We start from the raw sequence: 54960 nt of genomic DNA, 5'->3' as shown, positions 1-54960 counted from the left end.
CAGAAAGTGCCAAAGCAATTGCTTGGACGAAAGCATTGCTGCACACAGCTTAAAACTGTAGCGCCTTGCATTGATTCCAGAAGTTACTCCTTCCTAAAAAGAAGAGAATTGTAGCTGTTCTGGTGATCTATTGAGTGAAGCTAAACAGATTCACCAAGCAGTACGGACACGGTTTGTTGTGTCCCAAAAGCATTTGGATTGGTTTACTTAAGCCATTCCAAATTTCGCAGGCTAACCCAGCCTAAACTGATGCGTACAAAGCGTGTCCTCTAGAGTCCAATTCCAAGGTCAGCAAGTAGAAAGGAGAACCAGTTACTGTGTCTGTAGGTATTCTCGGCACCAAGCTGGGCATGACCCAAATATTTGACGAAGCAGGAGTAGCCATTCCTGTGACTGTCATTCAAGCAGGGCCATGCACCGTTACACAAGTTAAAACGAAACAAACCGACGGTTACTTTGCCATTCAAGTTGGTTTTGGCGAAGTTAAACCAAAGGCACTGAACAGACCACTATTGGGTCATTTAGCTAAATCATCTGCCCCTGCATTGCGTCACCTAAATGAATATCACACCGATGGTTCTAGTGATTATGCCTTAGGTCAACAAATTAAAGCAGATATTTTTAGTGCGGGTCAAATTGTCGATGTAGTCGGCACAAGCATCGGTCGCGGTTTTGCCGGAAACCAGAAGCGCAACAACTTTGGTCGTGGGCCTATGTCACACGGTTCCAAAAACCACAGAGCGCCAGGTTCAATTGGTGCTGGTACAACACCCGGTCGTGTCTATCCAGGTAAGCGGATGGCAGGACGTTTAGGTGGGAAACGCATCACAATCCGTAAGCTGACCATAGTGCGAGTTGATGCAGAACGCAATTTATTGCTAATTAAGGGAGCCATTCCTGGTAAACCAGGCGCTTTAGTAAGTGTTGTACCTGCAAAATTAGTGGGATAGTCAAAAGTCATTAGTCAAAAGTCATTAGTCAGTAGTCATTGGCTAAAGACAAATGGCAAAAGACAAATGACAAATGACAAAGGACAAAGGACAAATAAGAAAGATGGTTGAAAGCGTAGTTAAAAATTGGCAAGGAGAACAGGTCGGCGAGACGACCTTCGAATTGCGCGTTGCCAAGGAAGAAACAGCGTCTCACATTGTACACCGCGCCTTAGTACGGCAATTGACTAATGCTCGTCAAGGAAATGCCAGTACAAAAACTCGTGCTGAAGTTAGAGGTGGCGGTCGTAAACCTTGGCGGCAAAAAGGTACTGGTCGCGCTCGTGCAGGGTCTATTCGTTCACCACTGTGGCGTGGTGGTGGTGTGATCTTTGGGCCAAAACCCAGAGACTTCGACCTTAAGTTGAACCGCAAAGAGCGACGTTTAGCGCTGCGGACAGCATTTGTGAGCCGCATTGAAGACTTGATCGTAGTAGAAGAATTTAGCACCGAGCTATCTCGCCCAAAGACTAAAGACTTAGTGGCAGCACTTGCTCGTTGGGGAGTAGTGCCAGAAAGCAAGGCACTGTTAATTTTGTCTGAAATTGCGGATACAGATAACGTTTATTTGTCAGGCCGCAACATTGAAAATTTAAAACTAATTGCAGCCGACCAGTTAAATGTTTTTGATTTACTGCACGCTGACAAAATTGTAGTTACGGCATCAGCCCTAGAAAAAATTCAGGAGGTCTACAGTGCCTAGCTTTGACCCCCGCGATCTTGCCGACTTAGTACGTCGCCCAATCGTCACCGAAAAAGCGACCATCTTGATGGAACAGAATAAGTACACCTTTGAAGTAATTCCAAAGGCATCTAAGCCAGAAATCAAGGCTGCGATCGAAGACTTATTTCAGGTCAAGGTTGTAAAAGTCAACACCACCTTACCACCACGTAAAAAGCGGCGCGTTGGTAAATTTATCGGTTATAAGCCCCAATACAAGCGAGCTATTGTTACAGTCGCACCTGGGGATGAAGAAAAGATTAGACAAGTTCTATTCCCTGAAGTCTAGGAATTTTAGATTTTAGATTTTAGATTGAGGAGTTTACTGAATAAGTACCAACAATGGTCGTAATTAGTTAAACACTCATTAAATCCAAAATTCAAAATCCGAAATTAAGTAAATCCAAAATCCAAAATCCAAAATAGATTATGGGTACTCGTTCTTACCGCCCTTATACCCCCAGCACTCGCCAAGTTACAGTTTCTGACTTTGCGGAAATCACAAAAACCGAGCCAGAAAAATCCCTAACTACCTCGAAGCATCGCGCCAAAGGTCGGAATAATACCGGGCGGATTACCAGTCGTCGCCGGGGTGGCGGACACAAACAACTTTATCGGATCGTTGATTTTAAAAGGGATAAACATAATATTCCTGCCAAAGTCGCAGCAATTGAATACGATCCAAACCGTAATGCCCGAATTGCCCTTTTGTATTACCAAGATGGCGAAAAACGGTACATTCTTCATCCCAACGGGTTGAAAGTTGGAACAATAATTATTTCTGGACCTGAGTCTCCTTTTGAAGATGGTAATGCTTTACCTCTATCTAGGATTCCCTTGGGTACTAGCGTTCACAACGTAGAAATGACTCCTGGTAAAGGTGGTCAAATCGTGCGGGCTGCTGGTGCTAGCGCTCAAGTTGTGGCAAAAGAAGGTGATTATGTAACTCTCAAGTTGCCTTCAGGAGAAGTCCGCTTAATTCGGCGCGAATGCTACGCCACCATTGGACAAGTAGGCAACACCGATGCGAGAAACCTGAGCGCAGGTAAAGCAGGACGAAATCGCTGGAAAGGTCGCCGTCCAAAGGTTAGGGGTAGCGTCATGAACCCAGTGGATCACCCACATGGTGGTGGTGAAGGTAGAGCGCCTATCGGTAGATCGGGGCCTGTTACACCTTGGGGTAAACCCACATTGGGCGCGAAGACACGCAATCGCAAAAAACTTAGCAGTAAATTCATTGTGCGTCGTCGCCGGAAGTCTTCTAAACGCGGTCGCGGTGGTCGTGAGTCTTAAAGAGTTGGGAGTTAAGAGTTATGAGTTGAGAGTAAAATCTAACTTCTAATTCCTCACTCCTCACTACTAATTTCTAAATCCTAAATCCAAAATTGAACTATGGGTCGTTCTCTAAAAAAAGGTCCTTTCGTTGCGGATCATCTCTTAAAAAAAATTGAAAAGCTCAACGACAACAACAGAAAAGAAGTTATTAAAACTTGGTCAAGAGCTTCGACAATTTTGCCCCTAATGGTAGGTCATACCATAGCTGTTCACAACGGACGACAACACGTTCCAGTTTTTGTAAACGAACAAATGGTAGGACACAAGTTGGGTGAATTTGCCCCGACACGCACCTACAGGGGTCATGGAAAAAGCGACAAAAAAGCGGGTAGGTAGTCATTAGTTATTAGTCATTAGTCATTAGCTAAAGACAAGTGACAAGTGACAAATGACAAATGACAAAATTGGAGAAAATTATGGCTACTAATACTACTGAAGTAAAAGCGATCGCTCGTTTTATCCGCATCTCGGCCTACAAAGTGCGTCGGGTACTCGATCAAATCCGGGGGCGATCTTACCGAGAAGCGTTAATCATCCTGGAATTCATGCCCTATCGCGCCACTGAACCCATATTGAAGGTTCTCAGAAGCGCTGCCGCTAATGCTGAACACAACGCTGGGTTAGACCGGACTAAATTAGTGATTACTCAGGCTTACGCCGATCAAGGGCCACCGTTGAAGCGGTTCCAACCAAGAGCGCAAGGTCGAGCTTACCAAATTCGCAAGCCAACGTGTCATATTACTGTGGCTGTTGGAGCCGCCCCAGAAAAATAAGCACGCTTACACGAATAAATTACGTAAAGTAAGAAATCTTAGAGGAAGCATTCGTGGGACAGAAGATTCATCCAGTTGGTTTTCGCCTGGGTATTACACACGAACATCAATCCCGTTGGTTTGCTGTTCCTGACCGTTATCCAGAACTTTTACAAGAAGACTACAAACTCCGTCAATACATAGAACAAAAGCTGGGTAGACAGGCTCAAAACAACGCCGGGATTTCCGAAGTGCGGATTGAGCGCAAAGCCGACCAAATCGACTTAGAAGTACGTACAGCTAGACCTGGTGTAGTAGTAGGACGTGGTGGACAAGGTATCGAATCCTTGCGAACCGGACTGCAAGGACTGTTGGGTAGCAATCGCCAAATTCGCATTAACGTAGTTGAAGTTCAACGAGTTGATGCTGATGCCTACCTAATTGCTGAATACATTGCTCAACAATTGGAACGTCGGGTTTCGTTTCGGCGGGTAGTGCGGCAATCGATTCAACGGGCCCAACGCGCTGGTGTTCAAGGGATTAAAATCCAAGTCAGCGGCCGACTCAACGGTGCAGAAATTGCCCGGACAGAATGGACTCGTGAAGGTAGAGTACCTTTACATACCTTACGGGCTGACATTGACTACTCTTATTGCACGGCAAAAACTGTTTACGGCATTTTGGGCATCAAAGTTTGGGTATTTAAGGGAGAAATTATTCCTGGACAGGAAGAGACACCCCCACCACCAGCAAGCCGCGATCGCGAACGAGATCCCCGCGATCGCGATCGCGAACCCCGTCGCCGTCAACAACAACGTCGTCGCCAGCAATTTGAAGACCGCTCAAATGAAGGGTAAACGGGAACTGGGGACTGGGGACTGGGGACTGGGTAAGAATTCTCAATCCCCGATCCCTAATTCCCAATCCCTAATCCCCAGTACCTAGTACCCAGTAGCCAATCATGTTAAGCCCTAGAAGAACTAAATTCCGCAAACAACAGCGCGGACGGATGGAGGGACTAGCCACCCGTGGTAGCACCCTCAACTTCGGTGATTTTGCACTCCAAGCACAAGAACCTGCTTGGATTACCTCCCGGCAAATCGAGGCTTCTCGTCGGGCAATGACTCGTTATATTCGTCGGGGTGGACAAATCTGGATTCGGATTTTCCCTGATAAACCTGTAACCATGCGTCCTGCTGAAACCCGGATGGGTTCCGGTAAAGGTAATCCAGAGTTTTGGGTAGCGGTAGTCAAGCCAGGACGGATTTTGTTTGAAATCGGTGGAGTGACTGAAGAAATCGCCCGGGAAGCTATGCGTTTAGCTTCATTTAAACTGCCTATAAAAACCAAGTTTATTGTGCGCCCTCAACCACAGGAGCAGGAGTAGCTTATGCCTCTTCCCAAGATTTCAGAAGCTAGAGAATTAAGTGACGAAAAGCTCTCTGATGAAATTGTCGCCATCAAAAGACAACTATTTCAGTTGCGCTTGCAAAAAGCCACAAGACAATTAGAAAAGCCCCACCAGTTCAGACAGGCTCGACATCGCCTAGCCCAATTGCTGACATTAGAAACAGAACGCAAACGGGCAGCAAGTCAATCGGCTAAAGAAGAAAAGTAGGAGATTATGGCAGTTAAAGAACGAGTTGGCTTGGTAGTGAGCGATAAAATGCAAAAAACTGTGGTAGTTGCCATAGAAAACCGCGCTCCTCACCCCAAGTACGGCAAAATTGTGGTTAACACCCAACGATATAAAGTTCACGACGAAGAAAATAAGTGTAAAGTAGGCGATCGCGTTCGCATTCAGGAAACTAGACCCCTGAGCAAAACCAAGCGCTGGAAAATCACAGAAGTCCTGAACGTCAAGCCCGCTTAAACCTCATCGTTGTTAGAAGCTAACAACACCACAAGGGAGAATAATTGTGATTCAACCCCAGACTTATTTAAATGTCGCTGATAATAGCGGTGCCCGTAAATTAATGTGCATCCGCGTCTTAGGTGGAGGCAACCGCCGTTATGGTTTTATCGGTGATAAAATTATCGCCGTTGTCAAAGATGCTACACCCAACATGGCTGTTAAAAAGTCTGATGTTGTGGAAGCAGTAATTGTCCGCACTCGGAAAGCCGTATCTCGTGACAGTGGCATGAGTATTCGCTTTGATGATAACGCTGCTGTGATTATCAACAAAGACGGTAATCCCAGAGGCACACGGGTTTTTGGCCCAGTTGCCCGGGAACTGCGCGATAAAAACTTTACCAAAATTGTTTCTCTGGCTCCGGAGGTGCTTTAATGGCAACCAAACAAGGTACGCCCAAAGTATTCCACAAAATGCACGTCAAAACTGGCGACACCGTACAAGTGATTGCTGGTAAAGACAAAGGAAAAATTGGTGAAATTGTCCAGGCACTTCCCCAACTGAGTAAAGTCATCGTCAAAGGTGTCAACATCAAGACCAAGCACGTCAAACCCCAGCAAGAAGGGGAATCAGGGCGAATTGTCACCCAAGAATTCCCAATTCATAGCTCCAACGTCATGCTTTATTCAACTAAGCAAAACGTTGCCAGTCGTGTTTGTTATACCTTTACTTCAGAAGGGAAAAAAGTCAGAAAACTTAAAAAAACTGGCGAAATTCTGGATAAATAGTCATTGGTCATTAGTCATTAGTCATTAGTAATAAAGACAAAGGACAAATAACAAAGGACAATAAAAGTTCCCTGACCAAGCCCAGGGATATCAGGACAAAAAACTATGGCAGCAACAAGACTCAAAAGCTTATATCAAGAGACAATCGTCCCCAAACTGATCAATCAGTTTCAATATACCAACGTTCATCAAGTACCGAAGTTGGTAAAGGTTACTATTAACCGAGGTTTGGGTGAAGCTGCTCAAAACGCCAAGTCACTGGAAGCATCCATCAACGAAATTGCGCTTGTCACCGGTCAAAAACCAGTGGTAACGCGGGCGAAAAAGGCGATCGCAGGTTTTAAGATTCGTCAAGGGATGCCCGTCGGGATCATGGTTACTCTGAGAGCCGAGCGGATGTATGCCTTTTTTGACCGACTGGTTAGCCTATCACTGCCCAGAATTCGAGATTTTCGCGGCGTTAGCCCTAAAAGCTTTGACGGACGGGGTAACTATACTCTGGGTGTAAGAGAACAGCTAATTTTTCCAGAAGTCGAATACGACAGCGTTGATCAAGTGCGTGGGATGGATATTTCCATCATCACCACAGCAAAAAACGACGAAGAGGGCCGCGCCTTACTTAAAGAATTAGGAATGCCCTTTCGCGATCAGTAAGTTCATCTATAGAGGGAACGATGGCGGCTAACGACACAATTGCAGATATGCTGACGCGCATCCGCAATGCCAACCTGGCGCGGCATCAAACGACACAAGTGCCAGCGACAAAAATGACCCGCAGCATTGCCAAAGTGCTACGGGAGGAAGGCTTTATTGCTGAAATCGAAGAAGCAGAAGAAGGGGTAAAACACAACCTAGTGATTTCCCTAAAATATAAGGGTAAGAATCGTCAGCCTCTAATCACCGCCTTAAAGCGAGTGAGTAAGCCAGGCTTGCGTGTTTACTCCAATAGAAAAGAATTACCAAGAGTACTAGGCGGCATTGGCATTGCCATTATTTCGACATCCAGTGGAATTATGACTGACCGCGAAGCGCGTCGTCAAAACTTGGGTGGCGAAGTGCTTTGTTACGTTTGGTAGTCATTGGTCATTAGTCGTTTGTCATTAGTCATTAGTCATTGGTCATTAGTCTTAAGCAAAGGACAAAGGACAAAAGACAAAGGATAAATAACAAAAGGCAAAGGACAAATAACAAAGGACAAAAAGTAATGTCTCGTATTGGTAAACGTCCAATTACTATTCCCGCCAAAGTTCAAGTGGCGATCGATGGTACGAATATTGTAGTGAAAGGGCCCAAAGGAGAACTTTCTCGCACTCTCAGAGATAATGTCTCACTCTCTCAAGAGGGAGAAATATTGCACGTAAATCGCCGGGATGAAACTCGGACATCGAAGCAACTGCACGGCTTGAGCCGCACTTTGGTTGCCAACATGGTCGAGGGAGTATCCCTTGGTTTTCAGCGCCGTTTGGAAATCCAAGGTGTTGGTTACAGGGCACAACTTCAAGGGCGTAACCTAGTTTTAAACATGGGTTACAGCCATCAGGTGCAAATTGAACCACCTGAAGGAATTCAGTTTGCAGTTGAAGGTACCACTAACGTAATTGTTAGCGGCTACGACAAAGAAATTGTAGGTAATACAGCCGCAAAAATTCGCGCCGTTCGTCCACCAGAACCTTACAAAGGTAAAGGTATTCGCTATGCAGGTGAAGTGGTAAGACGTAAGGCTGGTAAGACTGGTAAGGGTGGTAAGAAGTAGAAATGAAACTTACTCGTAGAGAATCAAAAAACCGTCGTCATCGCCGGGTTCGTGGTAAAGTTGTTGGCTCCCCAGAACGTCCGCGTTTAGCGGTATTCCGTTCTAATGAGCATATTTATGCCCAGGTAATTGATGATAGTCAGCATCAAACCATAGTGGCAGCATCGACTTTAGAACCAGATTTGAAATCTAGTTTAGCGTCAGGTGCAAACCGCGACGCATCGGTACAAGTTGGTAAATTGATCGCAGTGCGATCGCTAGAAAAAGGTATTACCAAAGTAGTCTTCGATCGCGGTGGTAACTTATATCATGGTCGTGTCAAAGCCCTAGCTGATGCAGCCCGCGAAGCTGGTTTAGATTTCTAAAGTCATAGGTCATTGGTCATTAGTCATTGGACAAATGACAAAAGACAAATGACAAATGACAAAAGACCCTTCAGGTGATGCCTCCGGCACGCCAAGGGCGAACGCCAGTTACTCATGGGGGAGACCCCCAAGACCGCACTGGCTCACAAATGACGTTCACCAGAGCATAAATATGGCAACAGAGCGTAAAAGTAGAACAAAGCGTGCCAAAAAAGAAGAAACTACTTGGCAAGAGCGGGTTATCCAAATCCGCCGCGTGAGTAAGGTCGTCAAAGGTGGTAAAAAACTCAGTTTCCGAGCGATCGTTGTCGTTGGTAACGAACGCGGTCAAGTTGGTGTCGGAGTAGGCAAAGCTTCAGATGTAATTGGCGCTGTCAAAAAAGGCGTAGCTGACGGCAAAAAACACCTCATTGATATCCCAATCACCAAATCAAACTCCATCCCCCATCCTATTGATGGTGTAGGTGGCGGTGCAAAAGTGATTATGCGTCCAGCTTCACCTGGTACTGGGGTAATTGCGGGTGGTGCTGTGCGAACTGTGTTGGAATTAGCAGGAGTTCGTAACGTTTTAGCCAAGCAACTTGGTTCCAACAATCCGCTTAACAATGCTAGAGCCGCAGTCAATGCCTTATCTACATTGCGGACTCTTTCTGAAGTCGCTGAAGATCGCGGTATTCCTATTCAAAATCTCTACATCTAATTTAGTCATTAGTCATTGGTCATTAGGAGCCACTGCGTTGTGGGGTTCCCCCTGTTGAAGCAAATGGCGTTCATTAGTGAATCACAAATGACAAATGACTAACGACAAATGACAAACGACAAATGAGAACTTGATAACTTATGAGACTCCATGATGTTAAGCCGCAAAAAGGCTCAAAGAAACGCAAGAAGCGTGTAGGCAGAGGTATTTCTGCCGGTCAAGGTGCTAGTGCTGGTCTAGGTATGCGGGGTCAAAAATCTCGTTCTGGTAGCGGTACTCGACCTGGTTTTGAAGGTGGTCAACAGCCATTGTACCGCCGCTTACCTAAGCTGAAAGGCTTTCCGATTGTTAATCAGAAGATTTACACTACGATTAATGTAGAGAAGCTAGCCTCCCTTCCCGCTAATACAGAAGTAACTTTGACCTCCTTGAAAGCCGCAGGTATCCTGACTGCTGTCAAAGGGCCACTGAAAATTTTAGGTAACGGCGAATTGAGCATTCCGCTCAAGGTACAAGCGGCAGCTTTCACAGGTACAGCTCGGAGCAAAATTGAGGCAGCTGGTGGTAGTTGTGAAGTCTTATGAGTGAGCCGGAACAGCGCACTTAAATGGAAGCCAACTCGCTGTCAGCGCCTGGTTCACTATAAAGGTAGCACTCTATGATCAGTCGAGACAAAGCCCCAACGGCTCAAGAAACTTTTATGCAGATGGCACAAGCAGCCGGGCTTAGAGGTAGGCTGCTTGTCACTGTTGGTGTTTTAATTTTGGTTCGCCTGGGAATTTTCCTGCCCGTACCAGGGATTGATCGAGGGCGGTTTCACGACGCCATCTCGGGCAATAATTCCATCTTCGGTTTATTGGATATATTTTCTGGGCGCGGACTTTCGACTTTGGGAGTCTTTGCTTTAGGGATTTTACCTTTCATTAATGCGTCCATTATCATCCAATTGCTCACTGCGGCAATTCCTTCTTTAGAAAATTTACAGAAAAATGAAGGCGAAGCGGGTCGGCGGAAAATATCGCAAATTACCCGCTATGTAACTGTGTGTTGGGCAATTATCCAAAGTACAGCTTTTTCGGCATTATTCCTCCAGCAATTTGCCTTAAAGCCAGGGCCAATCTTTGTAGCTGAAACCGCGATCGCTCTGACAGCTGGTTCCATGTTCGTCATGTGGGCATCAGAACTAATTACAGAGCGGGGAATTGGTAATGGAGCATCATTGTTGATTTTTGTCAACATTGTTGCTTCATTACCAAAAGCTTTAGGCGATACTATCGATTTGGTGCAAGTCGGCGGTCGGGAAACAGTGGGTCGCGTCATCGTACTAATCTTAGTTTTCTTAGCAACCATTGTTGGTATTGTGGTTGTCCAAGAAGGAATGCGCCGCATCCCGATTATTTCGGCTCGTCGCCAAGTAGGTCGTAGAGTTTTGGCAGAGCAACGGAGCTTTTTACCCTTGCGGCTAAATCAAGGTGGCGTAATGCCAATTATCTTTGCCGCAGCTATCCTCAGTTTGCCATTGCTAATTGCAAATTTCGCCAAGAATGCTGAGTTGGCAAATATAATTAACACTTATTTGAGTCCAAGCGGTTCTGGCTCTTGGGTCTATGCCTTGGTTTACATGATTTCCATTATTTTCTTCAGCTACTTCTATTCTTCGTTGATTCTCAACCCAGTAGATGTAGCGCAGAATTTGAAGAAAATGGGTTCTAGTATTCCTGGCATTCGTCCCGGCAAAGCGACTAGCGAGTATATCGAGCGCGTGTCAAACCGGCTCACCTTTTTGGGTGCGATCTTTTTGGGCTTGGTTGCGATTATCCCAACTGGTGTAGAAAGTGCTTTAGGAGTACCCACATTTAAGGGACTAGGTGCGACCTCTCTGTTAATTTTAGTGGGCGTGGCAATTGATACGGCAAGACAAATCCAAACTTACGTAATCTCTCAGCGCTATGAAGGAATGGTGAAACAATAGTGACGCGACTAATCTTCTTGGGGCCGCCTGGGGCTGGTAAAGGAACACAAGCTCAAGCATTGGCGGAACACTTGAATATTCCCCATATTTCCACTGGGGAAATATTAAGACAAGCCATGAAAGAGCAAACTCCTTTGGGAATCAAGGCTCAAAACTATGTAAATAGCGGCGAGTTAGTCCCCGACCAGCTAGTGCAGGACTTGGTACAGGAGCGCCTAAACCAAACAGATGCAGAAAATGGTTGGATTCTTGATGGTTTTCCCCGCAAAGTGACCCAAGCGGCTTTTCTAGAAGAATTACTGGAAACAATACATCAGAGTGGCGAAAGGGTAGTCAATCTAGATGCACCAGATGATGTTGTGGTAGAACGTTTGCTAACTAGAGGACGAAAAGATGATAACGAAGAGGTGATTCGTCGGCGGTTAGAAGTTTACCGCGATGAAACTGCACCTTTAATTAATTATTATCGCGATCGCCAAAAACTTTTAACAGTAAACGGCAATCAGTCCCAAGAAGAAGTCACTAGTGAACTGCAAAAGCTAATCGCTTGAGGATGAGGGAGTAGGGGAAGAGCTACAGTAATTCTTTCCCCAATTCCCAATGTTCCATACCCCTCCCAAGAAACAGATCAATTTTAGCTAAGATATATTAATAAACTGTTGATATATTTCTTAAAATGTGTTCAGTTGCAGATGAAGTGCTGCAACTGAACACGAAATTGTTGAGTTGAGGAAAAAACAAATTGTCTAAGCAAGATTTGATTGAAATGGAAGGCACGGTTACAGAGTCCTTGCCCAATGCGATGTTTCGCGTTGACTTGGACAATGGATTTAACGTGCTAGCTCACATTTCCGGTAAGATTCGCCGCAATTATATCAAGATTTTGCCTGGCGATCGCGTCAAGGTAGAGTTAACTCCTTATGACTTGAGCAAAGGTCGAATCACCTACCGCTTGCGTAAGAAGTAAATGCAACTAAAATCTTTGTCGGAGGTAAGTAAATTATTGACTAAGCCAGAAGCCATTCAAATGGAAGGCAGCGTTACAGAGTTATTACCTCGTGACAGCTTTCTAGTTAAAAGGGATGATGGCTCAATCTTAAAAAATGCTCAGAAGTTCCGAGTTCAATTAGACAATGGGGATTTCGTCTTGGCATATCTTCCCGTGAACCGTCAATATACCAAGATTTTACGTGGCGATCGTGTCAAGGTAGAGTTAAATCCTTACGACTTGACTAAAGGCAGAATTACCTATCGACTACGCAAGAAGTAACTATATGTAGAGGATTTTACCAGAAAACCATCTTTTTGACTGTTTGCTAGTCAATTCAGTGGATTTTTTTCCCTATAAATGCTATAATTTAATATTTGGAGTCAGAAAATAAAAGGCAATGAAAGTTAGAGCTTCAGTCAAGAAAATTTGTGAAAAGTGTAACGTGATTAAACGTCGTGGTCGCGTCATGGTGATCTGTGTGAACCCGAAGCACAAACAACGTCAAGGATAACGCTCTTACCAACAGAGTTAAGTTGTAACACTCATATCATCATTAAAACAGAAAGACGCGATTAATCACGTTTTTCCAACCAACAGTAATTGCGACAACAATAGGGAGAGTTCATTGTGGCACGTATTGCCGGAGTAGACCTTCCACGCGATAAGCGCGTCGAAATCGGTCTGACTTATATCTACGGAATTGGTTTATCACGCGCTCAAGAAATTATAGCGGCTACTGGTGTGAACCCAGACACCCGCGTTAAGGACTTAAGTGATGCGGATGTGACAGCCCTGCGAGGCGAAATCGAAACCAACTATCAAGTTGAAGGCGACTTGCGGCGCTTGGAGTCTTTGAACATCAAGCGCTTAGTCGATATTGGTACTTACAGAGGTCGTCGTCATCGTATGGGCTTACCAGTTAGAGGACAAAGAACTCGCACCAATGCCAGAACCCGTCGAGGTAGAAGGCAGACAGTGGCTGGTAAGAAGAAGGCTCCAGGGAAATAAATTTGCAACACTTGCTAATCAGAGCAAGTTTTACCTTAAATCAAGAAAACAAGTATGGCGAGACAACCAACTAAAAAATCCGGGAGCAAGAAGCAGAAACGGAATGTACCCAGTGGGATGGCCTACATCCAGTCTACTTTCAACAATAGCATTGTCACCATTACCGATCAGAATGGAGATGTCATCTCCTGGGCTAGTGCTGGTTCTAGCGGTTTTAAGGGAGCAAAAAAGGGAACTCCCTTTGCAGCGCAAACAGCTGCTGAAAGTGCAGCCCGTAGAGCCATCGATCAAGGAATGCGCCAAATCGAGGTAATGGTCAGTGGCCCAGGAGCAGGTAGAGAAACCGCTATCCGGGCACTTCAAGGAGCAGGACTGGAAATTACACTCATTCGGGATATTACCCCCATTCCTCACAATGGTTGCCGTCCACCCAAGCGCCGCCGAGTTTAAATACTAGGACTTGGGCATTGAGGACAATAAGCTACAACCAAAGAAAGTAAAGTTACTTGCAATGACCAATTGGGCGGATAACGTGCAAACTGTCATTGGGTGAAAACTTGGGCGACCAAAAGCGAATCAGATTTTTCCGTAAGGAAAGCTGTTAAACTTCGGGAACCCAAAATATTATTAGCGCCTGAAAGCTCAATAGGAGCGTCAAACTATATCGTAATCTCATACTAATAGTTTGATAGACCTATAACCTACAGGACATAAATTCAATTCGGGAGGCAATTGATTTGTCTGCTAGCAGCACCTTAGAAAAAGGGAGGCTCATCCGTGGCGCAGTTTCAGATTGAATGTGTAGAGTCGAATACTGAAGAAAGTCGGAACCATTACAGTAAATTTGTTCTGGAACCTCTAGAACGCGGTCAAGGAACAACAGTTGGCAACGCACTGCGGCGGGTTTTACTGTCTAACCTAGAAGGTACAGCAGTTACAGCAGTGCGGATTGCAGGTGTTTCACACGAGTTTGCCACAGTTCCGGGCGTGCGGGAAGATGTACTGGAAATCCTCATGAAAATGAAGGAAGTTATCCTCAAAAATTATTCCTCGCAGCCTCAGATTGGTAGATTACTCGTTAGCGGCCCAACAACAATTACTGCGGCACATTTTGATTTGCCCAGTGAAGTAGAAGTTATCGATCCGACTCAGTATGTAGCCACCATCGCTGAGGGTGGAAAGCTGGAAATGGAATTTCGGATCGAGAAAGGCAAAGGCTATCGGACTGTAGAGCGAGGACGGGAGGAAGCCACATCGTTGGACTTTCTCCAAATCGACTCGATATTTATGCCGGTGCGAAAAGTCAACTATAGTGTTGAAGAATCTCGTGGGGAAGGCTTGATTCCAAAAGACCGACTACTGTTGGAAGTTTGGACAAATGGCAGTATTTCTCCTCAAGAAGCACTATCTTCTGCTGCTGGGATCTTGGTAGATTTATTCAACCCGTTGAAAGACATCTCCTTGGAACCAACAGACACAGGTTCCGATATTCCAGACGATCCAACTGCCCAGATACCCATCGAAGAGTTGCAACTTTCTGTGCGGGCATATAACTGTCTCAAAAGGGCACAAGTTAACTCTGTGGCAGATTTGTTGGATTATACCCAAGAAGACCTCTTAGAAATTAAGAACTTTGGGCAGAAGTCAGCAGAAGAAGTTGTGGAAGCTTTGCAGCGTCGCTTGGGCATCACCCTGCCAATGGAAAGAGGCTCTAAACACCCTTAAGAAAAACCTTCATAATTCATAGTGCATAATTATGCGTCACCGTTGTCGCGTCAAAAAACTCAGTAAACCAGCCGATCAACGCCGTGCTTTACTGCGATCGCTCACCACCGAGCTGATCCGTCATGGTAAGATCACCACCACTTTAATTAGAGCGAAAGTTCTGCGAAGTGAAGTGGAAAAAATGATCACTCTAGCTAAAAATGGCTCCCTGGCAGCACGCCGCGAAGCCCTTGGCTATATCTTCGACAAACAATTGGTTCACGCTCTATTTGAGCAAGTTCCAACTCGATATGGCGATCGCCAGGGCGGTTATACCCGCATCCTGCGTACCGTACCGCGTCGGGGCGATAATGCAAAAATGGCAATAATTGAATTGGTTTAAGTCGTTAGTCATTGGTCATTAGTCATTGGTCATTAGTGAATAACAAAGGACAACTGACAAAGGACAAATGACAAAGGACAAAATCTGTATGTTAGAAAGCCCCCAGCCTACACAAACTCATCGAGTAGCCTTGGTAATCCAATACCTGGGCACTCATTTTCATGGCTGGCAACGGCAAAAACAACACCGGACAGTCCAAGAAGAGATTGAAATTGCGATCGCTACTATTCTTGGGCATCATGTAACACTACATGGTGCTGGGCGAACCGATTCGGGAGTTCATGCTGCTGCTCAAGTAGCCCATTTTGAAGCTACAGGTTTAATTCCGCCTCACAAGTGGGCAACAATCCTCAACAGCTACCTGCCGCCAGATATATTAATCAGGGCTTCAGCTAGTGTAGATAACCGTTGGCACGCTCGCTTTAGTGCAGCCTATCGACGGTATCGTTACACAATATATACTGAAGATCGGCAAAACTTGTTTGTAAGACCCTTCAGTTGGCATTATTATTATGCACCCCTGGATGAATCTTTAATCCAAGCTGCCTTGAAACCTCTCTTGGGAAAGCATCACTTAGCTGCTTTTCACCGTGCAGGCTCAAAGCGATCGCATTCCTGGGTAGAGGTGCAAGCAGCAGAGTGTCGTCGCAGTGGGCCATTTATCCATATTGAAATACAGGCAGATGGATTTTTGTATGGCATGGTGCGGCTGTTGGTAGGGATGCTGGTACAAGTAGGTTCTGGACAACGAACACTTTCTAACTTCACTGAACTCTGGAAAGAAGAACGCCGGGAAGAAGTGAAATATGCCGCCCCGCCCCAAGGCTTGTGCTTGTTGCGAGTCGGCTATCCCGATTTTCCCTTTCCAAAAGAGATTTGGTACGACACCTTGCCAAAGTTCGTCACTAGTCAAGAGTCATTAGTCATTGGTCAGTAGAGACGCGATTAATCGCGTCTGTACAATCGTCATTAGTGAATAACAAAAGACAACTGACAAAAGACAAAAGACAAATGACTAATGACAAATTAAAAATGACAAAGGACAAATAACAAATGACAACAGTTAAAACATACCTTCCTTCTCAAGCGTCGATTGAGCGTGAGTGGTACATAGTAGATGCCACCGATAAACGCCTCGGTCGCCTCGCTAGCGAAATCGCCCAGGTTTTAAGAGGCAAAAAGAAACCCGAATATACACCCCACTTGGATACAGGTGACTTCGTAATCGTCATTAATGCCGAGAAAGTCGCAGTCACAGGCAAAAAGCGCACTCAAAAGCTTTACCGTCGCCATTCTGGTCGTCCTGGTGGGATGAAAACGGAAACTTTCGCTAAACTGCAACAGCGCGTACCAGAGCGAATTTTAGAACAGGCTGTTAAAGGTATGCTACCTAAGAATAGCCTGGGTAAGCAGTTGTTCACCAAGCTGAAAGTCTACGCTGGGCCTACCCATCCCCACGATGCTCAACAACCTAAAGAACTAAAAGTTAGTACAATTCCTGGAGAAGAAAATTAATGGTAGTAGCAGATGCCAATAGCGGTCGCGCCGTATACTGGGGTACTGGCCGCCGGAAGAATGCAGTAGCACGGGTACGCTTGGTTCCAGGCACCGGTCAACTGACTGTGAACGGTAAAGATGGAAACTTGTATTTCCAATTTAACCCAAACTACCTGGGAGTGATAAAAGCTCCTCTGGAAACTCTGGGATTAGAAAACGAATATGACATTTTGGTGAAAGCAGAAGGCGGTGGCTTGACCGGACAGGCTGATTCTGTCCGTTTGGGAGTTGCTCGTGCTTTGTGCCAACTTGACCCAGACAACCGCCCACCTTTGAAAACCGAAGGTTATTTGACTCGCGATCCCAGAGCAAAAGAGCGGAAGAAATATGGTTTACATAAAGCCCGGAAAGCACCTCAGTACTCTAAGCGTTAAGCGATTGGGGACTGGGTATTGGGTACTGGGTACTGGGTATTGGAGATTAGATATTGAGAATTGAGTATTGGGAAAAGTCCGTTGTTTATTTACATCTTTCCCAGTCCCCAATCCCTAGTCCCCAGTCCCCAATCCCTAGCTTCAATTGAACGCTGAAAGTTATAATTTGTATAGATTCATCCCACAAAGAACAATGGCTAAAGCTGATATTCATCCAAAATGGTATCCAGATGCTAAAGTTTACTGCAACGGTCAAGTTGTTATGACCATTGGCTCTACCAAGCCAGAATTGCACGTAGATGTTTGGTCTGGAAATCACCCCTTTTACACCGGCACTCAGAAGATTATTGATACTGAGGGTCGAGTAGAGCGCTTCCTCCGCAAGTACGGTATGAGCAGCACTCAAACATCTGGCGACGAACAAACCAAAAAGTAGCGAGTTGGCTCTGCTGTTAACGACGGCCCTGCATCAGCTGGGTCGATTTTCATTTATATGCTCGAGCCAATTTGTTATTTTTTAAGGAGCGATCGCACTCGTCATGGCTGAATCATACTTACTGGACAAACTAAAATCCGTTGAACAAACCTTTAATGAGTTAACACGTCGTCTTGGCGACCCCGATACCGCTAGCAATCCTGATGAATATCAAGAAATTGCTAAGTCTCGTTCTTCTTTGGAAGAGGTAGTTGATACTTATGAAATTTGGAAAACAGCCCAAGAAGACTTGACCGGAGCGCGTCAGGTTTACAAAGAATCTGCCAGTGACCCAGAGTTGCAAGAAATGGCATCACTGGAAGTAAAAGAACTTGAAGAAAAAATAGAACATTTAGAGTCTCGCTTGAAAGTCTTGCTGCTACCACGCGACCCCAATGATGAAAAGAATATCATGTTGGAAATTCGCGCTGGTACTGGTGGCGATGAAGCAAGTATTTGGGCAGGCGATTTGATGCAGATGTACACCCGCTATGCCCAAACTCAAGGTTGGAAAGTTTCTCTAGTGAGCGAATCTAAAGGAGAAGTGGGTGGCTGGAAAGAAGTCATTCTAGAAATTAAAGGTAATGACGTTTACAGCCAATTAAAATTTGAAGCTGGAGTACATCGCGTGCAGCGCGTGCCGGCAACTGAATCTGGGGGAAGGGTTCATACTTCTACAGCTACCGTGGCGATTATGCCAGAGGTGGATGATGTGGAAATTCACATTGACCCGAAAGATATTGAAATGACCACAGCCCGTTCTGGTGGTGCTGGTGGGCAAAATGTTAACAAGGTGGAAACAGCCGTTGACTTGATGCACAAACCAACGGGAATACGGATTTTTTGTACAGAAGAACGCAGTCAGTTGCAAAACAAAGAACGGGCAATGCAAATTCTGCGGGCGAAGTTGTATGACATCAAGTTAGGCGAACAACAAGCAGCTGTAACTTCCATGCGGCGATCGCAAGTTGGTACTGGATCGCGATCGGAAAAAATTCGCACCTATAATTATAAAGATAACCGCGCTACCGATCATCGGTTAGGTCAGAATTATTCTCTTAACCCTGTTTTGGATGGTGATTTAGAGACACTTATCCAGTCTTGTATATCTCTAGACCAGCAAGAACGTCTCGCGGAGTTAGCGACTTCCGCCGCTAACTAATTTTTGCTGTTAAATATCCCAATACGCTTGGGTTATGGGTTATTGCTCTTTGAAGACGCGATAAATCGCGTCTCTACATGAGGCTTTTGTTGCTCATTCTGAATTTGTAAAACCACTTGTTGTAATGTTGCTTTTAACACAGACAGGTGGTTTTCTAATATCGTGTGGAGTGCATCTTCTATTTCACTGGGATAATGGTAATAGGCAAATTCGTACTTCATAACGTAATTTAGCTTTGCCCATTCCTTCAGGGTTTGACAGGTATAAATTAGCTGTTGGGCTTCTTCTTGCCAACGCGCAAAAATCCGGTAGCTAAAAAAGCTGCTGCATATATTGCCTTTTGCATCCCAGTAGGAAATACACACTTGATGCTTCAGAAGGTGGATTTTTTTGATTTGCTTAACATCGTAGCCTTTAACTTTTAAAGCTTCTTTAGTTTCTGCTTCAGAAATGTTCCACTTTTCTGGTTTAATTTTATTAGTGGCTATAAGGTTTTTACCTTTGCGGCGATATTGGTTAATTTTGCGTGGCTTGCGAAACATGATGCACCTTCGATATTATTTCTTCGCAGCAAAGTCTGGCTACTAGCACAAGCGCCGTAGCAAACTAAGTTTTTTGGGTTGATTTAAAGATTGATGGGTTAGTCTACTAGCTTGATGCCTGTAGTTGCCGATTTACAACCAGAGATATATTTTAGTACTAAAACACAAGGCTGTCAATATAAAAGTAAACTTGTATTATTGAAAGTAAACTTGTAAATAAAGTTGGCTAGCTATATAAGCAGTGAAGATCGAAAGCAAACAAAAACTGATTGAAATCATTAAACTAGCTCGCGGTTCAATGAGTCAGCGAGCATTTGGTAAGCTTTTGGGGGTATCTGCTACTGCTGTTCAGATGTGGGAAAAAGGTGTGAAGGTTCCAGATACAGAAAATTTGGCTCGAATCGCATCGAAAGCAGGCTACACAATGGAAGAGTTAATCAGCTGCATTGATGGCAAGCCAATTCCAGAAACCTCAGATTTGAGTCTGATTCTGAGACAAATCCAGCACATGCCTTTAGCCCAAGTGGCTCAAATCGTCCAAGCTGCGGCAGAGAGATTGGCGGCTGTGGCTGAAGCGTCTGGGGATGAGGCGAAAGCTAGTTGAATATTTTTTCAGAATTGAATTGAAATCATTAAAATATAACGTTTCTCGTTTGTATGCAATACACTCTGACCTCTCTCCAAACCTCTCTCCTAAAAGGAGAGAGGCTTTGAATTTTACTCCCCTTCCCTACAAGGGAAGGGGCTGGGGGTTAGGTCTGTATTAGACTCAACTCAGAAGCGCTATAGCTCTCGTTTCTCAACTTTATGGACAAACCTTTTTTGTATGACCAAGACTTCTATGGCTGGACACAGCAGCAGGCTAAAGCGTTAGAACAGAGGCTAGTTATGGAACTAGACTGGCAACACCTGCAAGAAGAAATTCAAGCTTTGGGGAGACAGGAGTATCGGGAACTTGTGAGCCGTCTGAGTGTATTACTCGGTCATCTCTTAAAGTGGGAATATCAACCCGAACAACGCTCTCGCAGTTGGTTTTTAACAATTCGAGAACAGCGTCGCGCCATCCACAGGCATCTGCGACAGAACCCTAGTTTAAAATCTCGAATAGAAGAAGCTTTGTTAGATGGCTTTGAAGCGGGAGTTGATTTAGCGCTACGAGAAACTAACTTACCATTGCGAACTTTTCCAGAGGATTGCCCTTATTTATTTGATGATGCGATCGCAGACAATTTCCTGTGCGATACTCGTCAAGACTGGGAAGGATAATTCCTGCTATTTTTCTGACGCTCATTTTTTATTTTGAGACACGTTATCGCTTGATCTAAGAGATGATGCCCAATATTTGTAAGTAAGTAGGTGGGCTGAATTAAATATATAATAAATAGATTGACATAAAAACGTTTTAGTGATTGAAAAGCTACTAAAAGTTAATTGCACACACCTACTTAGTCAAACTTCCTCAGTTTGGAAAAGGAACATTGCGAAACTCAATATTGTTCCCCCATTATTATTGGACTTTGGACAAAAAATAAGTGTTAGGGTAAATTTTGGGTGAATAAAAAACTAGGCATCATAAATTACCCCAGTTATTTTACAAACTGAGTTAAATTCTTAAAGCCTAAGAAAATTTACGCTGCTTTTTGTTTATTGGTGTTGATTTTGACAGTTTCTTGACAACGGGATGCTTAGTTCGTTGTGTTTGAGCCTGACCTTTGACGACAAGACAGAGTAAATAAACTTTAGGGAAAACAAATTGAATCAACTTTACCGTGACGAGCGTATAAACCGAAACCATCAGCAAACTGAATTGCAGTTTCTCCATCAGCATGGAGTTCGCCGTAATTATCAAGCAGTAATTTTGTAGGTCTATCACAAATTATGTAATGTACAGGCATTGGTATAAACCACCAACCACACTCAGTACATAAATCTTTGTAAACCTGCCATTGCTCTTGGTTATGCTGGCAATCTAGTTCATTGATGCAATAGTCGAATAGTCCAGCGTAGCTTGCCCATTCCGAATTAGGATAAATAAAGTTATCGTAAAAACGACCAAAAGCGTCAGGACAATCTTTCAACTCATTACTTAACCTTTCGCAAAGCCAATCCCATAAAACATTCCATAATTGCGTATGAATTCTACTACCTACTTTATCCGTAAGATTTTCATCTAAAACTTTCCAAATTTCTAGACTGATTTGAGGATTCAGTCCGCTTGGATATAATTCCGTATTTAAATCCCACCATAAACGAGTTCTTGGTTGACCTTCGCCACAAATAGTTTGTAAGCTAGCTACCTGATTAATAATTTCATCATCACTAAGACCATTGAAGTTAGCTGTTGCAAGTCTTAACTCAGCGCTAAAAGCAGCATACGGACTCTCAAAAAAGGTGATTTCAGGCATTGTAAAACTTTCAGGATAAAAATTGTATACATCTTCTAGTACAGCCAATACTCTATTGCGATTTATACGCTCTGTAGATAAATTAATCGCTCTCCATTTTTGCTGATAAGATACGATGGATTCTTCTTGTTGAGATGTCAGTTTTGTAATCATCGATAATTATTTTTGTAGAACACAATCGCTTGGAACCTTGGTAATGAGCGAGGCGATCGCTAATTTTGCTTGATTTCAAGGTTCTGGTAGAAATACATAACAGCTATACAAACGAAGTTTTGCTGCACGGACTCCAGGAAGTTGAAACCCACGCAGGTAGGTTTTGTCTGTATAGCTGCGATTTCTAATCGCCAGAACTAGGGTAATTTTATTGGCAGTTAAGGAATAAATGGTTTTAAAATGGTGCAATCTTAAAATATTTAGGGATGCAGCTATGTCACTACGCAATGAGCCTCTAGATTGGCATTTTGAATCAAACGAACATTATATACCGATTTATCATAAAGGTGATTTGGTGGGATTTTTTAAACCAGAATATGCCAGTGAAATTATTAAGTTTTTAAACGAAGAAGAAATTTTAAAGAAAGCATTAAAAATGGCTTGTACCGATCTAATTAAAAAAGTGGGTGGGGATACCAGAAAAGTATATTATTTAATGGAAAAATATGTAAAAAATAGCGAACGTCCAAAGTATGGAACAAGAGCGATCGCAGTTTTACTTCAAGATAGGCAAAAAGAGCTTGACTTGAGTAACCAGGAGTTTGCAAAATTCTGCGACACCTTTAAATTATCTCCGACTGAACTGAATAATATTTATGCTGGGGAAGCATTTGATGATAGTTTATTAGCACCCCTTTCACGTATATTAGGGATGCCAAAAGAGCAATTGCTGAAAGTGCGAGATGGTTCTGAAGAAAAAAGTAACACATAAACAGCAAATCGAAATCTTCAACTGATCTAAAATTGTGAAAACAGACATCATCTTTTATCGCCTGTTTCAAGAATTCCCTGATATCTTCTTTGAACTTATTGGTAATTCTCCAGAAGAAGCTAACCTTTATCAATTTTCATCAGTTGAAATCAAACAAAGAGCCTTCCGAATCGATGGTGTATTTCTGCCTACACAAGGAAGTGAGAACCAGATTTACTTTGTTGAAGTGCAATTTCAGGCTGATGGGGAAATTTATTCACGGCTAATTGCAGAAATATGTTTATACCTCCGTCAGAATCAACCATCAAATGACTGGGGTGCTGTGGTTTTATACCCAAACAGGAATGTAGATACAGGCAATATAAAGCATTACCGTGAGTTTTTCACAAGTGGGCGGATTAGGCGTATTTATTTGGATGAATTAGGCGAAACTGCATTGCTTCCAATTGGCATTGCAACTGCTAAATTAGTAATTGCAGCCGACGACATAGCGATCGCTTTAAGCTTGGGAGTTGATAGACAGAACCAAGTCAGAGATAAGCTCACCACCAAAACAGCAGCAATTATTACAATTTATAGAGACTATTTTGGCTTACAAGTTTCCCACAATGAGTAGGGAGGAGATGGAGGAAATGTTTGGCTTAAGCGAGTTAAAGCAAACCAGATTTTATCAGGAAGCCTTTCAGGAAGGTGTTGAACAAGGTAAGGTTGAAGGGAAACTAAAAGCAGTACCAGCAATGTTGGCAGCAGGGTTGACTGTGGAACAAGTAGCACAGGCGTTAGATTTGAATGTCGAAGAAGTCAGACAAGTAACGCAAAGCCAGCCTTAAGATAGATGTGGTAAATTTTATCCGTGGCTCAAGCCAAATTTGGTTTGCGGCTTCCAAACTCGATCGCGACGAATTTATAGTTAATTTTTGTTAATATTAGAGGCGGTATTAGTACTTCGTCCTCAACCACCCACTCCCTACCTGAGAGAAACTTAATGCTGCGATTAGAACATATAAGTAAAATTTATCCCACAGGCGAAGTTCTCAAAGATATCAACTGGGAAGTTAAACCAGGCGATCGCATTGGCTTAGTCGGTGTCAATGGTGCTGGAAAATCAACCCAGTTAAAGATCATTTCTGGGGAAATTGAACCCACCGCCGGCGAAATCATTCGTCCTAATAGCTTACATATAGCCTACCTTAACCAAGAGTTTGAAGTAGACCCCACCCGCACCGTTAGAGAAGAATTTTGGACTGTCTTCCAAGAAGCCAACGAAGTCCAGTTATCTCTGGCGCATATACCGCAAGAGATGGAAACGGCTAGCCCAGAGGAACTGGATCGACTGATCGACAAGTTGGATCGCTTGCAGCGCAAATTTGAAGCCTTGGATGGCTACAACTTAGATGCACGCATCGGGAAAATTTTACCAGAAATGGGGTTTGGGCTAGAAGATGGCGATCGCCTCGTCAGTGCCTTCAGTGGTGGTTGGCAAATGCGGATGAGTTTAGGGAAAATTCTCCTGCAAAAACCCGACTTGTTGCTGCTGGATGAACCGACTAACCACCTAGATTTAGAAACCATTGAGTGGTTGGAAAATTACCTCAGAGGGCTGATTACGCCGATGGTAATAGTCTCCCATGACCGGGAGTTCCTTGACCGTCTCTGCACCCAAATTGTGGAAACTGAACGTGGCGTTTCTGCTAGCTACCTTGGTAACTACTCGGCATATTTGGAACAAAAAGCCGAAAGTCAATCAGCACAACTGAGTGCTTACGAACGCCAGCAGAAAGAATTAGAGAAACAGCAAACCTTTGTTGATAGATTTCGCGCCAGTGCTACCCGCAGTACCCAGGCGAAAAGCCGGGAAAAGCAACTCGACAAAATCGAGCGCATTGAAGCACCCGTTGGTGGTATGAGAACTCTCCACTTCCGTTTTCCCCCTGCACCCCGCAGTGGACGCGAAGTAGTGGAAATTAAAGATTTAACTCATCTTTATGGTGAGAAAATCCTATTTTTATCAGCAAATCTGCTAATTGAAAGAGGCGATCGCATTGCTTTTCTTGGGCCCAATGGTGCTGGAAAATCTACCCTTCTGCGCGTAATTATGGGTATGGAACCACCCACTGAAGGTAGTGTTCAATTAGGCGATCATAATGTTATCCCTGGTTACTTTGAGCAAAATCAAGCTGAAGCTTTGGATTTGAAGAAAACTGTCATGGAAACTATCCATGATGAAGTTCCAGACTGGGATAACCAAGAAGTCCGCACACTTCTAGGACGTTTCTTATTCACAGGTGAAACAGTATTTAAGGCAGTTGGGGCATTGAGTGGGGGAGAAAAAGCTCGTTTGGCGTTGGCAAAAATGCTCTTACGTCCCATGAATTTAATAATTTTAGATGAGCCGACAAACCACCTAGATATTCCAGCTAAAGAAATGCTGGAAGAAGCGCTCAAAAACTATGATGGAACGGCAATTGTAGTTTCCCACGATCGCTATTTTATTTCTCAAGTGGCAAATAAAATCGTCGAAATTCGAGACGGTGAATTCCGCGTTTACTTGGGAGACTATCATTACTATCTCCAGAAAATTGCCGAAGAAAAAGAACAAGCAAAGTTAGCTGCGATCGAAGCCGAAAAAGCTGCAAAAAAAGCTGCGAAGGCATCCACCAAAAGGAAATAAAGGATTGGATACTAGCTTAGTAGTAGTGCTAAAACGCTACTACTAAGTAATCACTCCTTTTTTCGCGTCCTAAAACATCATAGAAAAACTACTAAAATTTAAAAATATTTCAAAAAACCGCAAGTCCTTCATAAAAGAAGTTAATAAGTAAAAATTCACTTGCGGCGTGGATTAGCAATGGTATCATTCGGGTATTACAAAAAGTAAAGGGCAATTTTACTATGACCAAAGCACCTGTTGCTCCTGTGGTGCTAGTCATTTTAGATGGATGGGGCTACTGCGAGGAAAAGCGAGGAAACGCTATTGTTGCTTCTAAAACTCCAATTATGGACAGTTTATGGGCAGCTTACCCGCATACACTCATCCGCACATCAGGAAAAGCCGTAGGGTTGCCAGAGGGTCAAATGGGCAACTCTGAAGTTGGTCATTTGAACATTGGTGCTGGGCGAGTGGTACCGCAAGAACTTGTACGCATCTCCGATGCGGTTGAAGACGGTTCTATTGCCTTAAACCCAGCCCTTGTCAAAATTTGCCAGGAAGTTCGTTCTCGGAATAGCAAGCTGCATCTAGTCGGGCTTTGTTCTGAGGGAGGGGTACATTCGCATATCACCCATCTATTCGGACTACTTGACTTAGCCAAAGACCAGCGAATTCCAGAAGTTTGTATTCACGCCATTACCGATGGCCGTGACACCGCCCCAACTGACGGGGTAAGAGCGATCGCACTGCTGCAAGATTATATAGACCGCGCCGGAATTGGACGCATAGTCACCCTTAGCGGTCGCTACTACGCGATGGATCGCGATCGTAGGTGGGATCGAGTAAAACGCGCCTACGACGTGATGACCCAAGATGGTACGGGTGATAATCGCACGGCTGTAGAAATCTTGCAAGCATCTTATGCCGAAGGGGTAAAAGATGAATTTGTCAACCCAATCCGAATTGCGCCAGGCGCAATAGAACCAGGGGATGGGGTGATATTTTTCAACTTCCGCCCCGATCGCTCCAGACAACTGACTCAAGCTTTAGTTAGTCCCACATTTAATGGTTTTGAAAGACAGCAAATCACACCCCTATCTTTTGTCACGTTTACACAGTACGATTCAGACTTACGTGTGGCTGTAGCCTTTGAGCCTCAGAATCTCAGTAACATTCTGGGAGAAGTCATAGCCAATCATGGTCTGAATCAGTTCCGCACCGCCGAAACAGAAAAATACGCCCACGTCACCTATTTCTTTAATGGGGGTCTGGAGGAACCTTTTGCCGGAGAAGATCGGGAACTGGTAAGCAGCCCAATGGTAGCGACTTACGATCGCGCCCCAGCCATGTCAGCAGCAGCAGTTACAGATGTAGCGATCGCTGCGATTCAAAAGGGTACGTATTCCTTAGTTGTGATTAACTATGCTAACCCAGACATGGTAGGGCATACTGGTCAAATTGAAGCTACCATTACAGCAATTGAAACAGTCGATCGCTGTTTAGGACGCTTATTAGAGAGGGTTATCAAAGCCGGCGGTACGACAATTATTACTGCCGATCACGGCAACGCTGAGTATATGCTAGATGATGGGGGTAATCCTTGGACAGCCCACACCACTAACCCAGTCCCCTTTATCTTGGTAGAAGGCGAGAAAGTCAAAATCCCTGGATATGGTACAAATGTCGAACTGCGAACCGATGGCAAGCTATCCGACATCGCCCCCACAATTCTAGAGATTTTACAGCTGCCTCAGCCACCAGAAATGACCGGGCGATCGCTGCTAAAAACAGCAGATTACGAGATGCAACGCACTCGCACCCCCGTGCAAATAGGGCTGTAAAAGATTGCTGAGTCCTGAGTTAGGAGTTTTTAGTAAACTCCTAACTTCTGAGTTCTGAATCGTGTTTTTGAAAAATTGTTATAAATGAGATTCCTACCATGACAGTTACTAATATCGTGCAAGGTATTTGGGCGTTTTCCGCCACTGGTTTGATTATCTTGGTTTTACTGCATAGCCCCAAAGGTGATGGCATTGGAGCCATTGGTGGGCAAGCCCAGCTATTTAGCAGTACCAAAAGTGCAGAAAACACCTTAAACCGAATTACTTGGGCATTGACAGTAATTTTTCTCGGTCTAACAGTAGTTTTAAGTGCTGGTTGGCTGCCTAAATAAGGATAGGTCAATGGGGAAAAAAACCCAACACCAAATAGTTAACACCCTAATAAATTTAATTTCACGGCAGTTAATTACAGCCCTTGCCTTTTTTCTTGGCACAGGGCTGTTAATCATTTTTGTTAATCTTCAGTCGAGTGATGGGTTTACAATAATACCAAAATATGTATATTCAGACTCAGTAATCTCTCTCTCCACCCCAAAACCCCATCCCTTACCGCCCACACTTGCACAGTGGCAAGATAGCACAAACAGTGGTGATTACTTTTCCCAAATCACAACAACCCAAGTAGGTTATTTAGTCTGGTCACAATTTCCCGTTCGAGTTTACGTAGAACTACCAAAAGCCATCAGCGAAAAACAAGCTCAAGTATGGGTTAAGAGTGTCTTGCAAGGTGTACAGGAGTGGAATACTTATTTGCCTTTGATAATAGTCGAACAGCCAGAAATTGCTGATATTGCGATCGCGCGAAAAGTGCCACCTCTACAAATTTCCCCTGGTAGCAATATACCTCGTGCGCGATCGGCACAAACTACTTACGAGTTATACACCAGCAACAATGTTTTATCCCACCGCTTCACCATCTTGTTAAGTCCTAGTCAAATAGGTGAGTATCTCATTGCAGCTACCCGCCATGAATTTGGTCATGCGCTAGGAATTTGGGGTCACAGTCCGCTACAAACGGATGCTTTATACTTTTCCCAAGTTCGTAACCCGTTACCTATTTCTTCCAGAGATGTCAATACTCTAAAGCGGGTTTATGAACAACCAACTAGTTTAGGATGGTCTTCAACGGATAATTCAAAGATTAATTGATCGAAATGCGATATCTTCTCTGCGAGACGCTACGCGAACGATGGGCTACGCCTACGCACTTTTTCCCTTTCCCTACGCTCTCCGACTTAGCGGTAGAGGTCGCTGTGCTAACACTTCTTTATAAAGTTCTTCCAACAGAGTAATATTTTTACTGAGGGTATAGCGGTCTAATACACGCTGTCTGGCTTTTTGCCCTAGTAAAGTTGTTAACTCTGGATGATCTTGCAACACAGGCAAAAGGGTTTTTAACTGCGATCGCGCTGTTTTAGTACTAATAACTACACCTGCGCCCTTTTCCAATACTTCTCCATCTGCACCCACATCTGTTGCTAAACAAGCCAACCCACATGACATTCCTTCTAACAAAGATAGGGACAAACCCTCTACCAATGAAGGCAAAACAAATACATCTGCGCCGCGCAAAATCTCAATGCGCCTGTCTTCATCAGCAACAAATCCCAACCAGATAATGCCGTATTCTGAACCATAAAACGGCTCTAAAGAAGACTTTAAAGGGCCGTCGCCAACAATTAGCAACTTAGTACCAGGCCCCATCGCAGACTGCTTCCAAGCCCGGAGAAGGGCTTCAACATTTTTCTCAGGTGCTATGCGACCCTGATAGACAAACAAGCGTTCGGCTTTAAATTCCGCTTTGATTTGAGAAAATCCTGGAGAATACTTAACGGTATCAACACCATTGGGAATTACGGCAATATTTTCTTCCCTTACGCCCATCCCTGCCAATAATTCTCGCTGAATTTGGGAAAATACAATCACGCGATCGTAGTTAACTAAAAAAGGTGCGTAAAGCTGATAAGCCAAAAGTTGTGTTCCCGATACTAGCTTTGCCCCCTTGCCAGCAAACGGTGTGTGAAAAGTGGCAATTAAAGGTAATCTCAGTTCCTCACAGATTTCCGGTAGAAAAAAGTCTAGAGGAGATAACGTCAAGGAAGCATGGACTACATCTGGCTTGATTTCCCGCAACGACTCAGTTAAAAGTTTGGTCGCTTTAAAAGTGGGGATTGTGTAAACCTGAGACTTGTAAATGAAAGGCAAAGAAACCTCTCGAAGATTTGGCCAATTGTCAGGTTCAGAATCTTCCTGGGCAAAGTGAAGAAAGCTAACTTGATGTCCCCTATCTAGCAAAGCATTTGTAATTTCTCGACTGTAGGTTACATTGCCGCAAAAGGGTGATTTTTTTCCAATCCAGGCTATACGCATTCTTTATTTAGCTGTAAGAAAAGCAGGGTTGAGCTATTACTTGTGTGCCCTTTGTGATTTTTATTTTATCTAGCTATACTTGCTGGTTTTTATTTATTAAAAATTCCCATCACATTATAGTTTAAAAAGCATATTTTTAAGCTAATTAAACCAATGGATTGATGGCTTTATTTATTTTACTTATAAGTTGCTAATCTCTGGTACTTAAACAACTTATTCTGACTAATGCCAGATTGATATCCCACAAGTATATGATAAATTTTCACTGACCACAGTTTACCATGAACACAAAAGCTTTAAGGAAATTAGTAATTACTTCAAGGTAATGAATAATAACTCCTTTTAGCTGATAACTACTTATGTGAGTTATACCAGGTTAATATACCTCCTGAAAAGACGATAGCTGCTAATCCCAAAAAAACTGCCTGTAATCCTACAAAGGTTTCTGCAACACCTGCTAGTGCCAAAGGTAAGGAAAGGGCAATATTAATTACATTGTTTTGTAAACCAAAGACTTTACCACGCATTTCTGGAGGGGTTTCTGTTTGGATTGCGGTTTGCATGGGAATACCCACTAATGCCCCAAAGATACCTAATAGCGCCACCAGGAAAAGGATTAGCCATAGTTGGGTTGTAAATATTGACAGACCAATCAGGGATGCTGCCATACCCATACAACCGCACAGACTTAACTGGGTATAGGAGAAGCGTTGACCAAATTGACCGAGAATTGTTGCTCCAGCAGCAATGCCAACACCACCAGCTGCTAGTAAAAAGCCGAATTGGGAGGCTTTCATGTTGGGAATTATTTCTGCCATGCGAACGGCTAGAACAGTTAATGCTGCAAACACAGAAAACAAGATAATTAGCTGAAGCAAAGCGTTACGGACGCGATGATTTGCTTTGAGGTAGGCAAAACCATCTCGCAGATCGGAGAATACGTGAGGGAATTCTGTATCTGGGTGGTGGTGTTTTTCTTTAGTTGCCAGGAGGAATAAAATTAGTCCAGCGATCGCATAACTACCACCTACTAAAAGTTCTTTGCCCAAACTACCACTACCACCAAGTTGCGACCAAAGTCGATCTGCGATCGCTAACAACGGTTCCCCAACAGCAAACCCAACAATCACCGATGCCATCATCGTTGTCGTATAAAGCGAATTTGCCGAGAGTAAATCCTGTTCTTCTAAAATTAAGGGAATTGCTGCTTGTTCTGCCGGTGCAAAAAACTGCGTCAGTGTGGAAACTAAAAAAGTCACACCTAAGATGATCAAAAAACCTACTGGCAGCACTCCTATGGGTTTCCAGTCATGAGTCAACCACAACAAAAAGGGAATTGACAAAACCAGGATACCGCGCCAAATATTCGTTGCTACTAGCACAGCCTTTTTTGACCAGCGATCGACAAACACGCCAGCAACGGAACCAAATAGTACGGCTGGAATCGTAAAAGCCATCATCAAGACTGACACCCAACCACTAATACTCTGATTGCTAGCCTGAAACTGAGTATTAATCAAAGCAATCATCAGCACCAAATAGACTTTATCTGCTAGTTGGGAGAAAACTTGACCGCCCCAAAGAGCCAGAAAATTGTGGTTTTTTAATACAGGCAAAAACCCTTGCTGTTTTACATTCCCTGTAATAGCTTCTCCACCTGAACCAGATCCATCTAAGCTTGGTGGTTCTTGTTCTGAGGTGGTAGCTACTGGCAAACTTTGTCCATTTCCATCTGCTTGGGCAGAGGTTAACTTGTCCTCAGATTGTATTTCTGATTCACTTGAAACATCAGTTTTTGGGGTCTGGGCTGTCCCATTGCGATCGTTTTTAGAAACCTCTTTTGGGGATATCTCTTGGCTATTGATTTGACTAGGTGTAGACTTTGAAACCGCACTCAAGTGATTCCTGACTGTAGGATCTGATACCCTATTCTGTTTTTTGGCGAGGCTTGGTGACAAAGGCAGGATTTTTTTATCCAAATCAGATGGTTGCATCATGGTTGGCAGCAAAATAAGAGTCGATCAAGGTAGCAGAGCGAATAGGGCGACCTAATTGATATTGAGCATACTGGCGCAAAATCTGCTCAACAGATAACCAGTTATGGTCTTTAGCACCATCAATTTGCATTATCTCTGGTTGTGACAGATGTTGAAGCAAAGCCAGTTCCATAGAACCTAGACGGCAAGAAATCACAGGCATTTCTTGCCGATGTACAACAACTGTTTGGGCATGGGGCATGGGCAACTTGGGGTCCCCTATACCTCTCTCTCCCTCTTTTCGTAAACGTTCCCTAGTTTCTAAGCAAATCGTTCCTCCCGCAGGTATGCTAAATCCTACCTGCCAATTGGGGTCTGCAAAGTCTGGCTTGAGAGAGCGCCCAGATAAGCAGCATACTTGCACTTGCGGCGTTACTCCTGCTAAAGCTAAAAGGTGAAACACCCCATGAGCCAGATGAGCTAAAACACCAGATGCATTTGCACTAGACAAGGCTTCTAAGCGATGGAGATGTTCATTGAACAACTCATAAAGTTCTTCTTGGGGTTGTTCGCTCAAAGCTTGAGAGAGGACTATTTCTGCTAAATATTGGCTAGCAGCCAATTTTCCCAAATCTTTAGCTAAACCAGGATAAGTTTTTAACGTCTGTGCTTGAGTAATTTTATCAAGCGATCGCCCTTTCGCGATCAATAGTTCATTCACAACAAACATACCACTCCTGCCGCCCAAGCTGGAGTTGTGTTTACGTGCCCCTGGAGCCACTGCTCGAATCAGACCGAATTCTGGTGTCAAAATCGTCACTATTTTATCTGATTCTCCCAGCACCTGAGTTTTAAGATTAATTCCGGTTGCTTTGTAGGTTCTACTCATTAGTCATTAGTCATTAGTCATTGGTCATTGGTCATTAGTCATTAGGTTTTCGACTTTGGACAAATGACATAAAGTACCGACAGCGTAGGAGGAGAAACAAATGACTATTCACCTTTTCCCAGGTTATCGCGCTGGCGGATCAAATCGATACCGCGAGATGTGCCTAATCTAGTAGCACCCGCTACGATTAAGTCTAGAGCTTGCTCGATCGTGCGGATACCACCCGCAGCTTTAATTCCCACCCTTTCTTTTGCCAATTCCTGCAAAAATCGCACATCTGCCACTGTTGCACCACCATTCCAACCTGTACTAGTTTTTAAGAAAGCTGCCCCCGCCTCCATAGCTATTTCAGCAGCTATTTTTTTCTCCGCATCTGTCAGCAGATTGGTTTCCAAAATTACCTTGATAGTTTGCCCAGTCTCTTCACAAATTTCGGCAATTTCGCGGTGGACTTCTTCAGTTTTACCAGCTTTCAACCAGCCCAAATTCATTACCACATCTAGCTCAGTGGCCCCATTATCCGCCGCTTCTTGAGCCTCATAGAGTTTCACTGCTGAAGTCGTCGCACCAGAAGGAAAGCCAATAACAGTACACACTTTCGGGTTTTTGCCGTGCAGGAGTTCGACTGCTTGTTTGACATAGGCAGGATACAAGCAAACGGCCGCAAAATTAAATCTGTATGCTTCTTCACACCACTGCTGAACCTGCTCTGGAGTAGCTGTTGGCGTTAACAGGGCGTGATCGATAAATGGCGCAATATCAATATCTGGATAGTCTGCTGCCATCGTGTCTTCTGCCAGTAATTGATTATTAAACTTTATAAAAAATTAAAACATTTCTTATATATATATTAAACCATATTTATTACGAGTTTATCCTGAAAATAAAGTGCTAACTTATTTTGGAGATCGGCTTTGTAGATGTTGCGGAATTAGTATAAGTGTTTAAGTTGACATTAGGCATAGTAAGGTTAGAAATATTAACAGCATTTTTTACACCAGTTCCTAAGAAGTCAATAATAGTTTTAGCTAATGCTTTTGATGCTAAATATGGTACGCCATTACCAATAGTCTTAAACATATTCGTGAGCGACATATTCTCTGGAAGGACAAAATTTTCAGGCAAAGATTGGATAGCTAAAGCTTCCGCTACAGAAATCCGCCGGATTTTATAGGGATGCAAATGTACTTCATTATTTCCATAACAAGCTGTTGGAGAGTAACGCCATCGGTGAAGTCGCTTAAAAGACTTTTTAGAATCATCTCCTTCATAAATAGCAGCAAATTTTGTTATGCCTCCCCTTGGTTGAAAACAGTTTTCAGCATTAGGATGCTTTAGTACATTATTTTTTCTAAACCAGTATTCAACTGTTAATTCTTGAGGGATGTCTTCAGGACAAGGCATTATAGAATTTTCTTTGAATGGATCGCACTTACGCCAAGGGTAAGCAAAAACATTTTCTTGAGGATATAAGATGTTATTTTTCCAAGGAAAAGTTCTTTCAGTGAGTAAATTGCCACTAACGATTTCTATTCCTATATCCTTGATAAAGTTATTTCTGAAACCAATCAGAATAATTCTTTCTCTATCCTGGGGTACACCATATTCGATAGCATTAATTAGCCGTTCTGTTAATATATAGCCTGCTTCTAGTAATTGTTTCTTGAGTGATTCAAAAAATAAACGGTGTTTTGTCGTTCTCCACAACCCCTTAACGTTCTCAAATAAAAAGAAATCTGGAAGATTGCGACAAATTAATTCAACATAAGAAGCGGAAAGCTTGCCATTATCTCCTAAACGTCCTCTATTTTTGCCGCCAATGGAAAAATCAGGACAGGGAGGCCCGCCAATGAAACCCACAATATTATTAGATTTACGGCAGTCTTTTACTAACTCGCAAAGATGTTGTATTTGTAAACCTTCAATAAGTTGGGTTACATCTCCTGCTTCTCCGTCATAATACCCATATTCTGGCAACGGCAGATTGAGAATCTGCCGTGAATAACGGTATGCTGCCATGAATGGTGAAAAAATTTCATTGACGTAAACAATATTAAAACCGCTACTTTCAAAACCTAAATCTAGGAATCCTGAACCAGCAAAAAAGGAGAAAATACAAGGGCGATCGCTCATTTAATAACTAATATTATGAAACAGTCTTAATTAATATCGGAAAACTTAGGGTTTTTACTTACGTACCAATTAAAAAAGAACAATTTTAAGACTGCTTAAATAGTCAAAAAAATTCACACTTTCTCTAAGTACCTAACGTGAAAGTTTACTCAATCTTTAAGGAAAATCCCTGACAGACACAAAGTCTGAAGTCACAATTAAATATAGGAGTTTCTAAACTCTAAAACTTCTAAACTCTAAAACAATGTTGAAGACAAATATTTGTCATTCAACAAAAAACCGGGGTACTTCAGACTAACTTTTATGCGGATTTTAATTTACTCCTACAACTACCATCCAGAGCCAATTGGTATTGCCCCACTGATGACTGAATTAGCAGAGGGGCTAGTGAAGCGTGGGCATGAAGTACGTGTAGTCACCGCTATGCCAAACTATCCTGAGCGTCAAATTTACCAAGAATATCGGGGCAAGTGGTATGTCAACGAATATAAAAATGGCGTTCAAATCCAACGCAGTTACGTTTGGATTCGCCCCCAACCCAACCTATTAGATCGGGTGTTACTAGACGCTAGTTTTGTTGTTACTAGTTTTGTGCCTGCACTCTTAGGTTGGCATCCAGATGTGATTCTCTCAACATCGCCATCTTTGCCAAGCTGTGTACCAGTTGCTCTTTTAGGATGGTTACGTGCTTGTCCTGTGATCTTAAATCTACAAGATATATTACCAGAAGCAGCCATTCATGTCGGTCTACTGAAAAATAAATTGCTTATAAAGTTATTTACAGCGTTGGAAAAATTTGCTTACCACACTGCCAGTAGAATTAGTGTCATCGCCGATGGGTTTGTGGAGAATTTGCGATCTAAAGGCGTAGAAGCTAACAAAATTGTGCAAATTCCCAACTGGGTTGATGTAAATTTTATCCGTCCTTTGCCTAAAGAAAATAACCCTTTCCGCGAAGCACATAATCTAAATGGCAAATTTGTAGTTCTTTATTCTGGTAACATTGCCCTAACCCAAGGCTTAGAAAGCGTTATCAAAGCTGCTTCTGTGTTGCGCCATATCCCAGATATTGTTTTTGTCATCGTTGGAGAGGCAAAAGGTTTACAGCGATTGCAACAAGAATGTCTAGACTGCGGCGCAGATAATGTTTTGTTACTGCCATTTCAACCCCGCAAATCTTTGCCAGAAATGTTGGCAGCTGCCGATGTTGGCTTGGTAGTGCAAAAGAAAAATGTTGTATCTTTCAATATGCCGTCAAAAATTCAAGTACTACTTGCTAGTGGAGCGGCATTAGTTGCTTCTGTGCCTGATAATGGTACAGCAGCAAGAGCAATCAAGCAAAGTGGCGGCGGAGCGATCGTTCCTCCAGAAGATCCCCAAGCTTTAGCAATGGCAATTTTAGATTTGTACCAAAACCCCGAAAAAGTCAAAACTCTGGGTTATAAAAGTCGCCAATATGCCGTTGAAAACTATGCTTTTGAGCAAGCTTTAAATCAGTATGAGTCGTTGTTTTACTCATTGACAGCAGAGCATGGAGCAATTCAGTCTACAAGAGTTACAGTATCTAGAGCAGAAAGCCCATGAGGGTGCATCAACTCCGTAAAGTCACAATTATACCCTCACTCTCTAAATAGCAGCAGATTTTGAGGGTGGTTAACTTATATACAGCAATAGACCAATACGTTTGGGTTAAGGAAATGTATCTGTTGAAGCAGAGGGAAAGAAAAAAGGCTTAACCCAAAGATATTGAGCAATAGACAAGCTAGTTTTTAGGTGCGTTTTGAACCCAAAATTCCACAGCTTCACTTCATTCAATCTGTGAGAACATCAGTTTTTTAACTAGACAACAGGAATTAGTTGGTATCCAGTGGTACTAATAAATCATTTATACCAGTCATACTTTTGGTCGACCAGGCATAAATCTGCTGTGTTGTATTGTAGTTTTTAGTAGATAGCAATTCTTAAACTAGTCCCCATAAACACCTGTTTTTTTGTTAGTATTCAAAAAAACCTATTGACACATTTGTCAGATCAATTGTTTGTGATTTGTAAGTAAATGTAAACAATTGTTTCAAAAGGAAAAAAGCACCTGAGGTTTAATGACTGATTATTTCCAAGGAAATTTCCCATTACAATCTGTCCCACTGACGAAGAGTGTGGTAGAGAGCCACGCCCATACCGAAGAGGAGAGCGGAAAATTAGCTGCAACAATAGCAGAAGCTGCATCAGATCGCAAAGCGGGTGAGATTTTATTGCTCAAAGTAGCAGAGGTATCTTACCTAGCCGATTATTTTGTGATGATGACTGGCTATTCTAGGGTACAAGTCAGAGCGATCGCTCAAGCAATTGAAGGAAAAGTCGAAACTGAGTTACAACGTCGTCCCATAAGGACAGAAGGAAAAATCGAGGGGAGTTGGGTATTACAAGACTACGGTGATGTGATCGTTCACATCATGATGCCCAAAGAACGGGAGTTTTATAATTTAGAAGCGTTTTGGATTCATGCAGAACGTATTTCCCTTCCAGAATCTGATGAGGGTGAAGGTAAGCAAACATGATTAGGTCTTCGGTTTCAAATTGCCCAGTTCCCATAGACCAACAACCACTCAATGAGTACGAAGAGTTAAAAACTTCCTGGCTATTTCGTGATAGCACTTTAGATTTGCGCGATTATATCACGAAAATAGCTTGGATTTGGGGTTTATCTTGGCTGATCGCAGCCCCTGTGGCCGCAGCAAGTTTTCCTCCCCACAAGTATATTGCACATTTTATCCTTTGTGGTGCGGCTGCCGCCAGTGTCGGGGTGGTACTGGCACTAGTAAGGTTGTACTTAGGCTGGTTCTACGTGTGCGATCGCCTTTGCAGTCCCACAGTATTTTATGAAGAGTCCGGGTGGTATGACGGCCAAACTTGGACGAAACCACAGGAAATCCTTAACCGCGATCGCTTAATTGTTGCATACGAAATCAAACCTATTCTGCGGCGGTTACAATTTACCTTTGCTGGCTTGGCGGGAATGTACGTTACTGGTACGATAGTTTGGCATTTGTTTTAAAGAGTCATTAATCATTGGTCATTAGTCATTAGCTAAGGACTAATGACTAATGACCAATGGCTAATTAATTAAAAAAGGTAATAAATATAAACCCATGACAATGGGAAAACGAACTCAAGCCACAGCATTGGAAGTCCGGTTGCTGCGGGAAGGTATTACTGAATCCAGGCATATAGTCCAAGCCGTTGTCTGCGATGAACGAGGACGGGTTTTAACCGTTGCCGGAAATTCTGAAACTGCTGCATTTATCCGTTCAGCGCTCAAACCATTTCAGGCACTCGCTGTCACTACAACAGGAACACTGGAACGCTATGACCTTAGCGATCGCGACTTAGCAATTATCACAAGTTCCCATAAAGGAAGAATAGATCAAGTCCGACAGGTATTTAACATCCTGTGGCGGGCCGATCTTGACCCCACCATACTCCAGTGTCCAATTCCTGAAGGTAAGCACAGTCCTTTGGAATACAATTGCTCTGGAAAACATGCAGGAATGTTAGCTGTTTGTCAGCAACGCCGTTGGCCCTTAAATAACTACTTGGATCGCAAGCACCCAATACAGCAATTGATTTTGGGCAAAGTAGCAGAATTGCTGCGAATGCCAGCCGCAGAATTTATCTGCGCTCATGATGACTGTGGCGCACCAACTTATTTGATGCAACTAGGTCACATGGCATCTTTATATGCGCTACTAGCCTCTAGTACCAATCTGGATATGGAGCGCATCGTCCGGGCTATGACTCATCACCCCGCGATGGTAGCAGGAGATGGAGAATTTGATACGGAATTGATGCGCTTAACTCCAGGGGAACTAGTCAGTAAAAGTGGTGCCGAAGGAGTTCAGTGCATTGGTAGACTCGGTGAAGGCTTGGGATTAGCAATCAAAGTCATGGATGGGACAAAACGAGCCAAACATGCCGTTGCTATTCACTTACTTAAGCAAATGGGTTGGATTAGTCCTAGTGCCGCCGAAAGCCTCTCAGAAAAGTTTGCCACCTTGGGAAAATACACACGTTTAGAAGTAATTGGAGAATTATCGTTTTTGTAGTTGCCAAACTCTTGACTATAGGTTATTATAAATAAGTCGAGAGCAACGCGGGATAGAGCAGCCTGGTAGCTCGTCGGGCTCAACGGGCAAAGTTAACTACACGCTTATTAGTTAAGTTTGCTATGGGCGGCACGTAAAGAAACTTATGTGCGTTTATCTGTCAAACTCGGGGAAGCCAATAGCGCGGTAATCCCGAACCAAGCCTCAGAAATGAGGAAGGTGTAGAGACTGGAAGGCAGACACCCTAACGATAATGACGAGGGTGAAGGGACAGTCCAGACCACAAACCAGTATAACTGGGCAACGAAAGTTGTAGTTGGTAAGCATAACCCGAAGGTCAGTGGTTCAAATCCACTTCCCGCCACCAAATTAAAATAAAACCCCTGAATTTGAAAAGATTCTGGGGTTTTATTTTATTTAATTATTTTTATTTTGCAGATGGACACAAAGCTTAGAGGAGACATAGCAGAACAAGCTGCTGTTCTTCATGCCTTAAAGCGTGGTTGGGAAGTTTTAAAACCTTTTGGCGATCGCCTACCTTACGATCTAGCATTTGATGTAGAGGGAACTCTAATTAAAATCCAAGTCAAATATGCTTGGTTGGATGAGCCTTCCGGGAATTATGTTGTAGATAATCGCCGCACTAAAACTAATAGACGGCTGATGGTTCGAGAAGTATATCAGCTATCAGACTTTGATTTTGCCCTAGTATATATAGAAAAACTTGACCTGTTCTATATCTTTCCCGTAGATGTGTTCATAGATTATGGAAGCGAAGTACACCTTGTTGAAGCTGAAAAAAGACAGCGCAAACCGCGTTCGGCACCATATAGGAATGCTTGGGAATTAATTTTACAGGCATCTATAGGTAAAGAAAGTTGCGATCGATCGCTTGTTCAATTCCAAGAAGCAGGTTTTTAATCTATTCTGGAAGAAATAGCCATCTAAAAGGCGCGGAGAATCATGGTTGTGAAGTTGCAGCGACCAATTTTAGTGGGAGGATTGGGACTGTCCCTTTCTCTGTGGATGTTGGACAGTTGGCACGATTCGATAGTGCAGGTGGGTGAGTTTGCTTTGTTAAGTGTCTTAGCTGTAGGCGGTGGTTTGTGGTTATTCCAGCAAAATCGCCCGAAGGACAGTTTAGAGCAGCTAAATGGTATGCTGGTTGATCGGAAAACAGTGGAAAGTGCGATCGCTAACACTGAAACTGTAATTAACCAACTGGCACAAGAATCAGAAAACCATCCAGCGTTACCGATACTGCGAGAACAAGTTGCCCAATTGTTCTTTGAATTAGATAGACAAAAAATTAAAGTGGCTGTGACTGGCGGGAAATCCGTAGGTAAAAGCACCTTAATTCCAGTGTTAAAGCAAAATCTAGAGACACAAAACTGGGTGTCTTTAGAAGAGACAGCACCTTTGTTTAGAGAAACTGGGGACAATTCAGATGCAGCTGTTCTAGCAGAAGTTGCAAAATCAGATTTTGTTCTGTTTCTGACAAACGGTGATTTGACAGACTCAGAATTTCAAACCTTACAGCAGCTAAAAGCAGCAAATCAGCCGACAATCCTGGTTTTTAACAAACAAGATCAGTATTTAGCCGATGAAAGCGCTAGTATCTTGCTGTCATTGAAACAGCGAATGCAGGGAAATGTAGTTGCAACAGCCGCCTCTCCCATTGCCATCAAAGTCCGAAAGCATGAGGCTGATGGTACTGTGCAAGAGTGGATGGAACAACCAGCAGCAGATATCCAGCAGTTGACGCAGCAGTTGGGTGAAGTTTTGGCACAGCAAGGACAACGGCTGGTTTGGGTAACTACCATGAGGAAAGCCGGGTTGTTGAAAGCTGAGGCGAAAAACTGGTTGAATGGAACCAGACGCGATCGCGCTACCCCAATTATTGAACAATATCAATGGATAGCTGCGGCGGCGGCCTTTGCTAACCCAGTTCCAGCCCTTGATATTCTGGCGACTGCGGCAATTAATGCTCAAATGGTAATGGATTTGGGTAATATCTATCAGCAGAAATTTTCCCTAGAACAAGCGCAAACTGTAGCTGGAACAATGGGAAGTTTGATGCTGAAACTGGGTTTAGTTGAACTTTCTACAAAGGCTATTAGTACTGTTCTTAAAAGTAATGCCGTTACCTTTGTTGCTGGTGGCGTAGTGCAAGGAGTAAGTGCAGCTTATCTGACTAGAGTTGCTGGGTTAAGTCTAATTGAATATTTCCAACAGCAGGAAATAGCAATAGATTCTGGAACTGGTTTGAATTTGGAGAACTTGCGGCAAACATTGCAAAAAGTATTTCAGCAAAATCAGCAGATTGGTTTTTTGCAAGCATTTGTTAAGCAAGGCGTGAAGCGTTTATTGCCAGAAGTGCAACAGGGTGAAGTAGTAGGTATTCAGAAAGCTGTAGGATAATTGCACTTACTTGGTGCTGTAGAAATCTAAAATATACCCAAGCCGATTATGGGCTTGGGTATATCTAACAATTATTGTGAGAGTTGGGAGTTACAAAAAAATTGTGAATAAGGGTAGTTAGCTAAACAGCACCACTGTTTCTATTAAATAGAATAGCTATAGTTTTGAAAATTAGCTTTAAATCATACACCAAACTCCAATTTTTTTGATACTGCAAATCTAGGTGAATAACATCTTCAAAACTGCGGACTGTAGAACGTCCATTGACTTGCCATTCGCCAGTCATACCAGGTTTTACGTCTAAACGCTGCCACTCCGGTACTTCATAACGTTCGACTTCATCGGGTGTAGGTGGTCGAGTACCAACTAAACTCATTTCTCCTTTGAGGACGTTCCAAAATTGCGGTAATTCATCAAAACTAGTTCGCCGTAAAAAGCGCCCTACCCTAGTAACTCTAGGATCGTTCTCATTCTTGAAAAATGCACCTTGCACTTGGTTTTTAACTTGGGATTTTTTCGCTTCTGCATCCACACACATAGAGCGGAATTTCCAAATCTCAAACCGTTTTCCCATCCAGCCACAACGGGTTTGACTGAAGAAAATCGGGCCGGGATCGTTAATTTGAATAGCGATCGCAATCGGAATAAATAAAACTCCTGTAATTAATAAACCGACCATAGACCCCACAATGTCTAAGAACCGTTTCATCCAAGATGCCACAGAAGGGTGAGTAGTGGGTAACTGCTCTACTTTGCGGGAAGTAGTCTTCCGATTATCTACTAAGTCTTCTGGTTCTATTAACAACCCATCATCAACCGACTCTAAGGGAAAAACCTGATCCAATCCCGTAAGTTTTAAGACTGCCATGACTTGAGGCGTTACATTCCGCAGTGTTAATGTAATTCCTTTAGTCTGGGCATATTTAAAATTACTGACCAGGGCACCTAAACCACTACTATCCATAAAAGTAGTTTGGTGAAAGTCAATGATGATTTGCTTAGGATGTAAATTGTGCTGGATTAAGCTTTGGCAGGTTTGCTTAAAGCCTAAAGCCTCCAGCACGCTCAACCGCACGGGCACCTGCATTATAGCCGTGTCGTTTAGGGAATTAACTGGAAAATCGACCTCTGTCGGTTGGCTAGTCATGAAGCTCTGCACTTTCGTTGCCATGTATAATGTAATCTGCCAAACATTATTTTGTCCTCCAAAATTACCTAACCTAATATTGGAATCAGTATTAATAAGGACTAATTTTTATTTACCGGGGCTGAGATTGGAGATCGCTAGCGACGATTCACAATAGAACAAGAAGCCAAAAAACATCCTTGCTGTTGTGCCGACGCAGCGCGATCGCGTTGCTCTCATCAAATGATTGCTAAAACTACGGTTACACCTACCGCACGCCTAGTTGAGGTCTTTTCTGCCATTCAAGGGGAAGGACTGAATGTAGGGACGCGTCAGATATTTATTCGTTTTGCCTTGTGTGATTTGCGCTGTCACTTTTGTGATAGTGCCCAAACTTGGAATGCACCTGCTACTTGTCGGATAGAGCGATCGCCTGGATTGCGCGACTTTGAAATCCACTCTAACCCTGTTTCTTTACCCATATTAATCGAATGGGTAAAACAGCAAAATCTACCTTCTCTACACGATAGCATTAGCTTAACTGGAGGCGAACCACTTCTTCATGCCCCATTTTTAACGCAGTTTCTACCCCAAGTGCGAGACATAACTGGTTTACCCATATACTTAGAAACTGGCGGACATCGCCCAGAACAACTAGCGATGATTCTTCCCTATTTAGACTCTGTGGGTATGGATTTCAAATTGCCTAGTGTTAGCGGCGAAAGCCATTGGCAAGAACATGCTAAATTTCTCCAATTATGTCATGACTCATATTTAAATGTTTTTGTCAAGATAATTGTGTCTCAAAACACAGATCCAGCCGAGTTGGAACGTTCAGCTTCGTTAGTGGCAGAGGTTAGTCCAGATATCTCAGTATTTTTACAACCTGTTACGCCTTTAGCAGTATCTGAACAATTTTCTCCAATACCGATGCTTGCACCTACGGCCGATCGAGTTTTGACCTGGCAAGCTTTGATGAAGGGCTTTATCAAGGATGTGCGTGTGATTCCTCAGACGCATAAGATGCTTAACCAACTGTAAAAGCTTCTGTAAAATTTGAGTTTGATAAAGATGTAGTCAAGAAAAAAGTAAGATTTGGTGAGGCTGTTGCAGGCAATCTAATTAGCTAAATGAAAAGACCTCTCCCTGGTTTTACTGCCTAAAGTCTATCCCTCTCCGATTCGGAGAGGGATAGACTTTAGGGACTTCCAAGAAATCAATTATCCATCTTGTGGGGTGGGCATCCTGCCCGCCCTAAATCTGGGACGGGTGGGGACACCCATCCCACAAGAAAACTTGGGATGTTTTTTTATTTGGAAGTCCCTTAACAGGTAGGGAAGAGGTTCATCGAACTCAGGTTGATTTGTTTTTACAGTGAGTCGTCATCTGGAGTTTTGGATTTAGCTTTTGCTTTATTGGCACTACGCTTGAGGGCAGACAGCCTTGCTTCGTATTTCGAGCGTTGGCGCTTACTAGGAGTATTGTCAATCAGGGTTTTCAAGGCGCTACCAAGACTCTTGTAGGCATTGGGGAGGCTATAACCAAAACGAGTTGCTAGAGCGATCGCTTTCTCATCAGCATTGAGCAATTCTCTTAGTTGCTTTTCCCCGCTATTCTTTTGGTACAGTCGCCAGCCTGACACGCCACACAGCGACAAAGCTAACACCAGCAGCAATCCATCTTGTACCCACAATTCGCCGACAGCGCCACCTAAACCGATGGCTAGTGCTGCCATTTCCCAACCATCTTTAGGAATTGTGTCATTTTGAACGCGAGCAACTTCATGCCAGAACAACAGATTACGCTGATCCATTGCGAGGGCATCCCATTTCACCAGGTCAATTTGAATTTCTACCTGGTCTTTACCAATTTCTTCGCAGCGAACCAGGGGTGGATTGACCTCAGTTGTGCCTTCAACCGTGACCCAGCTCTGTAATTCTGGCGGTAGTAAGCCTTTCAACCGCCGTAGTTCACTCATTTCCGCTTTGGCAAAGGAGGTTGCATAGGATGTCATAATATCCAGCCCCAGAAAATTTCAGTATATAGTGAGGGTATCACTTTGGAGTATAGCTATTTAAGTGATGATCCGTCTCAGTCGTTGGGAAAACTTCCTCGTTTTTTCCGCGCCTCCATTGCCTTTTCTAGCAAATCTAGTAATCCTGGCGCTTCTTCCTGGATACTGAGTAACAGTCTTTCCCCAAGTTCTATATTCCCCGGATCGAGACCTGTTGCCATCACTTCTTTTAGGCGAGGTATTGCTATGCCATCCACAATCTGAATTAAACCACTCAGACAACGGTGAAATTGCTTTTCTGTGAGAATCGAGTCTTCTAAAGGAAACTCAATAATGGCACGAATTTCACCATCAGATGGGTCATACTCCCATTGCAACATTTTGGTTTCCCAGGAAATGGCAAGCATCGTCTGTAGAACAACTCCCTTGTGAGGATGATCTTGAATTCCTGCCAGAACTTGAGGGGCAAATACCCTAAAAAATTTCCCCTCTTCATCCAACTGGACAACTATTAGAAAATCTTCTAAGTTATCAGCCTCCACACCTGTTATAATTCGGTCTTCTTCATCATCAAAACGGTAGTCCCAACCAAGGTTGTCTAAATACTTGGCAATTTGTTTGAGGTTAGCTCCCATAAAAGCCTCATAAGGAACGTGGAGCAGCTGTTACCAGACCTAGTTTAACCTGTCAGGGGAGTTGTTTAGGTTGGTGTAGATACTTCTGATTACATGGAAGTATGCAATTAGGGAATTGGGAATTGAAGATAGGAAAAATAGACGATCGTTCGGCGCTGTGAATGATATTTTCTGAAGGACTTTTGCTCATTCTTAAAGAAGCACACTTCAAATTTTTGTTTCGCTAGATTGTCAATGTATTCTTGAAATAGAAATTCTGAAATCAAGCACCCCCATAAATTGGAATTAAACCTGTGCCTGCTAAAGATGCTTTTCATGCAGTTGTCAAAACAGCACTTGAGAAAGAAGGGTGGTTAATCACTCACGCTCCTTATGCTCTCCAGGTGGGAACCCTTGAGCTATATGTTGATTTAGGAGCAGAAAAAGTTATTGCAGCCGAAAAACAAGGACAAAAAATAGCTGTTGAAATTAAAAGTTTTTTGAGTCCTTCAAAAATTACAGAACTTTATGCTGCATTAGGACAATTTATTATTTACCGAATTGCTTTACAAAAAAAAAGAAGCTAATCGCACTTTATATTTAGCAGTTCCTAGTACTGTTTACAATGAGTTTTTTATACTTCCATTTATTCAATCTGTCATTCAAACTAATCAACTCTGTTTACTAATTTATAATATTGAACAGGAGGCGATCGCCCAATGGCAAAACTAGACAAATATAGACAATATATTAAGAATTTGCTTCAACAACACGCGAGTACTGTTTGGGATAATCGTATTCAAGCACAGACAATTTTTGATACAGAACACGATCGTTATCAATTAGTTTATGTAGGTTGGCGCGAGCAAGACCGCATATATGGGCCTGTTCTCCATGTAGATATTATTGACGAGAAAATCTGGATTCAGCAAGATGGTACAGAGGTAGGAATTGCTAATGAATTGGTTGAATTAGGTGTCCCAAAAGAAGATATTGTTTTAGGTTTCCAGTTGCCATCTGTGCGTAAATATACAGATTTTGCTGTTAGCTAATTGAATTTATTAAAAATAGCGATCGCTCTCTTATTTTGCTTACCATCATTGGGTTAAAAAAGAGCGATCGCCTGAACTAAAATAATATCTCAGCCTCAATAACCTTTATTGCTCATAATGATATTTGCAAGTCAAAATAATCAATCTTCTTGAATTTTATAAGCTTGTGATTCAAAGACAAAATTTTCATATTCATCTAAATTAACAAAAACTAAATTCCCTTTTTCTACATTTTCTAAAGCTTTGAGTAGATGTTTTTTGTTCTTCTCTGATTTTAGAAGATAGGTAGTTTCGTTTTCTTCAGATGGTGGTTCAACTTGCATAATGACTTGTACGAAATCTTTCGCATATTTCCCACCCTATTGTAACTGTATCTGAGTGAGATGAATTGGAGCGATCGCTTTTCTTTGTTAGCGTGGGCGGTTCGTTAAAAAGAGCGATCGCTGTTAGACAGAATAGAACTCGCATGAGTATTAGCTGAATTGTTAGACAACATATCAATGGGGGAATACTGAGTAAAGTGTAGATATTTTAGCAATCAAGAGAAGATTATGACTATACCATTGACAGTAACTTTTACACTTGCTAGTTGGATTGCCAAAGGACTGCAAGATGGAACTTTCGTAAGGGTTGGGGGTGTAATTATAGACGCAACAAGTAAACATATTGTTACCTGGTTAAGGGAACCCAATAACTCTCCAATTCCAGCACTAAGTTCTTCCCCTAACAATTTACTCAACCTTGTTTTCTCCGGTGCAAATCTCGTTGCTTCTGGGGCAAATGCTGCTGTTACAAGACAAGGATTAGCTGATGTTAATGGACGCTTAGGCGGAGTTGAACAAACAAGTCTAGGTAATATAGCTGTTTCAGGGGTAAATCTTATTGGAACAGTCGCTAATGCGGCTATTTCTGGGAAAGGATTCGCCGATGTCAATGGACGTTTAGGCGGGATTGAAAATCAGTTAGGGGAAATTGGGCAGAATCTGCAACTAACTCAAGGAATTTTGCAAGTAACTACTGCTGCTAGCGTACTTAATCTAGGTGTTTCAGTAATGGGCTTTGCTGTAATAGCACAGCGTCTCAATGAGCTAGAAAAACGCCTAAAACAAGCGGAAGAACTATTGAACAAAGTCAACCGCAAAATCGACCTTAGTTTCTATGCTAATTTTCGTGCTGCAATTGAGTTGGCAGTTAATGCCTTCACGATGACTAAACCTGAAAATCGTAGAAGCAGCGCTTTGCAAGCTATTAATCGCTTCTTAGAAGCAGAGCATATTTATACTGAATATACAGATATAGAAATTGAACAAAAAAGCCAAATTGCTGATGAGTATTTGCTAACTTTATCTTTAGCCTACCTAGCTGAAGCACGTTGCTATTTAGAATTGGAGGAACATGATACTGCACTTCGTCGGTTCCAAGAAGGGGCTAGAGTTATCCGTTCTCGTATTCAAAAATATGTTGATCTTTTGCTCACTTCTAACCCAGGAGCATATTTACAACCTCAGTTCAAAGGTCAGATTGATTTGCGAAGACTAACACGAATTTATCAATGGATTGATCCAACTTTAGATGAAAATTCTGTGTTTGATCTGCAACGAGAGAATTTGTTTAAAATGGCGCAAGACCCTAACAAATGGTTAGATTCACTGCCAGCAGCAATTTTAACTCGCGTTGAGGTTCAAGCAGGTTGGTTCGGGCCGAGTCAGGATGATTTGAAGCAAGAAGCTTACAAACGTCTTCCCCAAGTATTTGAATTAATGGAATCTATGATTGAAACCAATCTTCGTTTTGAATCTTACCAAACAGAATTGCAAGCAATGTCCCAACTAGGAATCGGTTTTCATGACTGGCTTAAATTAACTCCATCTACAGAAGTTCAACCAGACGGCGCAGAATTAATGTACATCATTCCATCCAAACCTTTAGAGTTACAGCCTTCCATCTGAACTAATTACAGGATTAAAGATGAATTAATCAAGGTCAAGAAAGTCTCTGGGAGTAATAATCTGGTTTTGATATTCGGCTAGGGTCTTGAGTGATAAAAGGTCTTTATCTCCTGTGATTAAAAATTCTGCATTGGCATCTTTAGCAAGTTCTAAAAATTTGTTGTCATCTGGATCTCTACAGGTGTTTATTTGAGATTTTATTTCTATAAATTGACTGGATTTTTTAACTATGTCCAAAAAATCTTGTCGGTCTTCATCTGAGATATATTTATCGAACTTACGTTTGTAAATTCGTGTGTTTAATTCTTGATAAGTTTCATCGCTTTGAGCAATTTTGAATTGTTTATAGACTTTATCTAGGGCTTTACGGGCTGTTCCATTAGGACTTAGAGCAGCACTAAGTAAAACATTTGTGTCAATGACAATTAGTTTATGATTCATCGGCGAGCAATTCTTCTAGAGTTTCTTCGGTTAATCCTTTGGCTTGAGCATTTCTGCCGATTCTGTCAAAAACACTAAGTAAATCTTCATCTTTATTATTTGAAGAGGTTTTCTTTATTTCTTGAATAAGTTGTTCTTGTTCTTGTGCGGGAAGTTGTAGGACAAGATTAAGAATTTGCTCGAAGGTTAGGGGGAGTTGATAGGTTTTTTGAGTCATGGTGAGTTCTGGAGTTAGGGAATAGAAACTTGTTAGCTTTTTTAATCAGGTTTGAGCCAGTTTTCTACTTTTAAATCACGATTCCTCTATACCTTGGCAAATTGCATTATCCATATCCTCAAGAGTTTTGGGTTTAGCTTGATATTTTAAACAACCTGCTACATCATCTAATTTAGTTTCTGGAAAAAGTTTCTTAGACTTTAAAATAATTCCATTACCCATATCAATAATAATAAAATCTTGCTTGTTTAGTAGTGATGATTGCATTTTAAATTCCTTTAATTCATAGATTCAAAGTCAACAAGAAGGCAATTTATTCCATCCATGATTATGGAAAATTTTTCTTCAGGTATGTTTAACTCATGAAAACATTTATCTCTATATTTTTCTTTTTCAATAAAATTAGTGATGGCTTTAATTAATGGCTTTTTTACTTCGTAGTTTTCTTCAGCTTTAGCGATTGCACGTGCAGGGATTTCGTTATTTACACGCAATATTGCTAAGTCAATCAAATCTCTAGATTGTGTACTTGAATCGTTCCATCGGTCAGCATTAGCCATTAGTTTTGATGTAAATCTATCGCTTATACTCAGACAAGGTATTTTTGTCCATTCTGGATAAACAGGAGGGTCTAAAGTAAAAATCCCATTGGCTACAATTTCTACTTTAATAGTTGTTTCATTGACTACAACAAGGAAACGAATACCATATTGATTTATTGTACTGTCACCTAATTCGATATCTGTTGTACTTTGAAATAATGCTACAATTCCTTCATCGTAAATCAAATTTCTTAAATACCTGTAATTTTCAGTTCCATAAGGGAAGAGGAAATTAATATCTTTACTAAGCCTGTATTCATCATATTCTAACGCCAAGAGTGTACCACCGCCAAAGTATGCAGAAGCTTTTTTGAAAACTTCTGGATTGAAAGCATTAAGGATTTTAAGTATATTATTATGATGATCGAGATGAAACATTTCAAAATCCGGTAATATCCAGGAGTTATATTTTTTTGCTAAATAATGAATAAAATCCTTTTCTTCTTGTTTTAAATTTTTGAAGGTAGTTTGATGATGCCAATTGCGTTGATACAATTGAACAATTTCTTTCTCACTCATTTGATATACATTTTTTAGCTGCCAACCAATAGACTCTAGAAATGGTAGCTTTTGTGAATTGAGCATAAAATTAAGCGCTTACTCTGCGTCTCTTTGCGTTTAAAAACGCTACGATTCCTTTACACCTTTCCTAATTGCATTATCCATATCCTCAAGAGTTTTAGATTTTCCTGGATATTTTAAACAATCGGCTACATCATCTAATTTAGTTACTGAAAAAAAATTACTAGGCTTTAATAAATCACCGACTTCTGGAATTACTTCTATTTTAACTCCAACTTTTTTCATATTCTTCCAGATTTCTATATGTGGGAATAGATTGGTTAGTAACCACAGAATAAAGAACATCTGGGTCTAAATCTGCGCCATTATCCCAGTGAATTGTTCCCCATTCAGGGTTAACCTTAACAGTTTGAAAATAGGTTAAATCTTTTAAAGGTGCAAAAATTCCTGTAAATTCGATTAACTGGTTAACATCAACAATACCTTCCTTTCCGTCTTCAAACTTCAAATAGAGTTGATAGTTATCGTTAGGAATAACTTCTATAATATCTTTAAGCATAATTCACTCTAATGGTTGAATTTTTTCTAAGGGATTATTTTGTCTTGCCAGTTGCCAGTTTTCTCTAAGTTCTGATTTGTGCATAGCTGCCCATTCAATCACTAAACCAAGAACTCTAGGAGTGAGTTGACCTTCTAAAATTGATAAGGTTTCTATATCAATAATTGCCTTTTGCTGATTGTAGCGGACATGGAAATGAGGGGGCGGATGGTCGTTATAGTACATAGTAATGATAATCCCTAAAAAACGACAAATTTCAGGCATCACATCACCTCCTCAATTATCCTATCTATTCAGCCATACCCACCTGATTGTAATATTTTTAGGCATTCTTCCTCTGCGTTCTCTGCGCCTCTGCGGTTCGCAAAAAAAGGACGAACCCGAAAAGTTCGCCCATAACATACTATTATGCTGTTGCTCAATCCAAACCCAAATCTAAATCTTCGCTTCTTCTCTCACCAACTTATCCCAACCTAAATCTTTCAAATTATTATTCCGACGTAGCGGACGAGTCACCAACTCTAACATGTCACGCGCATTCGTAAAGCCGTGAATTTGAGCAAAAGTGAACTCCACCGACCACTTAGTATTAATACCGCGTGCTTCCAACGGATTAGCGTGAGCCATACCAGTAATTACCAAATCTGGTTTCAACTCATAAATTCGCTGAAGTTGATTGTAATTATCCGGCTTCTCTACAATCCTTGGCAGGGGTGAATTCATTTCCTGGCAAGTTTTCTCCAACAGTGCCAACTCAGCAGCTTGATAGCGCTTATCCATGTAGGGAATGCCGATTTCGTGAACAGTCATCCCGCAACGGATTAAGAATCTTGCTTGGGAAACTTCCAGCAAGTTATCACCCATGAAGAATACAGATTTACCGCGAATCAGTTTCACGTAATCTTCCAAGCCTGCCCAAATTTGTGCTTCCCGTTCATCCAAACCCTTGGGTGTAATACCGAACACCGAGCAGATTTTCTCAATCCAAGCGCGAGTACCATCGGGGCCAATCGGGAAGGGTGCGCCAATGAGTTTACACTTGCGGCGACGCATTAAAGTGGTAGCTGTGCGGCTGAGGAAGGGGTTGACACCAGCGACATAATACCCTTCTTCCAGTACTGGCAGTTCAGTGAAGCGCTTCGCGGGTAGCCAGCCGGAAACTTTGATGCCTTGTCTCTTCAGTTCCAAGGTTAACTGAGTAACTACGGGATCGGGAAGGGAGCCAAAGAGAACTAAGGGTGGATGATCTACGTACTCAGATTCATCTTGGGCGACATCTTCTTTCTTTTTACCAAAGTTTAGCAATTTAGCGATCGCATTGCGTTCAATTTTCTCTGTTTCCGCCACCGGAGACTTATCAGGACAACGGTTAGCCATAGCTGCTAATACGGTGTCTTCACCTTGAGTGAAGGCGTAATCTAGACCATTTGCCCGCGCAACAACGATGGGAATCCCGATTTCCGATTCCAGCTTTGGTGCTAAACCTTCTAAATCTGTTTTGATAATTTCGGTGGTGCAAGTGCCAATCCAGACAATTACACTAGGATTGCGATCGCGTTTAATTTGCAAGCACAACCGCTTTAACTCTTCATAATCATTCAGCTGTGCCGAAATATCGCCCTCTTCTAACTCTGCCATTGCATAGCGGGGTTCAGCAAAAATCATCACCCCCATCGCGTTTTGCAAGAAGTAGCCACAAGTTTTTGTCCCAATCACCAAAAAGAAGCTATCTTCTATTTTTTGGTATAACCACGCCACGCAGCTAATTGGGCAAAAGGTATGGTAATTTCCAGTTTCACATTCAAAGCTTAAAGCTTCTGGTTGTTGAGCGACAGTCATTTTGGTTTTTTCTCCCCTTGATATTTAATGGCAGTTCAACCAAGTTCAGATTTTAGATTGATAATTTTGGATTGAAGACTGGGACAACAAAAGTATCCTCTGTCTAACGACAATTTCCCTAATTCCTAATCCAAAACCCCAAATCTAAAACTTAAAATTGCGAAGAACGGCAATAATTAAGCGTTGGGGAAGAGACGGGCAATTTCTGATTCATCAAAAACGCCTGCTGGCAGTTCTTCCCCTAATAAATCGTTATTTTCTTCAGCCTTTTGCAAAGCTGTTTCATCACCCCAGACATCTGATAACACGTCTTTAAACGCATTCTCATCTAGTGGACTATCTTCAAGCGCCTCGTCATCCAGCTTTACTTCCATTGCAGCTGAGGTATCGAAGGCAATTTCCCCAAACTCATCTGCTTCTAAACTAGAGATTTCGAGAGACTCATCTTTTAATGTGTGTCCGTTTGATAAGGAAATATCGCCAAAGTCATTTTCGGTTTCCTCCAACTCGCTGATTTCCAAACTTTGATCGTCGGAATCCAGGATTGCGAACTCTTGAACTACCACCTCCGCCGCAAAGCCATTGGTATAGCCATTGCTATCAGAATGTGTCAATGTTTCATCTTCAGGCTTTTCATCAACGATCGCTGCTGCTTCTTCTACGTATTTCTCTACATCGGAGTTGACAACAAAGCGATTACCGAGAGCTAAATCTGGATCAAAATGCAAATCCAGCACCTCAATTAGGGTATCGGCATCAGGATTAAGTTTGGCAAAGGGCAACATTAACTGCGCTAGCTTTGGCTCTAGGGCGTTAAGAACTCCCAGGATGAGGTAAGAAGGTGGTCGCTTCCCGCCATCAGGGGTGTAGACTGATTCCACTTGCATGTGCAGGGTAATCCAGTCTCGATTATTCTGGAAAAATTGCAACCACTTTTGTTTTATTGAATCCGTAAAGCTGTGAAAGAAAGCCATATTATTGTCCCCCATCCTGAGAACTTGATGATTTATACAATCATCAAGTCTAGTTCCTCTTCTGAATTAGGAACCTGGGGTTTACCCGGATTTAGATAAAAATCGGACAACAAAGAGAACAACTCCCGATCTGGTGTGTCGTTAGGTACAACACCTTCGGGACGCGCTAGAATTTGGTCGGCGATGCTGAGATAGTAGTCGCAAACGTAGTCTAGGGAAGGATCTTGCTCTGCCATCTCAAACAAAGTTTTGCCTTTCACACGGGAAACACGGATATCTTCAATCAAAGGTAAAACTTCCAAAACTGGCATGGGCACAGCTTCTATATATTTTTCAATCAAGTCGCGCTTGGATGTGCGATTGCCAATTAACCCTGCTAGACGTAGTGGGTGAGTTCGGGCTTTTTCGCGGACTGAAGCGGCGATCCGATTAGCAGCAAACAAAGCATCAAAGCCGTTGTCTGTAACAATCAGGCAGTAATCTGCATAGTTGAGTGGTGCTGCAAAACCACCGCAAACTACGTCACCCAGAACATCGAAAAGAATTATATCGTATTCATCAAAGGCGTTAAGTTCTTTAAGTAATTTTACGGTTTCACCGACTACGTAGCCGCCACATCCAGCACCAGCAGGTGGTCCACCAGCTTCTACGCAATCCACACCGCCGTAGCCTTTATAAATTACATCTTCCGGCCAGACATCTTCGTAGTGATAATCCTTTTCTTGGAGGGTGTCGATAATTGTGGGAATCAAAAACCCAGTCAGGGTGAAGGTGCTGTCATGTTTTGGATCGCAGCCAATTTGCAGCACTTTCTTGCCACGTTTAGCTAGGGCGACGGATATATTACAGCTAGTTGTGGATTTACCGATACCACCTTTTCCGTAGACTGCTAGTTTCACTCTTGTTTCCCTCTTAATAGCTTTTTGTCAAACTTGTGGCTCAAACATTTGCCTTCACCTTTCCTGAGATGGCGATGCGTGAGGTCTATGAATGTCATTATTGGGCAAATTACATAGAAAAGAAAGTGGCTCTTAATTTATAAACCGGTTTTATCCGATGGATTAGAACTTAATTATGGGTATTTGGGTTTTAATTCCCTTAAAAGTCCTATTTGGCTCTAAAAGTCATCTATAAAAAGTTTTTATTACTTATTTTTATAAAAAGAGTTACAAAAAGCAAAAAACTAAGATTGGCTTTTTTGAATGGTTTTCATAGAATTAGCTGATGTTCGTGCAAGGTGTTTTCAGGGCATTGGGACGCAGGTAGAAGGGTAAAGAGAGGTATATGCAGCCTGATGCTGGAAATACTACTGGAATTTGCGTTAGCGTAGCTCACCGTTCGCTTAGCGTCTCGTAGAGAAGGTATCGCAGATAAATTGCCTGTTTTCAGTCGGTAGACCAAACCATTTAATTACTGCTTGAGAGTGAATTAGTATGATTTTGTAAAATATTATTAAATTGGCAAATATTGCCTAAGTCTAAGCCAAGGCGAATAGAATTTGCGGCTACCTGCGGGTAGCTCACCTCTGTGCGCTAAGAGTAAGAGAATAATCGGAGAGTGTGCGTAAGTCCTAATTTATGAAGTTAATTAGGACACTTCAGTTTTAATTTCCTGGATTTCTTGTAATGTTTGCCAGCCAGCTTGCCACTGGGAGTTATCTTGTAATAATTTGGCATTTATCCAAAAACGGACTTTAGGATCGCAAGAAGCAACCATTTCGGCGTAAACCCACTTGGCCTGATTTTTCCGATTGACAACTTGGAAATGCCGCCAACCGTCTACTTTTTGCTGTGCCGTCCACTTAGAACCAACTAGGTAAGGAAATTTCTGTTTTTTAGTCATTTGTCATTTGTCATTCGTCATTTGCTATTAGGCATTGGGTGTAGTTATTCCC

Annotated in this window: 70 protein-coding genes and 3 pseudogenes (1 of these 73 only partly in view); 50 read left to right on the top strand and 23 right to left on the bottom strand. The window is 42.5% G+C overall.

Features of this window, described 5'->3' with window-relative positions; translation table 11 throughout:
* Positions 1–71: the 5' end (the start) of a hypothetical protein gene (locus CDG77_RS35210; protein WP_143856962.1), read on the bottom strand. It extends 121 nt beyond the left edge of the window; 71 of the gene's 192 nt are visible here — the first part of the coding sequence; its start codon is at positions 69–71; its stop codon lies off the left edge, out of view.
* Positions 72–317: 246 nt separating this feature from the next.
* Between CDG77_RS35210 and rplC the strand changes: the two genes are divergently transcribed.
* The 32 genes from rplC (at position 318) to prfA (ending at position 18902) form a co-directional block, all read left to right on the top strand.
* A complete protein-coding gene (gene rplC / locus CDG77_RS05885; RefSeq protein WP_094328463.1) occupies positions 318–950 on the top strand; it encodes a 50S ribosomal protein L3 in 633 nt (210 codons plus the stop codon).
* A 103-nt stretch (positions 951–1053) separates the two neighbouring features.
* The gene (gene rplD / locus CDG77_RS05880) at positions 1054–1692 is read left to right on the top strand and encodes a 50S ribosomal protein L4 (protein WP_094328462.1); all 639 of its coding nucleotides are present in this window, start codon (positions 1054–1056) and stop codon (positions 1690–1692) included.
* Positions 1685–1999: a 50S ribosomal protein L23 gene (locus tag CDG77_RS05875; RefSeq protein ID WP_094328461.1), complete on the top strand. Its 315-nt coding sequence runs from the start codon at positions 1685–1687 to the stop codon at positions 1997–1999. Before rplD ends, CDG77_RS05875 begins: the two co-directional genes overlap by 8 nt.
* A 140-nt stretch (positions 2000–2139) precedes the next feature.
* Entirely contained in the window at positions 2140–3003 is an 864-nt protein-coding gene (rplB, locus tag CDG77_RS05870; RefSeq protein WP_094328460.1) for a 50S ribosomal protein L2, read from the top strand.
* 99 nt (positions 3004–3102) lie between these two features.
* Entirely contained in the window at positions 3103–3381 is a 279-nt protein-coding gene (rpsS, locus tag CDG77_RS05865; RefSeq protein WP_012410721.1) for a 30S ribosomal protein S19, read from the top strand.
* An 80-nt stretch (positions 3382–3461) separates the two neighbouring features.
* On the top strand, positions 3462–3818 hold the full coding sequence (gene rplV / locus CDG77_RS05860; protein ID WP_094328495.1) for a 50S ribosomal protein L22: 357 nt from the start codon (positions 3462–3464) through the stop codon (positions 3816–3818).
* Positions 3819–3871: 53 nt separating this feature from the next.
* On the top strand, positions 3872–4654 hold the full coding sequence (gene rpsC, locus CDG77_RS05855; RefSeq protein ID WP_094328459.1) for a 30S ribosomal protein S3: 783 nt from the start codon (positions 3872–3874) through the stop codon (positions 4652–4654).
* 104 nt (positions 4655–4758) lie between these two features.
* Positions 4759–5184 carry a 50S ribosomal protein L16 gene (gene rplP / locus CDG77_RS05850; RefSeq protein ID WP_094328458.1) on the top strand — a complete coding sequence of 142 codons (426 nt, stop codon included), beginning with the start codon at positions 4759–4761 and terminating at the stop codon, positions 5182–5184.
* 3 nt (positions 5185–5187) lie between these two features.
* Complete coding sequence (gene rpmC, locus CDG77_RS05845) at positions 5188–5415, top strand: 50S ribosomal protein L29 (protein WP_012410717.1); 228 nt, start codon at positions 5188–5190, stop codon at positions 5413–5415.
* Between the two features lie 6 nt (positions 5416–5421).
* The gene (gene rpsQ / locus CDG77_RS05840) at positions 5422–5670 is read left to right on the top strand and encodes a 30S ribosomal protein S17 (RefSeq protein WP_094328457.1); all 249 of its coding nucleotides are present in this window, start codon (positions 5422–5424) and stop codon (positions 5668–5670) included.
* 46 nt (positions 5671–5716) lie between these two features.
* Positions 5717–6085, top strand: a complete 369-nt coding sequence (rplN, locus tag CDG77_RS05835) for a 50S ribosomal protein L14 (protein ID WP_012410715.1) — start codon at positions 5717–5719, stop codon at positions 6083–6085.
* Entirely contained in the window at positions 6085–6438 is a 354-nt protein-coding gene (gene rplX / locus CDG77_RS05830) for a 50S ribosomal protein L24 (protein WP_012410714.1), read from the top strand. The genes rplN and rplX overlap by 1 nt, the downstream gene beginning before the upstream one ends.
* Before the next feature lie 105 nt (positions 6439–6543).
* Positions 6544–7092: a 50S ribosomal protein L5 gene (gene rplE, locus CDG77_RS05825; protein ID WP_094328456.1), complete on the top strand. Its 549-nt coding sequence runs from the start codon at positions 6544–6546 to the stop codon at positions 7090–7092.
* A gap of 20 nt (positions 7093–7112) precedes the next feature.
* Entirely contained in the window at positions 7113–7514 is a 402-nt protein-coding gene (gene rpsH, locus CDG77_RS05820; RefSeq protein WP_012410712.1) for a 30S ribosomal protein S8, read from the top strand.
* 128 nt (positions 7515–7642) lie between these two features.
* Positions 7643–8191 (top strand): 50S ribosomal protein L6, encoded by a 549-nt coding sequence (gene rplF / locus CDG77_RS05815; protein WP_094328455.1) that lies wholly within the window; start codon positions 7643–7645, stop codon positions 8189–8191.
* 2 nt (positions 8192–8193) lie between these two features.
* The gene (rplR, locus tag CDG77_RS05810; RefSeq protein ID WP_094328454.1) at positions 8194–8556 is read left to right on the top strand and encodes a 50S ribosomal protein L18; all 363 of its coding nucleotides are present in this window, start codon (positions 8194–8196) and stop codon (positions 8554–8556) included.
* Between the two features lie 172 nt (positions 8557–8728).
* Positions 8729–9256 (top strand): 30S ribosomal protein S5, encoded by a 528-nt coding sequence (gene rpsE, locus CDG77_RS05805; protein WP_094328453.1) that lies wholly within the window; start codon positions 8729–8731, stop codon positions 9254–9256.
* 140 nt (positions 9257–9396) lie between these two features.
* Positions 9397–9840 carry a 50S ribosomal protein L15 gene (gene rplO / locus CDG77_RS05800; protein ID WP_094328452.1) on the top strand — a complete coding sequence of 148 codons (444 nt, stop codon included), beginning with the start codon at positions 9397–9399 and terminating at the stop codon, positions 9838–9840.
* 74 nt (positions 9841–9914) lie between these two features.
* Complete coding sequence (gene secY / locus CDG77_RS05795) at positions 9915–11228, top strand: preprotein translocase subunit SecY (RefSeq protein ID WP_094328451.1); 1314 nt, start codon at positions 9915–9917, stop codon at positions 11226–11228.
* Positions 11228–11779: an adenylate kinase gene (locus tag CDG77_RS05790; protein WP_094328450.1), complete on the top strand. Its 552-nt coding sequence runs from the start codon at positions 11228–11230 to the stop codon at positions 11777–11779. The genes secY and CDG77_RS05790 overlap by 1 nt, the downstream gene beginning before the upstream one ends.
* 191 nt (positions 11780–11970) lie before the next feature.
* Complete coding sequence (gene infA / locus CDG77_RS05785) at positions 11971–12195, top strand: translation initiation factor IF-1 (RefSeq protein ID WP_006196724.1); 225 nt, start codon at positions 11971–11973, stop codon at positions 12193–12195.
* Positions 12196–12498 (top strand): translation initiation factor IF-1, encoded by a 303-nt coding sequence (infA, locus tag CDG77_RS05780; RefSeq protein ID WP_442946411.1) that lies wholly within the window; start codon positions 12196–12198, stop codon positions 12496–12498.
* Between the two features lie 118 nt (positions 12499–12616).
* The gene (rpmJ, locus tag CDG77_RS05775; RefSeq protein WP_015129703.1) at positions 12617–12730 is read left to right on the top strand and encodes a 50S ribosomal protein L36; all 114 of its coding nucleotides are present in this window, start codon (positions 12617–12619) and stop codon (positions 12728–12730) included.
* A gap of 116 nt (positions 12731–12846) precedes the next feature.
* Positions 12847–13227, top strand: a complete 381-nt coding sequence (gene rpsM / locus CDG77_RS05770; RefSeq protein ID WP_094328449.1) for a 30S ribosomal protein S13 — start codon at positions 12847–12849, stop codon at positions 13225–13227.
* A gap of 54 nt (positions 13228–13281) precedes the next feature.
* Entirely contained in the window at positions 13282–13677 is a 396-nt protein-coding gene (rpsK, locus tag CDG77_RS05765) for a 30S ribosomal protein S11 (protein ID WP_012410703.1), read from the top strand.
* 327 nt (positions 13678–14004) lie between these two features.
* Positions 14005–14952, top strand: a complete 948-nt coding sequence (locus CDG77_RS05760) for a DNA-directed RNA polymerase subunit alpha (protein ID WP_094328448.1) — start codon at positions 14005–14007, stop codon at positions 14950–14952.
* A gap of 31 nt (positions 14953–14983) precedes the next feature.
* Positions 14984–15334, top strand: a complete 351-nt coding sequence (gene rplQ, locus CDG77_RS05755) for a 50S ribosomal protein L17 (protein ID WP_094328447.1) — start codon at positions 14984–14986, stop codon at positions 15332–15334.
* 88 nt (positions 15335–15422) lie between these two features.
* Positions 15423–16271, top strand: a complete 849-nt coding sequence (gene truA, locus CDG77_RS05750; RefSeq protein ID WP_094328446.1) for a tRNA pseudouridine(38-40) synthase TruA — start codon at positions 15423–15425, stop codon at positions 16269–16271.
* Between the two features lie 116 nt (positions 16272–16387).
* Entirely contained in the window at positions 16388–16849 is a 462-nt protein-coding gene (gene rplM, locus CDG77_RS05745; RefSeq protein ID WP_094328445.1) for a 50S ribosomal protein L13, read from the top strand.
* On the top strand, positions 16849–17265 hold the full coding sequence (gene rpsI / locus CDG77_RS05740) for a 30S ribosomal protein S9 (RefSeq protein ID WP_012410698.1): 417 nt from the start codon (positions 16849–16851) through the stop codon (positions 17263–17265). The genes rplM and rpsI overlap by 1 nt, the downstream gene beginning before the upstream one ends.
* Before the next feature lie 193 nt (positions 17266–17458).
* Positions 17459–17701, top strand: a complete 243-nt coding sequence (gene rpmE, locus CDG77_RS05735) for a 50S ribosomal protein L31 (RefSeq protein ID WP_012410697.1) — start codon at positions 17459–17461, stop codon at positions 17699–17701.
* A 103-nt stretch (positions 17702–17804) separates the two neighbouring features.
* Positions 17805–18902, top strand: a complete 1098-nt coding sequence (gene prfA / locus CDG77_RS05730) for a peptide chain release factor 1 (protein ID WP_094328444.1) — start codon at positions 17805–17807, stop codon at positions 18900–18902.
* Between the two features lie 32 nt (positions 18903–18934).
* On the opposite strand, the gene CDG77_RS05725 is transcribed toward prfA, so the two are convergent.
* Positions 18935–19444 carry a hypothetical protein gene (locus CDG77_RS05725; protein ID WP_223269714.1) on the bottom strand — a complete coding sequence of 170 codons (510 nt, stop codon included), beginning with the start codon at positions 19442–19444 and terminating at the stop codon, positions 18935–18937.
* A 241-nt stretch (positions 19445–19685) separates the two neighbouring features.
* On the opposite strand from CDG77_RS05725, the gene CDG77_RS05720 reads away from it, so the two are divergent.
* Together CDG77_RS05720 and CDG77_RS05710 are read left to right on the top strand one after the other, a co-directional pair.
* The gene (locus tag CDG77_RS05720; RefSeq protein WP_094328443.1) at positions 19686–20048 is read left to right on the top strand and encodes a helix-turn-helix domain-containing protein; all 363 of its coding nucleotides are present in this window, start codon (positions 19686–19688) and stop codon (positions 20046–20048) included.
* 203 nt (positions 20049–20251) lie between these two features.
* Positions 20252–20710: a DUF29 domain-containing protein gene (locus CDG77_RS05710; protein ID WP_094328441.1), complete on the top strand. Its 459-nt coding sequence runs from the start codon at positions 20252–20254 to the stop codon at positions 20708–20710.
* 473 nt (positions 20711–21183) lie between these two features.
* Here CDG77_RS05710 and CDG77_RS05705 read toward each other — a convergent pair whose 3' ends face one another.
* Positions 21184–22002, bottom strand: a complete 819-nt coding sequence (locus tag CDG77_RS05705) for a DUF6745 domain-containing protein (RefSeq protein ID WP_094328440.1) — start codon at positions 22000–22002, stop codon at positions 21184–21186.
* A 229-nt stretch (positions 22003–22231) separates the two neighbouring features.
* On the opposite strand from CDG77_RS05705, the gene CDG77_RS05700 reads away from it, so the two are divergent.
* From CDG77_RS05700 to CDG77_RS05675, 6 genes and pseudogenes are all read left to right on the top strand, one after another.
* Positions 22232–22774 (top strand): hypothetical protein, encoded by a 543-nt coding sequence (locus tag CDG77_RS05700; protein ID WP_317615907.1) that lies wholly within the window; start codon positions 22232–22234, stop codon positions 22772–22774.
* A 34-nt stretch (positions 22775–22808) separates the two neighbouring features.
* A pseudogene (locus tag CDG77_RS05695) lies at positions 22809–23604 on the top strand (Rpn family recombination-promoting nuclease/putative transposase).
* 155 nt (positions 23605–23759) lie between these two features.
* The gene (locus tag CDG77_RS05690; RefSeq protein ID WP_094328438.1) at positions 23760–25445 is read left to right on the top strand and encodes an ABC-F family ATP-binding cassette domain-containing protein; all 1686 of its coding nucleotides are present in this window, start codon (positions 23760–23762) and stop codon (positions 25443–25445) included.
* Positions 25446–25666: 221 nt separating this feature from the next.
* Positions 25667–27265, top strand: coding sequence for a 2,3-bisphosphoglycerate-independent phosphoglycerate mutase (gpmI, locus tag CDG77_RS05685; RefSeq protein WP_094328437.1), 1599 nt, complete (start codon positions 25667–25669; stop codon positions 27263–27265).
* Positions 27266–27363: 98 nt separating this feature from the next.
* The gene (gene secG / locus CDG77_RS05680; protein ID WP_094328436.1) at positions 27364–27597 is read left to right on the top strand and encodes a preprotein translocase subunit SecG; all 234 of its coding nucleotides are present in this window, start codon (positions 27364–27366) and stop codon (positions 27595–27597) included.
* Positions 27598–27607: 10 nt separating this feature from the next.
* Positions 27608–28414: a peptidase gene (locus CDG77_RS05675; RefSeq protein WP_094328435.1), complete on the top strand. Its 807-nt coding sequence runs from the start codon at positions 27608–27610 to the stop codon at positions 28412–28414.
* 72 nt (positions 28415–28486) lie between these two features.
* Here the strand turns inward: CDG77_RS05675 and CDG77_RS05670 are convergent, their stop codons facing one another.
* The 5 genes from CDG77_RS05670 to CDG77_RS05650 form a co-directional block, all read right to left on the bottom strand.
* Positions 28487–29635 carry a glycosyltransferase family 4 protein gene (locus CDG77_RS05670; protein WP_094328434.1) on the bottom strand — a complete coding sequence of 383 codons (1149 nt, stop codon included), beginning with the start codon at positions 29633–29635 and terminating at the stop codon, positions 28487–28489.
* Positions 29636–29988: 353 nt separating this feature from the next.
* A complete protein-coding gene (locus CDG77_RS05665; protein ID WP_094328433.1) occupies positions 29989–31629 on the bottom strand; it encodes an MFS transporter in 1641 nt (546 codons plus the stop codon).
* Positions 31616–32500 carry a DNA repair protein RecO gene (gene recO / locus CDG77_RS05660; protein WP_094328432.1) on the bottom strand — a complete coding sequence of 295 codons (885 nt, stop codon included), beginning with the start codon at positions 32498–32500 and terminating at the stop codon, positions 31616–31618. The genes CDG77_RS05665 and recO overlap by 14 nt, the downstream gene beginning before the upstream one ends.
* Positions 32501–32604: 104 nt before the next feature.
* Entirely contained in the window at positions 32605–33285 is a 681-nt protein-coding gene (deoC, locus tag CDG77_RS05655) for a deoxyribose-phosphate aldolase (protein ID WP_094328431.1), read from the bottom strand.
* A gap of 106 nt (positions 33286–33391) precedes the next feature.
* The gene (locus CDG77_RS05650) at positions 33392–34633 is read right to left on the bottom strand and encodes a DNA cytosine methyltransferase (RefSeq protein WP_094328430.1); all 1242 of its coding nucleotides are present in this window, start codon (positions 34631–34633) and stop codon (positions 33392–33394) included.
* Positions 34634–34936: 303 nt separating this feature from the next.
* Between CDG77_RS05650 and CDG77_RS05645 the strand changes: the two genes are divergently transcribed.
* From CDG77_RS05645 to CDG77_RS05620, 6 genes are all read left to right on the top strand, one after another.
* Positions 34937–36217: a glycosyltransferase family 4 protein gene (locus CDG77_RS05645; RefSeq protein ID WP_094328429.1), complete on the top strand. Its 1281-nt coding sequence runs from the start codon at positions 34937–34939 to the stop codon at positions 36215–36217.
* A gap of 515 nt (positions 36218–36732) precedes the next feature.
* Entirely contained in the window at positions 36733–37191 is a 459-nt protein-coding gene (rsfS, locus tag CDG77_RS05640; protein WP_094328428.1) for a ribosome silencing factor, read from the top strand.
* On the top strand, positions 37188–37688 hold the full coding sequence (locus CDG77_RS05635; protein ID WP_094328427.1) for a CGLD27 family protein: 501 nt from the start codon (positions 37188–37190) through the stop codon (positions 37686–37688). The genes rsfS and CDG77_RS05635 overlap by 4 nt, the downstream gene beginning before the upstream one ends.
* 94 nt (positions 37689–37782) lie before the next feature.
* On the top strand, positions 37783–38736 hold the full coding sequence (locus CDG77_RS05630; RefSeq protein WP_094328426.1) for an asparaginase: 954 nt from the start codon (positions 37783–37785) through the stop codon (positions 38734–38736).
* Positions 38737–39174: 438 nt separating this feature from the next.
* Positions 39175–39657: a group I intron-associated PD-(D/E)XK endonuclease gene (locus CDG77_RS05625; RefSeq protein ID WP_094328425.1), complete on the top strand. Its 483-nt coding sequence runs from the start codon at positions 39175–39177 to the stop codon at positions 39655–39657.
* A 42-nt stretch (positions 39658–39699) separates the two neighbouring features.
* On the top strand, positions 39700–41157 hold the full coding sequence (locus CDG77_RS05620; protein WP_094328424.1) for a YcjF family protein: 1458 nt from the start codon (positions 39700–39702) through the stop codon (positions 41155–41157).
* 121 nt (positions 41158–41278) lie between these two features.
* Here CDG77_RS05620 and CDG77_RS05615 read toward each other — a convergent pair whose 3' ends face one another.
* Positions 41279–42328: a sugar transferase gene (locus CDG77_RS05615; protein ID WP_094328423.1), complete on the bottom strand. Its 1050-nt coding sequence runs from the start codon at positions 42326–42328 to the stop codon at positions 41279–41281.
* 198 nt (positions 42329–42526) lie between these two features.
* Between CDG77_RS05615 and CDG77_RS05610 the strand changes: the two genes are divergently transcribed.
* Entirely contained in the window at positions 42527–43324 is a 798-nt protein-coding gene (locus CDG77_RS05610; RefSeq protein ID WP_094328422.1) for a 7-carboxy-7-deazaguanine synthase QueE, read from the top strand.
* A 328-nt stretch (positions 43325–43652) separates the two neighbouring features.
* Here CDG77_RS05610 and CDG77_RS05605 read toward each other — a convergent pair whose 3' ends face one another.
* Together CDG77_RS05605 and CDG77_RS05600 are read right to left on the bottom strand one after the other, a co-directional pair.
* On the bottom strand, positions 43653–44297 hold the full coding sequence (locus CDG77_RS05605) for a DUF3318 domain-containing protein (RefSeq protein ID WP_094328421.1): 645 nt from the start codon (positions 44295–44297) through the stop codon (positions 43653–43655).
* A gap of 77 nt (positions 44298–44374) precedes the next feature.
* Positions 44375–44932, bottom strand: a complete 558-nt coding sequence (locus CDG77_RS05600) for a hypothetical protein (protein ID WP_094328420.1) — start codon at positions 44930–44932, stop codon at positions 44375–44377.
* Positions 44933–45225: 293 nt separating this feature from the next.
* Between CDG77_RS05600 and CDG77_RS05595 the strand changes: the two are divergent.
* Positions 45226–45643: pseudogene (locus CDG77_RS05595) on the top strand (XisH family protein).
* Positions 45631–45963, top strand: a complete 333-nt coding sequence (locus tag CDG77_RS05590; RefSeq protein ID WP_094328419.1) for a XisI protein — start codon at positions 45631–45633, stop codon at positions 45961–45963. Before CDG77_RS05595 ends, CDG77_RS05590 begins: the two are co-directional and overlap by 13 nt.
* Positions 45964–46103: 140 nt before the next feature.
* On the opposite strand, the gene CDG77_RS05585 is transcribed toward CDG77_RS05590, so the two are convergent.
* Positions 46104–46286: a hypothetical protein gene (locus tag CDG77_RS05585; protein ID WP_223269713.1), complete on the bottom strand. Its 183-nt coding sequence runs from the start codon at positions 46284–46286 to the stop codon at positions 46104–46106.
* A 228-nt stretch (positions 46287–46514) separates the two neighbouring features.
* Between CDG77_RS05585 and CDG77_RS05580 the strand changes: the two genes are divergently transcribed.
* A complete protein-coding gene (locus CDG77_RS05580; RefSeq protein ID WP_094328418.1) occupies positions 46515–47912 on the top strand; it encodes a hypothetical protein in 1398 nt (465 codons plus the stop codon).
* 24 nt (positions 47913–47936) lie between these two features.
* On the opposite strand, the gene CDG77_RS05575 is transcribed toward CDG77_RS05580, so the two are convergent.
* From CDG77_RS05575 to CDG77_RS05525, 11 genes and pseudogenes are all read right to left on the bottom strand, one after another.
* Positions 47937–48353, bottom strand: coding sequence for a putative toxin-antitoxin system toxin component, PIN family (locus CDG77_RS05575; RefSeq protein WP_094328417.1), 417 nt, complete (start codon positions 48351–48353; stop codon positions 47937–47939).
* Positions 48343–48570 (bottom strand): hypothetical protein, encoded by a 228-nt coding sequence (locus CDG77_RS05570; protein ID WP_094328416.1) that lies wholly within the window; start codon positions 48568–48570, stop codon positions 48343–48345. Before CDG77_RS05570 ends, CDG77_RS05575 begins: the two co-directional genes overlap by 11 nt.
* A gap of 75 nt (positions 48571–48645) precedes the next feature.
* Positions 48646–48813: pseudogene (locus tag CDG77_RS05565) on the bottom strand (AbrB/MazE/SpoVT family DNA-binding domain-containing protein); the annotation flags it as partial.
* A gap of 35 nt (positions 48814–48848) precedes the next feature.
* Entirely contained in the window at positions 48849–49757 is a 909-nt protein-coding gene (locus tag CDG77_RS05560) for a nucleotidyl transferase AbiEii/AbiGii toxin family protein (protein ID WP_094328415.1), read from the bottom strand.
* A 42-nt stretch (positions 49758–49799) separates the two neighbouring features.
* Complete coding sequence (locus CDG77_RS05555; protein WP_223269712.1) at positions 49800–49979, bottom strand: hypothetical protein; 180 nt, start codon at positions 49977–49979, stop codon at positions 49800–49802.
* Positions 49960–50253: a DUF2442 domain-containing protein gene (locus CDG77_RS05550; protein WP_094328413.1), complete on the bottom strand. Its 294-nt coding sequence runs from the start codon at positions 50251–50253 to the stop codon at positions 49960–49962. Before CDG77_RS05550 ends, CDG77_RS05555 begins: the two co-directional genes overlap by 20 nt.
* A gap of 3 nt (positions 50254–50256) precedes the next feature.
* Positions 50257–50517: a DUF4160 domain-containing protein gene (locus CDG77_RS05545; protein WP_094328412.1), complete on the bottom strand. Its 261-nt coding sequence runs from the start codon at positions 50515–50517 to the stop codon at positions 50257–50259.
* A gap of 171 nt (positions 50518–50688) precedes the next feature.
* The gene (locus tag CDG77_RS05540; protein ID WP_094328411.1) at positions 50689–52092 is read right to left on the bottom strand and encodes a ferredoxin:protochlorophyllide reductase (ATP-dependent) subunit N; all 1404 of its coding nucleotides are present in this window, start codon (positions 52090–52092) and stop codon (positions 50689–50691) included.
* 176 nt (positions 52093–52268) lie between these two features.
* The gene (locus CDG77_RS05535) at positions 52269–53066 is read right to left on the bottom strand and encodes a DUF5331 domain-containing protein (protein ID WP_094328493.1); all 798 of its coding nucleotides are present in this window, start codon (positions 53064–53066) and stop codon (positions 52269–52271) included.
* Between the two features lie 32 nt (positions 53067–53098).
* Complete coding sequence (gene bchL, locus CDG77_RS05530) at positions 53099–53965, bottom strand: ferredoxin:protochlorophyllide reductase (ATP-dependent) iron-sulfur ATP-binding protein (protein WP_094328410.1); 867 nt, start codon at positions 53963–53965, stop codon at positions 53099–53101.
* Positions 53966–54653: 688 nt separating this feature from the next.
* Positions 54654–54908, bottom strand: coding sequence for a TIGR02450 family Trp-rich protein (locus CDG77_RS05525; protein ID WP_094328409.1), 255 nt, complete (start codon positions 54906–54908; stop codon positions 54654–54656).
* Positions 54909–54960 lie beyond the last annotated feature (52 nt).

The sequence above is a fragment of the Nostoc sp. 'Peltigera membranacea cyanobiont' 213 genome (genome assembly GCF_002245975.1).
Lineage (GTDB): Bacteria > Cyanobacteriota > Cyanobacteriia > Cyanobacteriales > Nostocaceae > Nostoc.
This window is presented reverse-complemented; position numbering and strand designations above follow the sequence as displayed.

Bases quoted from the DNA above. Each gene is read 5' to 3' on its own strand.
- rplD (WP_094328462.1), top strand. From the start codon at position 1,054: ATGGTTGAAAGCGTAGTTAAAAATTGGCAAGGAGAACAGGTCGGCGAG.
- rplB (WP_094328460.1), top strand. From the start codon at position 2,140: ATGGGTACTCGTTCTTACCGCCCTTATACCCCCAGCACTCGCCAAGTT.
- rpsS (WP_012410721.1), top strand. From the start codon at position 3,103: ATGGGTCGTTCTCTAAAAAAAGGTCCTTTCGTTGCGGATCATCTCTTA.
- rplV (WP_094328495.1), top strand. From the start codon at position 3,462: ATGGCTACTAATACTACTGAAGTAAAAGCGATCGCTCGTTTTATCCGC.
- rplP (WP_094328458.1), top strand. From the start codon at position 4,759: ATGTTAAGCCCTAGAAGAACTAAATTCCGCAAACAACAGCGCGGACGG.
- rpmC (WP_012410717.1), top strand. From the start codon at position 5,188: ATGCCTCTTCCCAAGATTTCAGAAGCTAGAGAATTAAGTGACGAAAAG.
- rpsQ (WP_094328457.1), top strand. From the start codon at position 5,422: ATGGCAGTTAAAGAACGAGTTGGCTTGGTAGTGAGCGATAAAATGCAA.
- rplX (WP_012410714.1), top strand. From the start codon at position 6,085: ATGGCAACCAAACAAGGTACGCCCAAAGTATTCCACAAAATGCACGTC.
- rplE (WP_094328456.1), top strand. From the start codon at position 6,544: ATGGCAGCAACAAGACTCAAAAGCTTATATCAAGAGACAATCGTCCCC.
- rpsH (WP_012410712.1), top strand. From the start codon at position 7,113: ATGGCGGCTAACGACACAATTGCAGATATGCTGACGCGCATCCGCAAT.
- rplF (WP_094328455.1), top strand. From the start codon at position 7,643: ATGTCTCGTATTGGTAAACGTCCAATTACTATTCCCGCCAAAGTTCAA.
- rplR (WP_094328454.1), top strand. From the start codon at position 8,194: ATGAAACTTACTCGTAGAGAATCAAAAAACCGTCGTCATCGCCGGGTT.
- rpsE (WP_094328453.1), top strand. From the start codon at position 8,729: ATGGCAACAGAGCGTAAAAGTAGAACAAAGCGTGCCAAAAAAGAAGAA.
- rplO (WP_094328452.1), top strand. From the start codon at position 9,397: ATGAGACTCCATGATGTTAAGCCGCAAAAAGGCTCAAAGAAACGCAAG.
- secY (WP_094328451.1), top strand. From the start codon at position 9,915: ATGATCAGTCGAGACAAAGCCCCAACGGCTCAAGAAACTTTTATGCAG.
- infA (WP_442946411.1), top strand. From the start codon at position 12,196: ATGCAACTAAAATCTTTGTCGGAGGTAAGTAAATTATTGACTAAGCCA.
- rpmJ (WP_015129703.1), top strand. From the start codon at position 12,617: ATGAAAGTTAGAGCTTCAGTCAAGAAAATTTGTGAAAAGTGTAACGTG.
- rpsK (WP_012410703.1), top strand. From the start codon at position 13,282: ATGGCGAGACAACCAACTAAAAAATCCGGGAGCAAGAAGCAGAAACGG.
- rplQ (WP_094328447.1), top strand. From the start codon at position 14,984: ATGCGTCACCGTTGTCGCGTCAAAAAACTCAGTAAACCAGCCGATCAA.
- truA (WP_094328446.1), top strand. From the start codon at position 15,423: ATGTTAGAAAGCCCCCAGCCTACACAAACTCATCGAGTAGCCTTGGTA.
- rplM (WP_094328445.1), top strand. From the start codon at position 16,388: ATGACAACAGTTAAAACATACCTTCCTTCTCAAGCGTCGATTGAGCGT.
- rpsI (WP_012410698.1), top strand. From the start codon at position 16,849: ATGGTAGTAGCAGATGCCAATAGCGGTCGCGCCGTATACTGGGGTACT.
- rpmE (WP_012410697.1), top strand. From the start codon at position 17,459: ATGGCTAAAGCTGATATTCATCCAAAATGGTATCCAGATGCTAAAGTT.
- prfA (WP_094328444.1), top strand. From the start codon at position 17,805: ATGGCTGAATCATACTTACTGGACAAACTAAAATCCGTTGAACAAACC.
- CDG77_RS05725 (WP_223269714.1), bottom strand. From the start codon at position 19,444: ATGTTTCGCAAGCCACGCAAAATTAACCAATATCGCCGCAAAGGTAAA.
- CDG77_RS05710 (WP_094328441.1), top strand. From the start codon at position 20,252: ATGGACAAACCTTTTTTGTATGACCAAGACTTCTATGGCTGGACACAG.
- CDG77_RS05705 (WP_094328440.1), bottom strand. From the start codon at position 22,002: ATGATTACAAAACTGACATCTCAACAAGAAGAATCCATCGTATCTTAT.
- CDG77_RS05700 (WP_317615907.1), top strand. From the start codon at position 22,232: ATGGTTTTAAAATGGTGCAATCTTAAAATATTTAGGGATGCAGCTATG.
- CDG77_RS05690 (WP_094328438.1), top strand. From the start codon at position 23,760: ATGCTGCGATTAGAACATATAAGTAAAATTTATCCCACAGGCGAAGTT.
- gpmI (WP_094328437.1), top strand. From the start codon at position 25,667: ATGACCAAAGCACCTGTTGCTCCTGTGGTGCTAGTCATTTTAGATGGA.
- secG (WP_094328436.1), top strand. From the start codon at position 27,364: ATGACAGTTACTAATATCGTGCAAGGTATTTGGGCGTTTTCCGCCACT.
- CDG77_RS05675 (WP_094328435.1), top strand. From the start codon at position 27,608: ATGGGGAAAAAAACCCAACACCAAATAGTTAACACCCTAATAAATTTA.
- CDG77_RS05670 (WP_094328434.1), bottom strand. From the start codon at position 29,635: ATGCGTATAGCCTGGATTGGAAAAAAATCACCCTTTTGCGGCAATGTA.
- CDG77_RS05665 (WP_094328433.1), bottom strand. From the start codon at position 31,629: ATGCAACCATCTGATTTGGATAAAAAAATCCTGCCTTTGTCACCAAGC.
- recO (WP_094328432.1), bottom strand. From the start codon at position 32,500: ATGAGTAGAACCTACAAAGCAACCGGAATTAATCTTAAAACTCAGGTG.
- deoC (WP_094328431.1), bottom strand. From the start codon at position 33,285: ATGGCAGCAGACTATCCAGATATTGATATTGCGCCATTTATCGATCAC.
- CDG77_RS05650 (WP_094328430.1), bottom strand. From the start codon at position 34,633: ATGAGCGATCGCCCTTGTATTTTCTCCTTTTTTGCTGGTTCAGGATTC.
- CDG77_RS05645 (WP_094328429.1), top strand. From the start codon at position 34,937: ATGCGGATTTTAATTTACTCCTACAACTACCATCCAGAGCCAATTGGT.
- rsfS (WP_094328428.1), top strand. From the start codon at position 36,733: ATGACTGATTATTTCCAAGGAAATTTCCCATTACAATCTGTCCCACTG.
- CDG77_RS05635 (WP_094328427.1), top strand. From the start codon at position 37,188: ATGATTAGGTCTTCGGTTTCAAATTGCCCAGTTCCCATAGACCAACAA.
- CDG77_RS05630 (WP_094328426.1), top strand. From the start codon at position 37,783: ATGACAATGGGAAAACGAACTCAAGCCACAGCATTGGAAGTCCGGTTG.
- CDG77_RS05625 (WP_094328425.1), top strand. From the start codon at position 39,175: ATGGACACAAAGCTTAGAGGAGACATAGCAGAACAAGCTGCTGTTCTT.
- CDG77_RS05620 (WP_094328424.1), top strand. From the start codon at position 39,700: ATGGTTGTGAAGTTGCAGCGACCAATTTTAGTGGGAGGATTGGGACTG.
- CDG77_RS05615 (WP_094328423.1), bottom strand. From the start codon at position 42,328: ATGGCAACGAAAGTGCAGAGCTTCATGACTAGCCAACCGACAGAGGTC.
- CDG77_RS05610 (WP_094328422.1), top strand. From the start codon at position 42,527: ATGATTGCTAAAACTACGGTTACACCTACCGCACGCCTAGTTGAGGTC.
- CDG77_RS05605 (WP_094328421.1), bottom strand. From the start codon at position 44,297: ATGACATCCTATGCAACCTCCTTTGCCAAAGCGGAAATGAGTGAACTA.
- CDG77_RS05600 (WP_094328420.1), bottom strand. From the start codon at position 44,932: ATGGGAGCTAACCTCAAACAAATTGCCAAGTATTTAGACAACCTTGGT.
- CDG77_RS05590 (WP_094328419.1), top strand. From the start codon at position 45,631: ATGGCAAAACTAGACAAATATAGACAATATATTAAGAATTTGCTTCAA.
- CDG77_RS05585 (WP_223269713.1), bottom strand. From the start codon at position 46,286: ATGCAAGTTGAACCACCATCTGAAGAAAACGAAACTACCTATCTTCTA.
- CDG77_RS05580 (WP_094328418.1), top strand. From the start codon at position 46,515: ATGACTATACCATTGACAGTAACTTTTACACTTGCTAGTTGGATTGCC.
- CDG77_RS05575 (WP_094328417.1), bottom strand. From the start codon at position 48,353: ATGAATCATAAACTAATTGTCATTGACACAAATGTTTTACTTAGTGCT.
- CDG77_RS05570 (WP_094328416.1), bottom strand. From the start codon at position 48,570: ATGACTCAAAAAACCTATCAACTCCCCCTAACCTTCGAGCAAATTCTT.
- CDG77_RS05560 (WP_094328415.1), bottom strand. From the start codon at position 49,757: ATGCTCAATTCACAAAAGCTACCATTTCTAGAGTCTATTGGTTGGCAG.
- CDG77_RS05555 (WP_223269712.1), bottom strand. From the start codon at position 49,979: ATGAAAAAAGTTGGAGTTAAAATAGAAGTAATTCCAGAAGTCGGTGAT.
- CDG77_RS05550 (WP_094328413.1), bottom strand. From the start codon at position 50,253: ATGCTTAAAGATATTATAGAAGTTATTCCTAACGATAACTATCAACTC.
- CDG77_RS05545 (WP_094328412.1), bottom strand. From the start codon at position 50,517: ATGCCTGAAATTTGTCGTTTTTTAGGGATTATCATTACTATGTACTAT.
- CDG77_RS05540 (WP_094328411.1), bottom strand. From the start codon at position 52,092: ATGACTGTCGCTCAACAACCAGAAGCTTTAAGCTTTGAATGTGAAACT.
- CDG77_RS05535 (WP_094328493.1), bottom strand. From the start codon at position 53,066: ATGGCTTTCTTTCACAGCTTTACGGATTCAATAAAACAAAAGTGGTTG.
- CDG77_RS05525 (WP_094328409.1), bottom strand. From the start codon at position 54,908: ATGACTAAAAAACAGAAATTTCCTTACCTAGTTGGTTCTAAGTGGACG.